General features: G+C 71.9%; 55 protein-coding genes. 30 read left to right on the forward strand and 25 right to left on the reverse strand.

Annotated elements, in window-relative coordinates; translation table 11 throughout:
- Positions 1 to 402: 402 nt before the first annotated feature.
- Positions 403 to 924, reverse strand: a complete 522-nt coding sequence (locus MFF56_RS28105) for a DUF2244 domain-containing protein (protein WP_066925860.1) — start codon at positions 922 to 924, stop codon at positions 403 to 405.
- 134 nt (positions 925 to 1058) lie between these two features.
- Here MFF56_RS28105 and nth point away from each other — a divergent pair, with 134 nt between their 5' ends.
- Positions 1059 to 1763 (forward strand): endonuclease III, encoded by a 705-nt coding sequence (nth, locus tag MFF56_RS28110; RefSeq protein WP_066925863.1) that lies wholly within the window; start codon positions 1059 to 1061, stop codon positions 1761 to 1763.
- 370 nt (positions 1764 to 2133) lie between these two features.
- A complete protein-coding gene (gene purC, locus MFF56_RS28115) occupies positions 2134 to 2928 on the forward strand; it encodes a phosphoribosylaminoimidazolesuccinocarboxamide synthase (protein WP_082773195.1) in 795 nt (264 codons plus the stop codon).
- On the opposite strand, the gene MFF56_RS28120 is transcribed toward purC, so the two are convergent.
- The 4 genes from MFF56_RS28120 to MFF56_RS28135 all read right to left on the reverse strand — a co-directional run bounded on the left by MFF56_RS28120 (position 2876) and on the right by MFF56_RS28135 (position 8016).
- Positions 2876 to 4516: a glycosyltransferase family 2 protein gene (locus MFF56_RS28120; RefSeq protein ID WP_082773194.1), complete on the reverse strand. Its 1641-nt coding sequence runs from the start codon at positions 4514 to 4516 to the stop codon at positions 2876 to 2878. The genes purC and MFF56_RS28120 overlap by 53 nt on opposite strands.
- 258 nt (positions 4517 to 4774) lie before the next feature.
- Entirely contained in the window at positions 4775 to 6814 is a 2040-nt protein-coding gene (locus tag MFF56_RS28125) for a glycosyltransferase family 2 protein (RefSeq protein ID WP_308445287.1), read from the reverse strand.
- The gene (locus MFF56_RS28130) at positions 6801 to 7472 is read right to left on the reverse strand and encodes a hypothetical protein (protein ID WP_082773193.1); all 672 of its coding nucleotides are present in this window, start codon (positions 7470 to 7472) and stop codon (positions 6801 to 6803) included. Before MFF56_RS28130 ends, MFF56_RS28125 begins: the two co-directional genes overlap by 14 nt.
- Before the next feature lie 16 nt (positions 7473 to 7488).
- Positions 7489 to 8016 (reverse strand): invasion associated locus B family protein, encoded by a 528-nt coding sequence (locus MFF56_RS28135; RefSeq protein ID WP_197430663.1) that lies wholly within the window; start codon positions 8014 to 8016, stop codon positions 7489 to 7491.
- 184 nt (positions 8017 to 8200) lie between these two features.
- On the opposite strand from MFF56_RS28135, the gene MFF56_RS28140 reads away from it, so the two are divergent.
- Complete coding sequence (locus MFF56_RS28140; protein WP_066924638.1) at positions 8201 to 8584, forward strand: hypothetical protein; 384 nt, start codon at positions 8201 to 8203, stop codon at positions 8582 to 8584.
- 93 nt (positions 8585 to 8677) lie between these two features.
- Here MFF56_RS28140 and MFF56_RS28145 read toward each other — a convergent pair whose 3' ends face one another.
- The gene (locus MFF56_RS28145; protein WP_066924636.1) at positions 8678 to 9424 is read right to left on the reverse strand and encodes a M48 family metallopeptidase; all 747 of its coding nucleotides are present in this window, start codon (positions 9422 to 9424) and stop codon (positions 8678 to 8680) included.
- 316 nt (positions 9425 to 9740) lie between these two features.
- On the opposite strand from MFF56_RS28145, the gene MFF56_RS28150 reads away from it, so the two are divergent.
- The 3 genes from MFF56_RS28150 to MFF56_RS28160 are packed head-to-tail and all read left to right on the forward strand — an operon-like array spanning position 9741 to position 12417.
- Positions 9741 to 10271: a TadE family protein gene (locus MFF56_RS28150; RefSeq protein ID WP_066924634.1), complete on the forward strand. Its 531-nt coding sequence runs from the start codon at positions 9741 to 9743 to the stop codon at positions 10269 to 10271.
- A gap of 6 nt (positions 10272 to 10277) precedes the next feature.
- A complete protein-coding gene (locus MFF56_RS28155) occupies positions 10278 to 11003 on the forward strand; it encodes a TadE/TadG family type IV pilus assembly protein (RefSeq protein WP_066924633.1) in 726 nt (241 codons plus the stop codon).
- A 7-nt stretch (positions 11004 to 11010) separates the two neighbouring features.
- On the forward strand, positions 11011 to 12417 hold the full coding sequence (locus MFF56_RS28160; protein ID WP_066924632.1) for a TadE/TadG family type IV pilus assembly protein: 1407 nt from the start codon (positions 11011 to 11013) through the stop codon (positions 12415 to 12417).
- Here MFF56_RS28160 and MFF56_RS28165 read toward each other — a convergent pair.
- Complete coding sequence (locus MFF56_RS28165; RefSeq protein ID WP_156453864.1) at positions 12380 to 12637, reverse strand: hypothetical protein; 258 nt, start codon at positions 12635 to 12637, stop codon at positions 12380 to 12382. The two genes, MFF56_RS28160 and MFF56_RS28165, sit on opposite strands and share 38 nt — an antisense overlap.
- A 183-nt stretch (positions 12638 to 12820) precedes the next feature.
- Between MFF56_RS28165 and MFF56_RS28170 the strand changes: the two genes are divergently transcribed.
- The 5 genes from MFF56_RS28170 (at position 12821) to purQ (ending at position 16346) form a co-directional block, all read left to right on the forward strand.
- Positions 12821 to 14212, forward strand: coding sequence for an ActS/PrrB/RegB family redox-sensitive histidine kinase (locus MFF56_RS28170; protein WP_066924631.1), 1392 nt, complete (start codon positions 12821 to 12823; stop codon positions 14210 to 14212).
- A gap of 39 nt (positions 14213 to 14251) precedes the next feature.
- Entirely contained in the window at positions 14252 to 14836 is a 585-nt protein-coding gene (locus tag MFF56_RS28175; RefSeq protein WP_066924630.1) for an ActR/PrrA/RegA family redox response regulator transcription factor, read from the forward strand.
- A gap of 192 nt (positions 14837 to 15028) precedes the next feature.
- Complete coding sequence (locus MFF56_RS28180; protein ID WP_066924629.1) at positions 15029 to 15259, forward strand: hypothetical protein; 231 nt, start codon at positions 15029 to 15031, stop codon at positions 15257 to 15259.
- A 167-nt stretch (positions 15260 to 15426) separates the two neighbouring features.
- Positions 15427 to 15666, forward strand: a complete 240-nt coding sequence (gene purS / locus MFF56_RS28185; RefSeq protein ID WP_066924628.1) for a phosphoribosylformylglycinamidine synthase subunit PurS — start codon at positions 15427 to 15429, stop codon at positions 15664 to 15666.
- On the forward strand, positions 15666 to 16346 hold the full coding sequence (gene purQ, locus MFF56_RS28190; RefSeq protein ID WP_066924627.1) for a phosphoribosylformylglycinamidine synthase subunit PurQ: 681 nt from the start codon (positions 15666 to 15668) through the stop codon (positions 16344 to 16346). Before purS ends, purQ begins: the two co-directional genes overlap by 1 nt.
- 276 nt (positions 16347 to 16622) lie before the next feature.
- Here purQ and MFF56_RS28195 read toward each other — a convergent pair whose 3' ends face one another.
- From MFF56_RS28195 to MFF56_RS28215, 5 genes are all read right to left on the reverse strand, one after another.
- Positions 16623 to 19034: a penicillin-binding protein 1A gene (locus tag MFF56_RS28195; RefSeq protein WP_066922776.1), complete on the reverse strand. Its 2412-nt coding sequence runs from the start codon at positions 19032 to 19034 to the stop codon at positions 16623 to 16625.
- A 173-nt stretch (positions 19035 to 19207) separates the two neighbouring features.
- On the reverse strand, positions 19208 to 20461 hold the full coding sequence (locus tag MFF56_RS28200) for an N-acetylmuramoyl-L-alanine amidase (RefSeq protein ID WP_066922778.1): 1254 nt from the start codon (positions 20459 to 20461) through the stop codon (positions 19208 to 19210).
- Positions 20462 to 20656: 195 nt separating this feature from the next.
- Positions 20657 to 21412 (reverse strand): hypothetical protein, encoded by a 756-nt coding sequence (locus MFF56_RS28205; RefSeq protein ID WP_156453747.1) that lies wholly within the window; start codon positions 21410 to 21412, stop codon positions 20657 to 20659.
- A 155-nt stretch (positions 21413 to 21567) separates the two neighbouring features.
- Entirely contained in the window at positions 21568 to 21924 is a 357-nt protein-coding gene (locus MFF56_RS28210; RefSeq protein ID WP_066922782.1) for a phasin, read from the reverse strand.
- Positions 21925 to 22278: 354 nt separating this feature from the next.
- Entirely contained in the window at positions 22279 to 23553 is a 1275-nt protein-coding gene (locus MFF56_RS28215; protein WP_066922784.1) for a glycosyltransferase, read from the reverse strand.
- A gap of 153 nt (positions 23554 to 23706) precedes the next feature.
- On the opposite strand from MFF56_RS28215, the gene MFF56_RS28220 reads away from it, so the two are divergent.
- A complete protein-coding gene (locus tag MFF56_RS28220; protein ID WP_066922786.1) occupies positions 23707 to 23886 on the forward strand; it encodes a hypothetical protein in 180 nt (59 codons plus the stop codon).
- A 52-nt stretch (positions 23887 to 23938) separates the two neighbouring features.
- On the opposite strand, the gene MFF56_RS28225 is transcribed toward MFF56_RS28220, so the two are convergent.
- The 3 genes from MFF56_RS28225 to MFF56_RS28235 all read right to left on the reverse strand — a co-directional run bounded on the left by MFF56_RS28225 (position 23939) and on the right by MFF56_RS28235 (position 29020).
- Positions 23939 to 25891: a C1 family peptidase gene (locus MFF56_RS28225; protein ID WP_066922788.1), complete on the reverse strand. Its 1953-nt coding sequence runs from the start codon at positions 25889 to 25891 to the stop codon at positions 23939 to 23941.
- Between the two features lie 408 nt (positions 25892 to 26299).
- Entirely contained in the window at positions 26300 to 27982 is a 1683-nt protein-coding gene (locus MFF56_RS28230) for an acyl-CoA dehydrogenase family protein (RefSeq protein WP_066927439.1), read from the reverse strand.
- A 147-nt stretch (positions 27983 to 28129) separates the two neighbouring features.
- Entirely contained in the window at positions 28130 to 29020 is an 891-nt protein-coding gene (locus tag MFF56_RS28235; RefSeq protein WP_066927437.1) for a DMT family transporter, read from the reverse strand.
- 229 nt (positions 29021 to 29249) lie between these two features.
- Here MFF56_RS28235 and MFF56_RS28240 point away from each other — a divergent pair, with 229 nt between their 5' ends.
- Positions 29250 to 30137, forward strand: a complete 888-nt coding sequence (locus tag MFF56_RS28240; protein ID WP_066927435.1) for a YihY/virulence factor BrkB family protein — start codon at positions 29250 to 29252, stop codon at positions 30135 to 30137.
- Positions 30138 to 30285: 148 nt separating this feature from the next.
- Here MFF56_RS28240 and otnC read toward each other — a convergent pair whose 3' ends face one another.
- Both otnC and MFF56_RS28250 read right to left on the reverse strand, forming a co-directional pair.
- Complete coding sequence (gene otnC, locus MFF56_RS28245) at positions 30286 to 30960, reverse strand: 3-oxo-tetronate 4-phosphate decarboxylase (RefSeq protein WP_066918118.1); 675 nt, start codon at positions 30958 to 30960, stop codon at positions 30286 to 30288.
- A complete protein-coding gene (locus tag MFF56_RS28250) occupies positions 30957 to 31973 on the reverse strand; it encodes a LacI family DNA-binding transcriptional regulator (RefSeq protein WP_066918117.1) in 1017 nt (338 codons plus the stop codon). The genes otnC and MFF56_RS28250 overlap by 4 nt, the downstream gene beginning before the upstream one ends.
- 181 nt (positions 31974 to 32154) lie before the next feature.
- Here MFF56_RS28250 and MFF56_RS28255 point away from each other — a divergent pair, with 181 nt between their 5' ends.
- From MFF56_RS28255 to MFF56_RS28285, 7 genes are all read left to right on the forward strand, one after another.
- Positions 32155 to 33471 (forward strand): MFS transporter, encoded by a 1317-nt coding sequence (locus MFF56_RS28255; RefSeq protein ID WP_066918116.1) that lies wholly within the window; start codon positions 32155 to 32157, stop codon positions 33469 to 33471.
- A gap of 88 nt (positions 33472 to 33559) precedes the next feature.
- Positions 33560 to 34471 carry an L-threonate dehydrogenase gene (gene ltnD / locus MFF56_RS28260; protein ID WP_066918115.1) on the forward strand — a complete coding sequence of 304 codons (912 nt, stop codon included), beginning with the start codon at positions 33560 to 33562 and terminating at the stop codon, positions 34469 to 34471.
- Between the two features lie 8 nt (positions 34472 to 34479).
- Entirely contained in the window at positions 34480 to 35271 is a 792-nt protein-coding gene (gene otnI / locus MFF56_RS28265) for a 2-oxo-tetronate isomerase (protein ID WP_238231863.1), read from the forward strand.
- Positions 35272 to 35279: 8 nt separating this feature from the next.
- The gene (gene otnK / locus MFF56_RS28270) at positions 35280 to 36545 is read left to right on the forward strand and encodes a 3-oxo-tetronate kinase (protein WP_238231873.1); all 1266 of its coding nucleotides are present in this window, start codon (positions 35280 to 35282) and stop codon (positions 36543 to 36545) included.
- A 13-nt stretch (positions 36546 to 36558) separates the two neighbouring features.
- Complete coding sequence (gene denD / locus MFF56_RS28275; RefSeq protein ID WP_066921533.1) at positions 36559 to 37530, forward strand: D-erythronate dehydrogenase; 972 nt, start codon at positions 36559 to 36561, stop codon at positions 37528 to 37530.
- A 514-nt stretch (positions 37531 to 38044) separates the two neighbouring features.
- The gene (locus MFF56_RS28280) at positions 38045 to 38323 is read left to right on the forward strand and encodes an adenylosuccinate synthase (RefSeq protein WP_066920069.1); all 279 of its coding nucleotides are present in this window, start codon (positions 38045 to 38047) and stop codon (positions 38321 to 38323) included.
- Between the two features lie 232 nt (positions 38324 to 38555).
- Positions 38556 to 38762, forward strand: coding sequence for a hypothetical protein (locus MFF56_RS28285; RefSeq protein ID WP_066920077.1), 207 nt, complete (start codon positions 38556 to 38558; stop codon positions 38760 to 38762).
- Positions 38763 to 38889: 127 nt separating this feature from the next.
- Here the strand turns inward: MFF56_RS28285 and MFF56_RS28290 are convergent, their stop codons facing one another.
- From MFF56_RS28290 to MFF56_RS28300, 3 genes are all read right to left on the reverse strand, one after another.
- Complete coding sequence (locus MFF56_RS28290) at positions 38890 to 39165, reverse strand: hypothetical protein (RefSeq protein WP_082772929.1); 276 nt, start codon at positions 39163 to 39165, stop codon at positions 38890 to 38892.
- 205 nt (positions 39166 to 39370) lie between these two features.
- Positions 39371 to 39643: a DUF6894 family protein gene (locus tag MFF56_RS28295; RefSeq protein ID WP_066920079.1), complete on the reverse strand. Its 273-nt coding sequence runs from the start codon at positions 39641 to 39643 to the stop codon at positions 39371 to 39373.
- Positions 39644 to 39664: 21 nt separating this feature from the next.
- Complete coding sequence (locus MFF56_RS28300; RefSeq protein ID WP_066920081.1) at positions 39665 to 39883, reverse strand: hypothetical protein; 219 nt, start codon at positions 39881 to 39883, stop codon at positions 39665 to 39667.
- A 202-nt stretch (positions 39884 to 40085) separates the two neighbouring features.
- Here MFF56_RS28300 and MFF56_RS28305 point away from each other — a divergent pair, with 202 nt between their 5' ends.
- From MFF56_RS28305 to MFF56_RS28350, 10 genes are all read left to right on the forward strand, one after another.
- Positions 40086 to 40595, forward strand: coding sequence for a hypothetical protein (locus MFF56_RS28305; RefSeq protein ID WP_156453567.1), 510 nt, complete (start codon positions 40086 to 40088; stop codon positions 40593 to 40595).
- Positions 40592 to 40858: a monovalent cation/H+ antiporter complex subunit F gene (locus tag MFF56_RS28310; protein ID WP_066920084.1), complete on the forward strand. Its 267-nt coding sequence runs from the start codon at positions 40592 to 40594 to the stop codon at positions 40856 to 40858. The genes MFF56_RS28305 and MFF56_RS28310 overlap by 4 nt, the downstream gene beginning before the upstream one ends.
- Positions 40855 to 41145, forward strand: a complete 291-nt coding sequence (locus MFF56_RS28315; protein WP_238231866.1) for a monovalent cation/H(+) antiporter subunit G — start codon at positions 40855 to 40857, stop codon at positions 41143 to 41145. The genes MFF56_RS28310 and MFF56_RS28315 overlap by 4 nt, the downstream gene beginning before the upstream one ends.
- Positions 41142 to 41411, forward strand: a complete 270-nt coding sequence (locus MFF56_RS28320) for a Na(+)/H(+) antiporter subunit B (protein ID WP_066920086.1) — start codon at positions 41142 to 41144, stop codon at positions 41409 to 41411. The genes MFF56_RS28315 and MFF56_RS28320 overlap by 4 nt, the downstream gene beginning before the upstream one ends.
- Positions 41408 to 42184, forward strand: a complete 777-nt coding sequence (locus tag MFF56_RS28325; RefSeq protein ID WP_066920087.1) for an MnhB domain-containing protein — start codon at positions 41408 to 41410, stop codon at positions 42182 to 42184. Before MFF56_RS28320 ends, MFF56_RS28325 begins: the two co-directional genes overlap by 4 nt.
- Positions 42181 to 42603: a sodium:proton antiporter gene (locus MFF56_RS28330; protein WP_066920099.1), complete on the forward strand. Its 423-nt coding sequence runs from the start codon at positions 42181 to 42183 to the stop codon at positions 42601 to 42603. The genes MFF56_RS28325 and MFF56_RS28330 overlap by 4 nt, the downstream gene beginning before the upstream one ends.
- The gene (locus MFF56_RS28335; RefSeq protein ID WP_066920103.1) at positions 42603 to 44414 is read left to right on the forward strand and encodes a complex I subunit 5 family protein; all 1812 of its coding nucleotides are present in this window, start codon (positions 42603 to 42605) and stop codon (positions 44412 to 44414) included. The genes MFF56_RS28330 and MFF56_RS28335 overlap by 1 nt, the downstream gene beginning before the upstream one ends.
- Before the next feature lie 9 nt (positions 44415 to 44423).
- Positions 44424 to 46049 carry a Na+/H+ antiporter gene (locus tag MFF56_RS28340; RefSeq protein ID WP_066920105.1) on the forward strand — a complete coding sequence of 542 codons (1626 nt, stop codon included), beginning with the start codon at positions 44424 to 44426 and terminating at the stop codon, positions 46047 to 46049.
- 826 nt (positions 46050 to 46875) lie between these two features.
- The gene (locus MFF56_RS28345) at positions 46876 to 47076 is read left to right on the forward strand and encodes a hypothetical protein (protein ID WP_066924533.1); all 201 of its coding nucleotides are present in this window, start codon (positions 46876 to 46878) and stop codon (positions 47074 to 47076) included.
- A gap of 65 nt (positions 47077 to 47141) precedes the next feature.
- A complete protein-coding gene (locus tag MFF56_RS28350; protein ID WP_238231869.1) occupies positions 47142 to 47411 on the forward strand; it encodes a hypothetical protein in 270 nt (89 codons plus the stop codon).
- Positions 47412 to 47478: 67 nt separating this feature from the next.
- Here the strand turns inward: MFF56_RS28350 and MFF56_RS28355 are convergent, their stop codons facing one another.
- The 5 genes from MFF56_RS28355 to MFF56_RS28375 form a co-directional block, all read right to left on the reverse strand.
- Positions 47479 to 48552 (reverse strand): BMP family ABC transporter substrate-binding protein, encoded by a 1074-nt coding sequence (locus MFF56_RS28355; protein WP_066920840.1) that lies wholly within the window; start codon positions 48550 to 48552, stop codon positions 47479 to 47481.
- A 209-nt stretch (positions 48553 to 48761) separates the two neighbouring features.
- On the reverse strand, positions 48762 to 49688 hold the full coding sequence (locus MFF56_RS28360; protein ID WP_066920838.1) for an ABC transporter permease: 927 nt from the start codon (positions 49686 to 49688) through the stop codon (positions 48762 to 48764).
- Positions 49685 to 50776, reverse strand: coding sequence for an ABC transporter permease (locus tag MFF56_RS28365; protein ID WP_066920836.1), 1092 nt, complete (start codon positions 50774 to 50776; stop codon positions 49685 to 49687). Before MFF56_RS28365 ends, MFF56_RS28360 begins: the two co-directional genes overlap by 4 nt.
- Before the next feature lie 60 nt (positions 50777 to 50836).
- A complete protein-coding gene (locus MFF56_RS28370; protein WP_066920834.1) occupies positions 50837 to 52441 on the reverse strand; it encodes an ABC transporter ATP-binding protein in 1605 nt (534 codons plus the stop codon).
- A 224-nt stretch (positions 52442 to 52665) separates the two neighbouring features.
- The gene (locus MFF56_RS28375) at positions 52666 to 53667 is read right to left on the reverse strand and encodes a hypothetical protein (protein WP_066920831.1); all 1002 of its coding nucleotides are present in this window, start codon (positions 53665 to 53667) and stop codon (positions 52666 to 52668) included.
- Positions 53668 to 53859 lie beyond the last annotated feature (192 nt).

Raw genomic sequence — 53859 nt, forward strand, 5'->3', positions numbered from 1 at the left:
GCGTCTCATCTCACATCCCAGATCCGCACCAGCACAAGGCCAACACAAACCCGAGACCGCAAGGACGACGCCGCCCACGCTTCTCTTTCTCAGATCAACTTGTCAAAGAGCGCCGGGGGCGAAACCCCGAAACCTCATCTCATCGAGAACAGCAAATACACCTGCCGGATCGATACACCGGGCGAGATGCGCTCGTGTTGCCGAAGAGAGCGAGCCGTCCAAGAGACGGCTCAGCGACCGGGCCGCTGCTGCGGCCGGCGCCGATGGGCTGGGGTATACGGACGCCTCCTCGGCCCGTCAACACGGAAAGTGAAGCGCCCGCGAAAAATCTGCGACACATCGATGACGGTCGCCCACGACCGACCTCGCGCAAGCGCGGGCCATTCCGAAGGGTGGGAGCGCTCAGTAACCTTTCTTCACCTGCGCCAACGCCGTGCGGAGTCCTTGCGCGACACGGGCGCGCTCCTCGGGCGAGGCGTCGCGGGCGACGGCGACGTGCTCGCGGCGCGAGACCAGGGTGAGGCGCTGGAGGCCGTACTCCTCGTCCTCAACCTGGGTGAGCTTGGTCCAGAGCGGATTGAAGCGCCATTCGCGGCGCTCGCCCCGGTGACTGACTCGAGCGAGGAAGACCTCGATCTGCGAGATCATCACCTCCTCGAAGGAGCGGCCGCGGCGAAAGCTGACCTTCAGCGCCGCGTAGATTGCCAGCATGTCGAGCCCGAAGAAGCCGGCCACCGGCCAGAAGCCCATGCGCCAGCACCAGATCGAGACGGTCAGAGAGACGAGGCAGCAGCCCGTCATCACGATCCGGAAGCCCAGGCGGCTCAGCGACTGGTGCGGCCGGATCGTTGCGCTGAAGACCGGACGGTCGACGCTGTCCGGGTCGAGCCCGTCGGGATGGACTGAGAGGTTGCCGCGCGCCATGCGCCCAATATAACGCTCCGATGCCGCCCAGAAAGACGCTCGACGCCAACACAACGCCGCGCGTGTCGCGGGCGCGAAAGGTCACGGCCAAGGTCGCGCCGCTGGCGAAGGCTCCGGCGCGGCCGAAGGAGCCGATGGGGCCGAAGACAGTCGCGGGCACGCTCGCCGCGCCGCTTACCGCCCATGTCGAAACCGCCCCCGAACCGGTCGACGCGGCGACCCTCGCCGAGATCTTCCGGCGCCTCAGCGCGCGCGACCCGGAGCCGCGGGCTGAGCTCGAGTATCTGAACCCCTACACGCTGCTCGTCGCCGTGGTGCTGTCGGCCCAGGCGACCGACCGCAGCGTCAACCTCGCCACCCGGCCGCTCTTCGCGGTCGCCGACAACCCGAAGGCGATGCTGGCGCTCGGCGAGGAACGGGTGCGCGACTTCATCCGCACCATCGGCCTGTTCAACACCAAGGCCAGGAACGTGATCGCGCTCTCGCGCATCCTGGTCGAGGTGCATGGCGGCGCGGTGCCGCAGTCGCAGGAAGAGTTGCAAGTGCTACCCGGCGTCGGCGCCAAGACGGCGAGCGTGGTACTCAACGTCGCCTTCGGGGTTCCGCGGATCGCGGTCGATACCCATATCTTTAGGGTCTCCAACCGGATCCCGCTCGTGGTCGCGTCGACGACCGACAAGGTGCAGGCCGGCCTGGAGGCGATCGTGCCCGAGCCCTACCGCCTCAACGCCCATCACTGGCTGATCCTGTTCGGCCGCTACATCTGCAAGGCGCGCAAGCCCGATTGCCCGGTCTGCCCGATCAGCGACCTCTGCCGCTACCCGGCCAAGACGCTCTGAAAGGTCCCGGATTCCAAAGGTCGAGACCTTTGGCGGGTGCAGGGCAGAGCCCTGCTGTCGGCTCCCTCGCCCTGGCAAAGCCAGGACGAGGGAGCCGATCCCGAGGCTCCGCCCCGGGACCCCGCCCAAGGGCCTCGGCCCTTGGGGATCCCAGGATCCTGGCCGCGGCGATCGGCCTGTGACGGGCCCTCCGGCGGCATCCGCGCAATCCCCACCCGCGGGCTAACGCGTTGTGCCGGAAGCCCGCTTCGGGTAGTTTGGAACCCGGCTTCGGGGGGAAATCGGCATCGCTCTTCTCCCGCAGCCCGACCTTTCGTCCGGTCGCCGCGCCGCGGATTCCGCCGTCATCGCCCCAAGGAGTCACGGCCCCATGGACTTCCTCAAACCACGGTACACGCCTATGAACCGCCGCCGTCGCATCTACGAGGGCAAGGCGAAGGTCCTCTACGAGGGGCCTGAGCCCGGCACGCTCATCCAGCACTTCAAGGACGACGCGACCGCCTTCAACGCGAAGAAGCACGAGATCATCGACGGCAAGGGCGTGCTGAACAACCGGATCTCGGAATTCGTCTTCCAGCACCTCAACGACATCGGCGTGCCGACGCACTTCATCCGCCGGCTCAACATGCGCGAGCAGCTGATCCGCGAGGTCGAGATCATCCCGCTCGAGGTGGTGGTGCGCAACGTCGCGGCGGGCTCGCTGGCGACGCGCCTCGGCCTGGAGGAAGGCACCCAGCTGCCGCGCTCGATCATCGAGTTCTACTACAAGAACGACCAGCTCAACGACCCGATGGTGTCGGAGGAGCACATCACCGCCTTCGGCTGGGCGACGCCGCAGGAGATCGACGACATCATGGCGCTGGCGATCCGCGTCAACGACTTCCTGTCGGGGCTCTTCCTCGGCGTCGGCATCCGCCTCGTCGACTTCAAGATGGAGACCGGCCGCCTCTGGGAAGGCGACATGATGCGCATCGTGGTGGCGGACGAGATCTCGCCGGACTCGTGCCGGCTCTGGGACATCAAGTCCTCGGACAAGCTCGACAAGGACCGCTTCCGCAAGGATCTCGGCGGCTTGATCGAGGCCTACACCGAGGTCGCCAAGCGCCTCGGCATCATGGCCGAGAACGAGAAGGTGCAGATGGGCGGCCCCCGCCTCGTTCAGTAGGGCGGCGCGCCGGGCCGGGCTCGCCCAGAAGGGCGCCCGGTCGCAGGCGGGCATGGGTCGAAAGGTCCGGGTCGAAGCCCGGGTGGTAATGGGGGTCCTGCGCCAGCAGCGGCCCCCATCGCTTCTCAAACGCCCCAATCTCGCGGGCGTGGCGGGCGGCAGCCTCCGGCGTGCGGCGGCGGCTCAGGCCCTCGTAGTGGTGGAGCACTGCCTCCGGCACCATCAGGGTGTGGTAGCCGGCCGCGTTGAGGCGCAGGCAGAGATCGACGTCGTTGAAATCGACCGCGAAGTGCGCGGCGTCGAAGCCGCCGACAGCCGCGAACTTGTCCGCCTCCACCATCAGGCAGGCGGCGGTCACGGCCGAGACCCGGTGCGTCAGGGTGAGGCGCCCGAGATATCCCGGCGCGTTGCCCGGGAAGTGCCGGTGGGCGTGCGTGACGAGGCCGCCCCCGGTCCCGAGCACGATGCCGCCGTGCTGGATCCGGCCGGCGCCGTCGACGAGCTTCGCGCCGACCGCGCCGATCTCCGGGCGCAGCGCGTGGCGAGCCATCCGCGCCAGCCAGGACGTGTCCCCCGCAACCACGTCGTTGTTGACGAAGACGAGGAGCCGGCCGCGGGCGATCCGCGCCGCGGCGTTGTTCATAGCCGCGAAGTCGAAGGCCCCGGGCCAGCGCAGCACGCGGGCACGACCGGCGGCCGACAGGGCGTCCAGATAGGCGCGGGTCCCGGGCTCGCGGCTGTCGTTGTCGAGGACGACGAGGTCGAGGTCGGGCCAGTCGGTCGCCAGCAGGCTCTCGACACAGGGGCGCAGCAGGTCGAGCCTGTCGCGGGTCGGCACGATCAGGCTGGCAGCGGGGTGCGGCTCGGGCAGCGGGTGGACGATCCGGAGAATCCCCTCCCCTGCCGGCTCGATCGCGCTCGCGGCGCGGCCGGTACGGTCGAGATGAGCCCGGACCGCGGCCGCGTGCCCCCTCCCCTCCCCCGCTTCTGCCCGACCCGGCTGGCGAAGCGCGAGGACGCGCGGCAGGTGGGCGATCGCGGCCGGGCCGTAGCGCTCCGCGATCCGGAACAGCGCGTCGGTCGCGCCGGCCCGCGGATCGACCCCGGCCGGACCGAGCGCCGCGCGGCGGAGCGCGAGGACGGGACCGACATAGTCGAGGGCCGCGAGGAAATCAGGATCGAAGACGGGGCGCAGCAGCGGCAGGACCGGGCCGTCGGCGCGGTCTTTCACCAGGGCATCGCCGTAGAGTGCCTGCAGGTCGGGATCCGCGAAGGCCGCGCGGATCGTCCCGGCGGCCCCGGCCACGAGGACGTGGCCGGGCGCGCTCAGCAGCACGATGTCGGGATCCGCGAAGGGCTCCGAAGCTTCCGGGACGGCCGTCAGGATCGCCGGCGGCAGGGCAAGTCGGTGATCGATGCCGACGAGCGCGGCGAACCCCTGCCGCGCCCGCAACCGCCGCCCGGTGATCCGGGCCCAGAGAAGCGCGAGAGTACGGCCCGGATGATGCGCGAGGGCGGCGAGCGTCCCGAGAGGGTGCCGGGGACGAGGCTCGGAGAAGCGGAGGGCTGGATCGGGCGAGGCGGTCATGCCGTCCCCGGACGATGATTTCGGGCGCCGTGAATCCCGTCTCCCCACCTGCGGCAGGACACTCGCCTAGAGGCCTGCCCCTGGTTTCGGCTCGGTGGAGAACCGCACCGTGCCCCCTCTCCCCGCAAGCGGGAAGAGGGGGAGCCGCAGGACCTGAAGCCATCGAAGGGGGCCGGCATCACAGGCCTGTCGGTCTAGGAGACGGGACGGGACGAGCGGCGTCCCGGCCGCCCTGAAGTGGCCCGTGGTGCCTCGCTCTCACTCCAACTCCTCCCCGAAGGTCGTGAGCGTGAGCCGGGGATGGTAATAGGGATCGTGCCGGATCACCGCGCGCCAACGCTCGGCGAAGCGGGCGGCCTCGGCCTCGAAGCGGGCGCGGGCGGGGCCGATCGAGGGGCCGCGGCTCACCGATTCCAGGTGCGCGAGCCGCGCGGCCGGCGTCCAGATGTTGCGCAGGCCCTGCTCGCGCAGGCGCAGGCAGAAATCCACGTCGTTGAAATCGACCGGGAAGGTCTCCGCGTCGAAGCCGCCGACCCGCGCGTAGAGATCGCGCCGGACCGCGAGGCAGGCCGCGGTCACGGCCGCGACCTCGCGGGCCACCCGCATCTGGCCGAGATGTCCCGGAACGTCGCCGGGGCGGCGGCGCAAGATGTGGCCCGCGCGACCGCCGAGCCCGACCACCACGCCTCCATGCTGGAGCCGGCCGTCGCCGTAGAGGAGCTTGGCGCCGACCGCGCCGACCTCGGGACGGCAGGCCTGCCGCACCAGGGCGTCGAGCCAGCCGGGCTCCAGCACGGCGATGTCGTTGTTGAGGAGCACCACGACTGAGCCGGTGGCTGCAGCGACGCCCCGATTGACGAGCCGCGAGAAGTTGAACGGCTCCGGGTCGCTGAGGATCGTCACGCGCCGGTCGGCCCGCAGCGCGCCGTAATGGGCGAGCACGGCCGGATCGGTCGAGCCGTTGTCGACGACGATCAGCTCGATCGCCGGATAGGCGGTCGCGTGCAACACGCCGCGGCAGACCTCCCCGATCAGGTCGGGCCGGTCGCGGGAAGGGATCACGATGCTGGCGAGCGGGGCCGGCTCGGGCAGTGGCCAGACAAGGTCGGCCACGCCGTCGCGCAGCGCGACCGTGGCGGGCGAGCCGGCCGCACGGAGGTAGCGGAGCAGGACCGCACGGCGCGGCGTCCCGTCGGCGAGGCGCGCCTCCGTGCGGGCGAGAACGCGCGGCAGGTGCCGGACATCGCCCGCGCCCGCCGCGACGGCGACGTCGAGGCGGAGCGCGAGGTCGGCCGGATCGCCGAGCGGTGCCCCGAGCGCGTCGCCGAGCCGCGCCGGGGCCGCGAGCCAGGGCCGGCCGAGATAGCCGGCGGCCAGCGCGAAATCGGGGCTCCAGTCGGGCTTCAGCCGGGGTCGCCCGTCCGCGCCGACCTCGTCCGCGTAGACGAGGTTCGCGGGCCCGAGCGCCGCAGCGAGGCTCGCGAGGGCGTCCGACGGCAGGACGTCGCCTGGTTCGAGCAGGCAGAGGGCCGTCGCCGCGCCGACGCTCTCGGCAAGCGGCTGGTCGGCACGCCAGGGCGCGAAGGCCACACGCGGATCGGTGCCGAGCGGAGTCCCGGCGGCGCCGACGACGAGGACCTGCGCCGTCCAGGCGGCGTGGGTCTGCGCCGCGAGGCTGGCGAGCGTGCGGGCGAGCGCCGCCGCCTGCCCCGCCCGGAGCGCGATCAGAACGCGGACCGAGACGGTGGCCGCAGGGACCGGCGCGGCCTCCGCACGGAGCGGGGCCCAGGCCGCGTAGTCGGCGAGCGGGGTGACCGCGCAGGCGCCCCGCAGGGTATCGCGGTAGCGCCGGGCATCGCCGCGGGCGCGCTCATAGAGAGCGGCGACCGCCCGGAACGGACGCCGCCGCAGCGCCTGGAGCAGCAGCCCGGCATCGCTGCGCCGGCCGACGCGGTCGAGGCGGAAGCCAGGCGGGACGGCGAGCCGGATCCCGGCGGTACCCGGCGGGATCAGCCCGAGCCAGTGCGCGCGCGCACCGCCCGGCAGCACGAAGTCCTGTGCCGTGCCGTCGCCTGCCAGCGCGCGCAGGATCGGGCGCTCGGGGCGCGCGGCGGGGTCGCTGCGGTAGCTGAGCACGATCCAGCCGGCGAGGCCGCCGGGCAGGACGAGGCGAAGCTCGAAGGGGCAACCGGGCGGGGCGTCCGCCGCGGGCTCCAGCCGGAAGGGGACGGCACGGCCGGCCCCGCTCAGGCCCGCGACGCCGTCGGCCTGCGCGGGCACGCCCTCACTGGGCGGCACCGCTCTCGCCGCCCTCCTGGGCGGCCGCCGCGGGAGCCTTGCGGCGGGGCTTCGGCTTCAGCGGTCCCTTCGGCGCCCCGGCCTTGCCGATGCCGGCCATGATCTCGTAGTCCTGCACCATCCCGGCCGGGACGACGAGGCCGTCCTCCACCGTCGAGCCGAACCCTTGAGCCTCGCCGGGCGCGACCGTGACGGTCATGCGCTGCTGGCGGGTCGTCACGGTCTTGTCGTCGTGGCGAATCTGGAAGGTGATCGGCACGTCGAAGCGCCCCGGGGCGCCGCCTGGCCCGAGCAGCACCCGCACCTCCGCGCCCACCTTGACCCGCACCGTGCCGTCGGCCTGCGGCGTGCACTCGCGGGCGAGGCGGCCGAGCGTTGCCTGCGAGCGGATGCTGCCGGCTGCGCCCTCCCCGCGGCCGCCGAGCGTCTGCATCGCCGCCCCCCCTTCCGGCACGTCCACGGTCGGGCAGTAGGCCGCCTCGGGCTCGGGCGCGCGGGAGGGCGGCACGGTGGTGCCGCCGTATTTCAGGAGGTTGGAGAAGATGTTGCCCTCCTCCGCCGGAGGGGCGGCCCGGGGTGCACCCTGCGCAAAGGCACCAGGTGCGCCGAGCGCGAGAAGTGCGAGCAGGGAGCCGAGCCGCGCCAACCGTCCGTTCATAGCTCGTCCCGCGATCCTACTTGAGGCTGTCGAAGCCCGCGCCGAACCCCTTCATCGACAGCGGGATGCCGACGCCCTCCTCGGGCGTCTGGAACACGATGAAGGTCGCTTGGCTGCCACCCTTGAACCGGGCGAGCAGGCCGTCGTCCATCACCACCTCGGCGACGCAGCCCGTGGTCAGGCAGCGCACGAAGCCGGCGCGGCCGATATCGGCCTGGTCGATCTTCAGGCCGAGGCCGGAGGGCAGCAGCACGCCGAGCGGGGCCACCACGCGCAGCAGGTAGCCGCGGTTGTCGGCGGTCTTCAGCACGATGACAACGAGGGTGAGGTTCGGGCGGTCCTCGGCGGCGAGGTACTGCACCAGGGCGCACTGCTCGGCCTTGGCACCGGCCGGCGTCTCGCAGCGCAACTGCCAGTCGTCGAAGGTCTTGCGCACCATGCCCTGCGCGCCGGCCGGCGCGGTGGCTGAGAGGCCGGCCAGGGCGGCCAGACCGAGCGCGCCGAGAAGGCGCCTGACAGGACCGAGCCGCACGCGTCGTGGCACCAGCCAACCTCTACCCGGAAGCGTCCCGGGGGACGCGGACAACGGCGAAAGCCGCGCGTTGGGACCATGCGGGACCGCCCCTGTCAAGCGACGGGCGCCGTCCTATTGTTGCCGCAAAGCGCTATCGCGGGCCTCCGGCCACGCTTACAGATGGCTCTTCGCGAAACCGTCCGGGATCGGCCTCATGCGTCCGCTGCGCGCGCGTCTCCTCCTCACCCTTCTGGCGCTCGGCGCATCGCCGGCCGTCGGGGCGTGGGCCCAGGGGCTCCCGATCGGGGAGACCACCTATATCGAGCGCTCGCTCAACCGCGACGGCCCGCTCGTCGTCGAGCACCCGCCGGTCGAGCGGAACCCGTACGGGCGCCGCGGGGGCGATGCGGCCATCGCGGGCTTCTGCCGGGACGGGGGCTTCGTCCGCCGCCGCGACCAGTTCGGCAACCCGACCATCGTGCGCCAGCGCGAGATCTGCGACAGCGTCGCGCCCCGCACCCTGATGCCCGGCGAGGTCGAGCAGCGCCCGACCTGGCCGGCCGAGCGCCCGGCGGCCGTGCTGCGCGCCAAAGGCTGAGGCACTCCGACAAAGGCACTTCGCCTCTTGCACTCGGGCCGAGACACTCGGGCCGAGACACTTGGGTCGTGGCCCGGAACCGATGGACCGGCCTCAGCCGTAGCGGTGCAGGCCGGCTCCGTGGCGCTTCAGCCAGGCCTCGGCCGCATCCACGTTCGGGCAGAGTTCTCCGACGAGCCGCCAGAACCGGTCGGAATGGTTCATCTCGCGCAGATGCGCCATCTCGTGCGCCACGAGGTAGTCGAGCACCAGCGGCGGGGCCAGGATCAGGCGCCACGAGAAGTTCAGCTCGCCCCGCGCCGTGCAGGAGCCCCAGCGGCTGCGTGTGTCGCGGAGCGTGATCCGGGCCGGTCCCTGGCCGAGCCGCTCCGTGTGGTGGGTGATCGAGAGCTTCAGGTCGCGCAAGGCCTCCGCCTGCAAGAACTCGCGCGCGCGCCGCGCGACGTGCGCCTCGCCGCAGGAGACCGAGAGGACGGGCCCGTCCGGGCCGGCCTCGATGCGTGTCGCGCCGCTGCGCCCCTCCCTCCGGACGATCGCGTGCATCACGCCCCGCAGCGGAAACAGGGCGCCCTCCGCGAAAGCCACCCGCTCCGGCAGCTTGGCGAGCCGCGCGGCGATCCAGCCGCCGTGGCCGGCAGCAAAGCGCTGGGCTGTGGCCAGGGCCGTGCGGGGCGGTACCGTCATCACCACCTCGCCGGTCGCCGCCGAGACGCGAAGCGTCAGCCGCCGCGCGCTGTCGCGGCGGCGCAGGAGAATCCGGAAGGTCGCGCCTTCGTGATCGATCGCGATGTGGTCCGGGTCGGGGGCCGACGCGGACCGCCGCAGTAGGGCGAGAAGCATGGCCGCACTGTAATCCGCCTGCGCGCGCTTGGCACGGGCCGCGCGGGCCCGGCCTTGCCAAGCGCTCTGGATAACCGTTCGGCCCGGACACGCGGCGAAGTTCGGCGATCGGATACAGGAGATCTTAACGGGTCGGTGGGATGACGACTGTGTCGGATCCTGGGTTGTCTCCGACGTCTGTTTACCACCCACGGCTTGCAATACCGGCGAAGATTATCCCGTGTGCTCGATGCTCCCTCCGATGGTTTCGGCCCGCGCATGCAGGCGCCCGGCCCTCGGCCGGGCGCTGCCGACGTTCGGGGCTTGCCGATCCGGGGTGACGGCGATCGAGTTCGCCATCGCCGGCCCGATCCTGATCATCGCGATGCTGGAGATCCTGCAGGGCGGGCTGTTCCTGTACAGTTCGGCCGCCGTGGAGCGGGCCACGGTCGCAGCCGCCCGGGCCATTCAGGTCGGCAGCCTCGACGCGAACAAGGCGGGGACGGCCGCCAGCTTCCGCGAGAAGGTCCTCTGCCCCGCGCTGATGCCGGGCATGCCCTGCGGCAACGTCGTCACCAATCTCCAGAGGGCCGACATGGACGGCTCCGGCTACGGCGCCTTCGTGAAGCCGGACCTGAGCGGCCTCGTCGCCGTCTCGATGAACAACAGCCAGACAAGCTACTGTCCTGCTGCGGCCGGGGCCTATCAATACCTGCAGGTCTTCTACGCGATACCGCTGTTCAGCCCGATCTGGCGGAGCACGGTCGGCCAAAGCTGGAACGGCCAGACCGTGGCCTTCGTGCGCGCCGCGGCGGCATTCCGCAACGAGCCCTACACGGGCGGCAGCTTCGTCGGCACGGGTTGCTGAGCCGTGATGACCGCGCGCCTCCTCGCCCCACGCCGCACCGGCCCCGGACACCTCCGACCCGTCCTTCGCGCCTGGCGGGCCGACCGGCACGGCGTCGCGGGACTCGAGATCGCCTTCATCCTGCCGATCCTGCTCGTCCTGGCGCTCGTGGCCTTCGATCTCGCCCGCTACACGATCTACGTGCGCAAGGCCCATCTCGCCGCCGCCACGATGGCCGACCTCCTCGCGCGCGCAGATCCGGACCCGGCGCTCGGCAACAGCACCGGCCGGCTCACCTGGGCCAACCTCGACTCGGTGTTCCGGACGCAGCTCGTCGTCTTCCCCGAACTCATGAAGGAAGCGCAGATCCGCAACGAGTGGGTCTGGAGCACGGTGCGGGCATCCCTGTCCGGGATCCAGTTCAAAACTCAGTCGGGCTGCCAGAGCAACTGCACCTACACGGCCTACGTGGCCTGGACCGCGGGCCAGGGCCGCCCCTGCGCGACGCCCCTGACCGGGGCCGCGACGGCGGCGCAGCCGAGTCCCTCGACGCTCCCTTCGGACATCTTCGGGCCCGGCTTCCTGGTGGTGGCCGACCTGGTGTTCGAGTACCGGCCGCTATTCCTGCGTTCGGTCGTCGGTACCGTGACGGTCCGACGCTCCTTCTACGCCCCTCCCCGCTACGTCTCCTCCATCGTCTACGACCCGACCGCGAGCGCCGGCAACGCCTGGGTCTGCGTCGTTCCTGCCTGAGGTCACGATGTCGTCTGCGCCCAATCACCAGGGCCGCCTCGCGCGGGCCCTCACCCGCCTCGGTCGAGGGATCGCGCATCCCCTCGGCCGCCGCTACGCCGGGGACCGGCGCGGGAACGTCCTCATCATCTTCGGACTGAGCGCGCTGCCCCTGATCGGCAGCCTCGGGGCCGGCGTCGAGTACCTGCGCAAGGTGAACTACCGCGCCCGCCTGGACGACGCCGCCGACGCGGCGGCCATGGCGGCGATCACCACGGCGCGCGACTACATCTCGACCAACCCGAACAACCAGGCGGACCCGACCGCGGACGCGATCACCCGCGGCAAGGCGCGCGCGGAGGCGGTGTTCCGCGCCAACGCGGCCTCGACGCTCGGCGCCCTCTCGGTGACACCGACGATCAATCTCGCGCGCAGCGGGCAGGACCTGACCGCATCGGCAGGGTATTCGACCACCTTCCCCTCGCCCTTCGGGCGCCTGCTCGGCAACGTTGCCGCCTCCAGCCTCAACGTGGTCGGAACATCCACCGCCAACCTGTCGCTGCCGATCTACGCCGACTTCTACCTGCTGCTCGACACCTCCGGCTCGATGGGTCTGCCGACGAGCGCGGCGCAGCAGGTCTCCTTCGCCAAGCTGAACCCCGACATGGCGGATTCCAAGGGCAACAACTGCGCCTTCGCCTGCCACTTCCCGAGCTTCAAGGGCTACGACCTCTCGAAGGCCAACAACATTGAACTGCGCATCGCGACGGTCGGCAAGGCGGTCTCGCAGCTCATCGACACGGCCAAGTCGAAGGCGACCCTCGACAAGCAGTACAGGATCGGCCTCTTCCCGTTCGTCAGCTACATGGAGACCGCGGCCGACCTGACCCAATCGCTGGACAGCTTGAAACCCTACGCCAACAGTCTCGAATCCTACATGGACGTCGGCGATTCGACCCAGTTGCGGGGGAGTGGCGGCACGCATTTCGACAACGTGATGCCCGACATGAATAAGAAGATCACCCGCATCGGCGACGGGTCCACCTCGGCCAAGGCGAAGCCGTTCGTCTTCCTCGTCACCGACGGCATGGCAAACACGCAGTACTATTACGGTACCGCAGCGAAATACGATGTAAAGAAATGGACAGGCTCGTACTCGAACCTGATCGATCCCAGCCTGTGCACGCCGCTGAAAAATCGCGGCATCACGATCTCGATCCTCTACATCCCCTATTTGCCGATGGCGCAGCCGTTCAACGACAACGTCGGATATGAGAACATCCGGGTGAACAGCCTCATCCCGAATGTCCCGAGCGCGCTTCAATCCTGCGCCTCACCGGGCTTCTTCCGGACCGCCAGCGACGCCACGCAGATCACGACGGCGCTGAACGCCATGTTCAGCGACGCGGTCGCCGCTGCGCGCCTGACCCAGTAGGCAGTTCACGCGACCCGGCGTCGAGGCCGATGCGCGGTTTGCCGTCGCGGCGGGTCACGCGCTCGAACATCTCGCAACCTGCTGCAATCGAGCGGGCATGGGGCGCGTAGGCTGCCGGGTTCGTCGGGTTCCGCACAGCGTGGCGGGTGAGATCGGCGGCGATGCGCGCCGACGCGATCAGCGCGCGGCCGCCCTCGTACCGAGAACAGGCCAGATCCATCGGCTCCCCCCGGGCGTGACGATGGTCCCAGGCCAACACATCGAAGCCTCCCCCGGACTGGCGAAACCCGGGGCGGCCCAACCCCGTTCCCCTGCCGAGAGGTGGTAGACGCTCGGTCCGACGTTACTTCGACCTTTTCCGGACCTCGTCCGGACCTGTTCCCGTGCGCCGCGACGACCCGAGATGCCCGACAGCGATCCGTCCCGTCTCCTGCGCGACGCGCGCCACCTGCGCCTCGACACCTTCGTGCGCCTGCGCTGGCTCGCCATCGCCGGCCAGAGCGCGGCGGTGGTGGGGGCTCAGTTCGGGCTCGGCCTGTCGCTGCCCTTCGGCTGGTGCTTCCTGGCGATCGCCGCCTCATCCTGGCTCAATCTCGGCCTGCGCATCCGCTTCCCGGCGAGCTACCGGCTCAACGACGACGCGGCGGCTCTGCTGCTCGCCTTCGACATCGTCCAGCTCGCCGTTCTGCTTTTCCTTACCGGGGGCCTACAGAACCCGTTCTCGCTGCTGTTCCTCGCACCCGTCCTGATCTCGGCGACCGCGCTCCCGCCGGAGCGGACCCTGGCGCTGGGCCTCCTCGCGGTCGGGCTCGCGACGCTGCTCGCCCTCGTGCACCGGCCGCTGCCCTGGTTCGCGGACGGGCGGATCGAGCTGCCCTTCCTGTACGTCTCGGGGGTCTGGACCGCGATCCTGCTCGGCACCGCCTTCACGGGGGTCTACGCGTGGCGGGTCTCGGAGGAGACGCGCCAGCTCGCGCAGGCGCTCGCCGCGACCGAATTGGTGCTCGCCCGCGAGCAGCACCTCTCGCAGCTCGACGGGCTGGCGGCGGCCGCCGCGCACGAGCTCGGCACGCCGCTCGGCACCATCATGGTGGTGACGAAGGAGTTGGTGCGCCAGCTCGGGCCCGCGGCGACGCCCGCCGTGCGCGAGGACCTCGACCTGCTGCGCGAGCAGGTCGATCGCTGCCGCGGCATCCTCGGCAAGCTCACCTCGCTCGGAGCCGACGGGGACGGCGGCAGCTTCCTCGAGACGGTGACGCTCGCCCAGGTCGTCGAGGAACTCGCCGCCCCGCAGCGGGCGCTCGGCGTCGTGCTCGACGTGACGAGCCGGGGCGAGGGACCGGAGCCCACCTGCCGGCGCAATCCCGGCGTGATGTACGGGCTCGCCAACATCCTCGACAACGCGATCGACTTCTCGGAGACGCGGGTGACGCTGGAGGCGCGCTGGACGCTCGAGAGGGTCTCGCTGGAGATCCGGGACGACGGGCCGGGCTTCTCCTCCGAGGTGCTGCTGCGGGCGGGCGAGCCCTACGTCACCACCCGCAGCCCGGAGCGACGGGACGACGGCGCCTGGAACCGCGGCGGGCTCGGGCTCGGGTTGTTCATCGCCAAGACCCTGATCGAGCGCTCGGGCGCGCAGATCACCCTCTCGAACGCGGCCGGGCCGGGCAACCACGGCGCGGTGGTGCGGATCTCCTGGGCGCGTCACATCTTCGAGCGCGGCGCCGCGCCGCGACTTTCCCCCGAACTTACCCGCTCCTCCCCCCTCCCGACAGGTGATGCCGCACCTATATAAAGCGCTATCAGAACAGCGAATTCGAAAGGAAGCGTCCCCATGCTGACGCAGAGCGGAACCGCGACCCCCGGGCCCGAGGCCGACCCGTTGGCTGCCTTCACCGACCGCAGCCTCCTGATCGTGGACGATGACAAGCCCTTCTCGACCCGCCTCGCCCGCGCGATGGAGAGCCGGGGCTACGAGGTGCAGGTGGCCGAGAGCGTGGCCGAGGGCGTCTCCGCCGTGGAGAGCCGCGCGCCGGCCTTCGCGGTGATCGACATGCGCCTCGGCGACGGCAACGGGCTCGACGTGATCGCACGGCTGAAGGAGCAGCGCCCCGAGGCACGGGGCGTGATCCTCACCGGCTACGGCAACATCGCGACCGCGGTGAACGCGGTGAAGCTCGGTGCCTTCGACTACCTTGCCAAGCCCGCCGACGCCGACGAGATCCACGGCACGCTGATGGCCCAGCCCGGCGAGCGCGCGGACCCGCCGGAGAACCCGATGTCCGCCGACCGGGTCCGCTGGGAGCACATCCAGCGCGTCTACGAGCTCTGCGGGCGCAATGTCAGCGAGACGGCGCGACGCCTCAACATGCATCGCCGCACGCTCCAGCGCATCTTGGCGAAACGCGCCCCGCGCTGAACCGGCCAAGCGCACCTCGCGCAGAATTGGCCCGACGCAGCGGAGGCCCGGCCTCGGACGCATTGGAGCCGGGCCTCCGTCGCAAACGAGGACCACGCGCGGAGGCGGTTGCGCAGCCCGCGCGAAACACGCTACCTGCCGCGGCACGAAGCCGGTTGACTCGAACCGGAGACCGCCGGAAGGGCCTGCCCCGTGAACACCCGCAACCTGATCACGATCGTCAGCATGATGGTGCTGGTCGGGACGGAGGTCTTCGCCGTGGCCATCGCGGCGGGCTGGGCGCTGGCGGGCCTGCTCGACCTCGGCGACCGGGTCGGGCACGTGCTCATGGTCCTGTTCAGTCTGGTGGCGGTGTGGGTGATGGTGCAGCTCTGGCGCCGCGCCACCAGCATCGAGCCCCTGCGCGGACCGGCCGCCCGCTGAGCCCGGAGACCTCACCCCTTCGCCGACGAGCAGGAATGCCCGGTATTCCGGGGATACTCGATCGAGCAATCGACAGCCCCTCACCGGTTCGGCTAAATCGTCGCGGACCTCAGCCACAGACGACGCCGAGCGGCCGGTAGGCAAAGCCCGCGGATGAGCACCCCATCATGAAAGCCCGCATCATCGTCACCCTGAAGACAGGCGTGCTGGATCCTCAGGGTAAGGCGATCGAATCCGCTCTGAAGTCCTTCGGCATCGACTCGGTCGATGGCGTCCGGCAGGGCAAGGTCTTCGACCTCGAGGTGAACGCGACGGACCGCGCGGGCGCCGAGGCGACCCTGAAGGCGGCCTGCGAGAAGCTCCTCGCGAACACGGTCGTCGAGAACTACGCCATCGAGCTCGGCTGATGCGCGCGGCGATCGTCACCTTTCCGGGGTCCAACCGCGACGGCGACGTCGCGCGGGCGCTGCGGCTCGCCGGTGCCGAGGTGGAGCACGTCTGGCACGCCGATACGGCGCTGCCCGGCGGCACCGACCTCGCGGTGCTGCCCGGCGGCTTCTCCTACGGCGACTACCTGCGCTGCGGGGCCATCGCGGGCCGCGCGCCGGCCATGGACGCGGTGCGGGCCCACGCGGCCCGCGGCGGTCTCGTGCTCGGCATCTGCAACGGCTTCCAGATCCTGTGCGAGTCGGGCCTCCTGCCCGGCGTGCTGATGCGCAACGTCAACCGCCGCTTCATCTGCCACCGTCAGACCTTGCGGGTCGAGCGGGCGGACACGCGCTTCACCAGCGCCTACGAGGCCGGCCAGGTGATCGACGTCTGCGTGGCGCACGGTGAGGGCAACTACTTCGCCGACCCCGAGACGCTGGCCCGGATCGAGGGCGAGGGCCGCGTGGCCTTCCGCTACTGCGACGCGACCGGCGCGCTGACGGTCGATGCCAACCGCAACGGCTCGATCAACGCGATCGCCGGCATCTACTCGGAGCAGCGCAACGTGCTCGGCCTGATGCCCCACCCGGAGAACTTCGTGGAGGGTCTCGTGGGCGGCACCGACGGGCGCGGGTTGTTCCAGAGCCTCGCGGCCTGACTTTTCGCGCGCATCCTTAACCACGCGTTAGGGTTTCGGAGTCATCAATCGCGTAGTCCAGATGGTCTGGATGTCGAGTGGATCTTTCATCCGCTCTGTTTGATGCCTCCCTGACGACTCATCCAAGCCGCTCCTTACGGGGCGGCTTTTTTCTTTGGATTCCGCCGCGCGATCCCCCTCCCGTACGGCGGGAAAAAGCGACGCGCACATGGAAAAACCCTCCCGCCGGCGGCGGGAGGGTTGATGGAAGCGGACCGCCGCGTTCGATCCGTTCGCTCAGTACAGCCCGCCGGCCTGGGCCGCACGATCGGCATCCGGCGGCACGGCGGCCGGGGCGTCGGGCCGGGCCACGTAGGCGTCGGGCGGCGCGGTGCCCGGCTTGAACGCCTCCAGGATCGTGCCGGCGCCCTCGCCTGAACCGGCGCGCATGCCGGAGGAGGCCGCGACGCGGATCAGCTTGATCCCCGGAGGCACCCGGAACGGGGTCGGCGGCTTGTCCTTGAGCGCCTGCTTCAGGAAATCGAGGGCGATCGGGGCGGCAAGGCCGCCGCCGGTCGCGCGGTCGCCGAGCGAGCGCGGCTTGTCGAAGCCCACGTAGATGCCCACCGCCAGATCGGGCGAGAAGCCTACGAACCACGCGTCCTTGGCGTCGTTCGTTGTGCCGGTCTTGCCCGCGAGCGGCTTGCCGACCTGCTTCAGGATGGTGGCGGTGCCGCGCTGGACCACGCCCTCCATGATCGAGGTGATCTGGTAGGCGGTGAGCGGGTCGAGGACCTGCTCGGAATCGTCCACGAGCTTCGGCTCGTCCTGGCCCAACCACTTCTCGGCGTCGCAGCCGACGCATTTGCGGGTGTCGTGGCGGTAGATGGTCTCGCCGATCCGGTCCTGGATGCGGTCGATCAGGGTCGGCCGGATCCGGCGCCCGCCGTTGGCGAGCATCGAGTAGGCGGTGACCATGCGCATCACCGTGGTCTCGCCCGCACCCAGCGACATCGGCAGGACGGGGAGCATGTCGTCGTAGACGCCGAAGCGGCGCGCGTACTCGGCGATGAGCGGCATGCCGACGTCCTTGGCGAGCCGCACCGTCATCAGGTTCTTCGAGTGCTCGATGCCGTAGCGCAGCGTGTGCGGGCCGCCGGACTTGCCGTCGTAGTTCGAGGGCGACCACGCCTCCTGGCCCGGCCCGGCCTCGATGGTGATCGGCGAATCCTGCACGATCGAGGACGGGGTGTAGCCGTTGTCGAGGGCGGCCGCATAGACGATCGGCTTGAACGAGGAGCCGGGCTGGCGCATCGCCTGGGTCGCCCGGTTGAACTCGGACTCGTCGTACGAGAAGCCGCCAGCCATCGCGTGGACGCGGCCCGTGTAGGGATCCATCGCCACGATGGCGCCCGAGACCTCGGGCTTCTGGCGCAGCCGGTAAGTGCCGCGCCCGTTATCCATCGCCTCGACATAGACCATGTCGCCGGCCTGGAGACTGGCCCGGCCGGCCCAGCGCATGCCCTCGGGTGCGAGCACGCCGGTCTCGCGGTCCTTCGAGACCTGGCCCGAGGCCTCGCGCCGGGGCTGGAGGCCGATCTGGAGGCCGCCCGCGCCGTTGCCAAGCACCACCGCGAGCCGCCAGGGCGCCACGTCGCCGAGCGCCGGCACCTCGGCCGCCGCCATGCCCCAGTCGCGGCCGGCGAGATCGACCTTGGCGACCGGCCCGCGCCAACCGTGGGACTGGTCGTAGCGCACGAGGCCGTCGGTGAGTGCCTTGCGGGCCCAGGCTTGCATCTTCGGGTCGAGGGTCGCGCGCACCGAGAGGCCGCCCTCGTAGAGCTTCTTCTCGCCGTAGCGCTCGGAGATCTCGCGGCGGACCTCCTCGGTGAAGTAGTTCGCGTTTGCGGCGTTCGGGAAGGCGACGCGCGGGTTCACGCCGAGCGGCTGCTTCCTGGCCGTCTCCTCCTCCTCGCGCGTGATGTAGCCGTTCTCACGCATCAGGCGGATGATCTCGTTGCGCCGGTCGAGCGCCGCCTGTGTCCTGCGGTAGGGATGGTAGTTGTTCGGGCCCTTCGGGAGGGCTGCGAGGTAGGCCGCCTCGTTGATAGTCAGCTCGTGGACGGACTTGCCGAAATAATCGAGCGCGGCCGCCGCGACGCCGTGCAGGTTGCGGCCCGGCACGATGGTGCCGAGGAAGATCTCGTTCAGGTAGAGCTCGAGGATCTTGTCCTTCGAGTAGGCCGCCTCGATCCGGAGCGCGATCAGCGCCTCCTTGATCTTGCGGTCGTAGGTCTGCTCGGCGGAGAGCAGGAAGTTCTTGGCCACCTGCTGGGTGATGGTCGAGGCGCCCTGCTTCTTGCCGCTCTTGGCGTTGGTGAGCACCGCGCGCACGATGCCCTCGGGGTCGATGCCGCCGTGCTTGTAGAAGTTCTTGTCCTCGGCCGAGAGGAAGGCCGCGACCACGACCTTCGGCATGGCCTGGATCGGCAGGTAGAGCCGGCGCTCGCGGGCGTACTCCGCGAGCAGCGAGCCGTCGGCGGCGTGGACGCGGGTCATCACCGGCGGCTCGTAATTGGCGAGCGCGGCGTGGTCGGGCAGGTCCTGGCTATAGGTCCAGTAGAAGTAGGCGCCGGCAGCCGCGGCGACCACGAACAGCACCGCGCAGGCGCTGAACAGGAAGCCGAAGAAGCGTAGGATCAAGCGCATCCGGTGTTCCGCCCGTCGGTGGCTCGGCCGCGCACGGACCGATCTCGGCATGGGACTCGAGGCCGCCCACGCCGCGGAGTCGGGCGCCGGGAACGGCTGCTCGCGCCCGCGCCGGAACCCTTAACGGGATGTGGTGCGGCGGGGCAATTCAGAGCCCTGTATCGACACCGGATCTATGGTGAAACTGGGGCGATCGACGCCGCGCGCCGCGCCGTCGCGACCGGCCGCCCCAGGGTGGCACGGTTGGTGAAGAACAGGTCCACGGCCTTGGCCATCGAGCCCGTCACGCCCTCGCGCCACTCGGGCGATTGGAGCATCTTCAGGTCGCGCTCGCTCGAGAGATAGCCGAGTTCCACCAGCACGCTGGGCACGTCCGGCGAGCGCAGGACGCGGAAGCCCGCCTCGCGGTGCGGCTTCGTGCTCATCTCCATCACGGGGCTGAGCTGGCCCATCAGCGTGCGGGCGAACCCCGACGAGAATCCGCGCGTCTCGCGCAGCGTCAATTCCTGCAGGATGTCGGCGATCTCGGGGGGCCCCTCCCCCGTCTCGGCGCCCGCGGCGGCATCCGCACGGTTCTCGCGCTCGGCAAGCTTGGCGGATTCGGCGTCGGTCGCCTTCTCGGAGCCGGTGTAGATGGTGGCGCCGCGCACCTGGGGCGCGGCCGAGATCGAGTCGGCGTGGATCGACACGAAGAGGTCGGCCCGTGCCTCGCGGGCGAGGCGCACGCGCTCGGCCAGCGGCACGAAGACGTCGCGGTCGCGCGTCATGCGCACCCGGTAGCGGCCGCCGCTCTCAAGCCGGGCGACCAGGGCCTGGGCGAAGCCGAACACGATGTCCTTCTCGTACACGCCGCCCGCCGCGATCGCGCCGGGATCGGTGCCGCCGTGGCCGGCATCGACCATCACCAGCGGGCGCTGGTCGGCGGCTTCCTGGGCGATGGCCTTGGCCGCGACCGGCGTCGTGTCTCCTGCGCCCGCGGCCTTGCGGAAGGCCTCGCGGTCGGCGCGCTGGAAGGGGATCGTCATCAGCACGGCGCCGTCGCGCGCCCGCGTCGCGGTCTCGATCCGGCCGACGACGGCGGGGCTCGCCAGGTCGACCACGATGCGCGAGCGCCCCGGGGCGAACAAACCGTAGCGGAAGGATTGGACCACCCCCTCGCGCCGGCGCCCGGCCTCGGGGCCGAGCTGGAAATTCACCTCGGGCAGGTCGATCACGGCCCGGTCCGGCCGCTCCATCACGAAGGCGCGCGCCTCGACCGGCCGCGACAGGGTGAGGGTCAGCTTGGTGGCACCCGGGCCGCCGGCGAGTTCCGCCGCTATGGCCACGGCCCGCTCGCCCTCCTGCGCGGCCGCGGGCATCGGGCCGGCGAGCGCCAGGGCGATAAGAACGGAGATGGCGGAACGAATCAGTCGCGCGCGAATCGGCATCGGTCTGAAAGTCTGTCTTCCGGCCTCCGTTAGGGCATAGGGCCGACAGGGTTAACCGATCGTTGAGCCGTCACGCGCGAAGCGCCGGCGCCTGTGGCGCGGCGGCGACAGCCTGAGAATAGAAACGCCGAAGGCCCGCGCGCGGTTCCGCGCGGGCGTTGGCGGACCGGCGAGCGGCCAGGGGCCGCCGCGCGGCTAGGCCGCTGCCTTCTGCCGCTGCCACGAGGCGCCCCGGGACGTGCGCCGGGCGATGTCGCTCCAGCAGGTCAGCGAGGCGTCCGCGGCGCGCTGCATCTCGCTGACGTTCAGGCGGATCATGTCGGCGGGCGATCGCGCCGCGCCGAGTGCCCGCAGGTAGCTGAAGACCGCCACGCTCTCGTTGTGCATGTAGTTCGCCAGCACGACGCCGATCCCTTCCACGTCGATCCGCGCGGGCGCGAAGGCGAAGCGGAAGGCGGTGCCCGCGGCGGGGCGGCCGGCACGAGCACCGGAGGAGCCGGTCGTACCCAGCCCCGCGAGGGCGGCAACCGGCAGAAGCGGGTCGGACGATACGATGGCCGGAACCGGAGCCTCACCGGACTCGTCCGCCGTTGCAACCTCGGCGGGCTCCTCCGAGACGAGCGCCGCCGCGGCCTCCGAAGCCGCCTCCGCCGGCTCGGCTGCAACCGAAGCCGACGCGGGCGCCGCCTCGGATACCGTCTCCGCAACGGTCTCGACCGGTTCCGCGGGTGCGGGCTCGGCCGCGGCCTCGGCGAGCCCGGCGGACGACTCGGACGCCGCGACGGGCTCCGTGATCTCGGCCTCGGGGGCGACGTCCTGGACGGGCGCGTCCGGTAGCGCCTCCGACACCGTCTCGGACGAGGCCTGGGCCGCGGCCAGGGCGGCGGGACCACGCCGCAGCGGCATCCTGCGGCCGGGGCGCGGCCCCTGGGGCGTACGCTGCTTACCCATCGGTCGACTCCTTCGATCGTCTGTCGGGCCGACATGCCGGCGGCCGGCCCGAGGCGATCCCGGACGCCGGTGCGGCCCGCGTCGGCCTAATCTGGGAACCCGCACCCATGGCGGCGCGGGCTCCCGACTGGTCGGCCCATCGACGGGCCGGAAACTCAGCGCGCGACAGCGTTCTGTGCGAGGCTGCCGAACTCCTTGGCCTGCGCCTGCAGGGCGGAGAACTGGCTGCGCACGTACTCGGCCTGGATCTCGTAGGCCTCGCGCAGGTCCTTGCTGCGGACGAGCTTCTGCACGTGGTCGAAGGCGGCGTTGGCGTTGGCCTGGGCGTGGTCGAAGCCCTTGGCGACCGCGGCCTGGACGGTGTCCTGGAAGGTCTGGCCGCCCTTCTGGAACTGATCGGCGGCCTTGTGGGCGTTCGTCATCAGCGTGCCGACGGCGTTGCGGGCCTGATCGACGCTCTTGTCGGCGAAGTCGCGCAGCTCGGCCGGGATCTCGAAATTCTGGGTCTGCATGGTTGTCTCCGCTCGTGAAACCGGGGCAGCCCGGCCGGGTCGGCCATGGCTGGCGAGGGAGATATGTTGCATTGCAACAAAAAGGTCAAGCGCCAGCGCAGACCTGCACTGTTCAAATCCGAACTCTTGTGAAGACCGACCCCGCACAATGTTCGCGGACGATGCGGGCGCACGCCGACCTGGACCGAAGATACCGACGCCGACCAATCCGCAGTGTGGCGGAATAAAGGGTGTCCATGCGCTCGTACCGGTGTCTTATCCTTTGATAAAGAACCGGCCCGGACACTGCCGATCTTGGACCGCTGACTCGCTATCAGTCAAGACTTTCAGGCCGGAACCGCCGCACGATAGCGATCAGAACGGTGCCGACACCCCGCGAGGCGTCTGCTCCGCGCAAACATGCTGCACCGCACAGCCGATCGGGGCGGCGCAGTCCGCCAGGATCCGCCTGTACAGATCCGCCGCGGCGTGGGCGTGGGCGGCGATGGTCGCAGGTGCGGACCAAAACCGGGCGTGCGCGGCGCGCCCGAGACGGGCCACCCGCGCATCGTCCCGGAACTGCGCGAAGGCGCGCGCCAGGCTTTCAGCCTCCGGCGCGACGACGAAGCCGGTCTCCCCATCCCGGACCTTCTCGGAGGCGCCGGAGCGCTCGGAGGTGACGACCGGGATGCCGGCGGCGAGCGCCTCGTAGACGGTGAGCGGCCCGGTCTCGTACCAGCGAGAGGGAGCGGCGAGTGCCCGCGCCCGCGCCCGCAGGATCGCCCGCGCGTCCTCCGGTGCCTGCCAGCCCAGGAGTTCGGCCCCGCCCGCGCGCAGCTCCGCCTCGAGCGGGCCGGTCCCGATGAACAGGGCCGGCAGGCCGGCCGCGCGCGCGGCCTCCGCCACGAGGTCGGCGCCCTTCTCGCGGGTAAGGCGGCCCAGATAGACCACCGCGTCGCCGCTCTCGGGGGTGGCCGGCGCCTCGAACCGGACGCGCACCGGGTTGTCGAGGCGGTGGTGGAAGGCCGCACCGCCGAACAGGGCGCCCATGCGGGCGCGGCTCGCCTCGCAGACATGGACAAGGTGAAGCGGCCGCCCCCCGATCGCACGGCCCAGGGCGGCGGTGCGGGCCACCCGAACGAGCTTGTGCAGGCGGCTGCGCGAATCGCAGGGGACGGCGATGCAGGCCGCGGACATCGGGCGCAGGGCGCAGGGCTCGGCCCGGTCGAACCGGTAGTAGACGCCGTTCGGGCAGGCGAGGAAGTAATCGTGCAGCGTCGCGAGGACCGGCGCGCCCGCCGCGAACAGGACCGGGAAGACGCTCGGCGAGAGGCTGCGGGTCCACTGATGCAGGTGGACGATGTCGGCTCGCGGCAGGGCGGCCAGCGCCGCGCCCACCCGCGCGGCCGCCTCGCGGTCCCAGACGCCCGAGACGGCACCCACCACGGCGCCGCGGTTCCAGATGTCGGGCAGGCCGAGTTCGACGCGCCGGATGCGCGGATGATCGAGCAGTGGATCGACCGGCCCGGGAACACCCTGCAGGTAGCTGACGGCGAGCCCGAGCTCGGCGAGGCCGCGGGCGGATTCGAGGGCGACCTTCTCGGCCCCGCCGCTCGGGGCGGCGAACTCGGCCAGGACGACGACGTGCATCGGGCGCCTCCGGGTCGCCGCCCGCGCGCCGGGTCTGTCAGGGCGGCGCCATCCTAGCCCGCGCTCGGTAAACGGCTTGCAACACCTGCCGCTCCCTCGCGTTGACGCCCGAATGCACCCACGGGTGCATCCCCCGACCCAGCGAGGACCGCCATGGCTGACCAGGACAGCAAGACGAACGTCGAGAAGCCCGGCTTCCAACAGGGTAGCGCCAAGCCCGGCGACAAGGCGAACCCAGACAACCGGCAGGAGCCGCTGAACGAGCGGCTGGACGAGGCGCTGGAGGAGACCTTCCCGTCGAGCGACCCGGTCTCGGTGAAGATCACCAAGTAGGCCGCGGGTCGCGGAGCGCCTGCTCGCGACCGGCTCGCCCGGGCACGGGGGCTCAGCGCGTCGGCGGGACCGGAAGCGGCACCAAAGCCGCGCAGAGCCTGCGGCGGGCGCGCCTGATCCTGACCGGCGACGCGTTCCGCGTCGTCTCGGCCACCTGGATGGCGGCCGCGGACGTTCCCCGGCCGGTGATCCGGGCAAGCGTGGTGAGCAGGGTCGTGCCGTCGTCGTCGAAATCGCCGTGATGTGTCGCCCGGCTCGCCGCCCCGGGCGCGACGAGCCACCGGGTCTTTGGGGCCTGCCAGAACCCCCTCGGGATCGCCCCTTCGGCATCGCGCTGCAGGCCGAGCAGCGCCGTCCCGCCCGATATCCGCGGCACCTCCTCCAGCGCGGCGCTGACGAGGTAGAGCAGGGACTTGTGGTAGATGCCCGCGCAATCGTCGGCTTGCTCGGTGGCGTCGTCGAGCGTGTAGAGGTCGAAGGCCTCGATCGCGCCCCGGGCGATCAGCGGCTTGTAGACCCGGTTGAAGACCTTCACCGTGCAGGCCGGGGCCCAGAGCGAGAGGCTCCGGATCGGCACCTGCTTGCCGGCGAGGTAGGCCGCCAGCCGGGCGTGGAAGACGGCGCCGGCGCTGTGCCCGACGAGATGGATCTCCTCGATCGCCCCGCGGGCGTGGAGGTCGGCCAGGTGGTCGGCCGTGAGGCGGGCGGCCCCGGCCCTGTTCGTCGTCGCCCCCTCCGCGTTCTCCTTCATCTCGTCCCAGAGGGCCTTGCCCCCGAGGAGGCGGGCCAGGGGCTCGAGCGTGTCGTCGACGCGGTCGAACATGAAGTCGGTGGCGGCCTCGAGGACGCCCTCGCTGCGGCGACCGAGCAGGCCCTCCCGCAGGATGTTGGAGAGCGTGGTGAGCGCGTCGGAGTGCCAGATGAAGGAGATCGGGTAGACCTCCTCGCGCATCAGCGTCTCGAGGTTGTTCGCCACCGTCTGGATCGCGCTCTCCGCCTTCACGAGGCCGCCATGGGCGTAGAGGACGACCCGCTTCGTCCTCCAGGCCGCGACGCGGCGCGGCAGGCGCTCGACGATGATGTTGCGCAGGCCGTCCGGCGTCAGGCCGTAGGCGCCGTTCGGGTCGAGCACGCCGTCGTTGCCCGCCATGACGATGTGGGGCCGGAGGTCGGCGTAGGTCCGGCTCTCGTAGCTGCGCGGGGCACCCGACATCATCGGGGCGTTGGCGACGGGCTGCTCGAACCGCACGGGCGCGCCGAGGGCGGCCACCCAGACGTCGGAGCCGTTGATGAGCCAGTCCGTGTAGGAGAGACGGGCGAGGCCGCCGCTGCCCCAGTCCGGCCCCCAGCTGTTCTGGATCCAGAACCCGTCCCGGTCGTAGCCGACGATGGCGAAGGCGTGGCCGCCGATGTCCCCCTGGCGATAGGCGATGCTGTCGTCGCCCTCGCGCACGGCCTGCCAGCCCGGGTGGACCCGCGCCGTGGCGAAGAGCACGCCGACCTCGGTGATCGCCGCGTGCATCGCGACGAGATCCTTGTGGTTCACGCGGAAATAGGCCCCGAGCGGCCGCTGGATCGCGTCGGCGGCGCGCTCCTCCGTGAAGGTCGAATCCTGCCCGTCCCGCCAGAGCCGCAGCGCGCACAAGCCGTGCTTGTGCCAGCCCTTCATGGCGCCGCGGGCGCTCGATCCGCTGTAGCTCTCCCCCGGCCACTCGTCGTAGCGCTTGGCCATGGTGTAGAGCATCCAGGCGCTGACCTCGCTCGCCGAGGGGTCGTTGCCGCGCGCCCGCAGGAGGTAGTTGGCGACGGTGGCGAGCGCGAAGCCGGTGCAGGCCCCCTCGCGGCCCTGGTCCAGAACCGGGATCCCGTAGGCCCGGTAGGCGGCGAGGTCGGAGGCGCCGGCGATCCGAACGAGCGTGGGTACGTAGAGGGTATCGCGGAAGTCGATCGTGTCCCGCAGCACGTCGAACGTGCGGTCGGGCGCGGCGGACGCTGCCTTGGCCATGCTGGGCCTCCCTCCGGGGCCGGGCACGCGAATCGGCGGGCGCCCGACCTCGGCCTCGGAGGTTATGCCAACCTGAGGTGTAGAGCACACCCTCTCTAGGGTATGCGCCGTTCGGGATCTCCGGTGCCCCGCGCGCGGCAGCCACGGCGGGTGGCCCCGCGCGGCCGGGCGGAGGACCGCATCGTCTCAGAACGAAGCGCGGATCCCCTCTCCCGTAGGGAGAGGTCTGCTGTCGCAGAAAGCCGGGTGAGGGGTATGAGGCGTCCGGACGGGACGCTGCCCTGAACGCGCGTCGGCCGCGTGCTCAATCCTGTCAGGTCATACCCCTCACCCCAACCCTCTCCCTCTGGGAGAGGGGGCAGGGCGCGGTTCGCCGCACGCGGCCGAACCCATCGACCCGAGGCCGTATCAGGCGGCTTCGAGCAGGCGGCGGGCGATGACCTGGGCCTGGATCTCGGCCGCGCCCTCGAAGATCGAGAGGATGCGGGCGTCGCAGAGCACGCGGCTGATCTGGTACTCCAGCGCGAAGCCGTTGCCGCCGTGGATCTGCAGGGCGTTGTCGGCGGCCGCCCAGGCGACGCGGGCGCCCAGCAGCTTCGCCATGCCCGCCTCCAGGTCGCAGCGCTTGCCCTCGTCCTTCTCGCGGGCCGAGAAGTAGGTGAGCTGGCGCGCGATGTTGATCTCCACCGCCATCATGGCGAGCTTGTCGGCCACGCGCGGGAAATTGATCAGCGCCTTGCCGAACTGCACCCGCTCCTCAGCGTAGCGCAGGCCGATGTCGAGGGCCGACTGGGCCACGCCGATGGCGCGGGCCGCCGTCTGGATGCGGGCCGACTCGAAGGTCTGCATCAGCTGGGCGAAGCCCTTGCCCTCGACGCCGCCCAGGAGATTGTCGCCCGGAACGGAGAAGTTCTCGAAGGCGAGCTCGTACTCCTTCATGCCGCGGTAGCCGAGCACCTCGATCTCGCCGCCCGACAGGCCCTCCACCGGGAAGGGATTCGCGTCGTCGCCCCGCGGCTTCTCGGCGATCAGCATGGACAGGCCGCGATGGCCCTTCTCCTCCGGCTTGGTGCGCACCAGCACCGTCATGATGTCGGCGCGCACGGGATGCGTGATCCAGGTCTTGTTGCCCGAGATCTTCCAGGTGTCGCCGTCCTTGACCGCCTTGGTGCGCAGCGAAGCGAGGTCGGAGCCGGTATTCGGCTCGGTGAAGACGGCGGTGGGCAGGATCTCGCCGCTGGCGATCTTGGGCAGGAAGCGCTGCTTCTGCTCCTCGGTGCCGCCGCCGAGGATGAGTTCGGCGGCGATCTCCGAGCGGGTGCCGAGCGAGCCGACGCCGATATAGGCGCGCGACAGCTCCTCCGAGACCACGCACATCGCGGTCTTGGGCATGCCCATGCCGCCGTACTCCTCGGGGATCGTCAGCCCGAAGACGCCGAGTTCGGCCATCTTCTGGACGATCTCCATCGGGATGTAGGCGTTCTTCAGGTGCCACTCGTGGGCCTGATCGACCACCTCGGCCTTGCCGAAGCGGCGCATCTCGGAGCGGATCGCCTCCATGTCCTCGTCGAGGCCGGACGCGCCGATCGTGGCCGAGCCGCCGCCCTCGCGGATCTTGGCCACCAGCGCGGCGCGGTTCTCCGGCGTGTTGCCGTCCGCGATCATGGCCTCGACGGCCTCGGTGCGGAACTGCGCCAGCTCCTTCGCCGAGAGCCCGAGCGAGCCCGTCGGGCGCACCATCTCGCCCTGGCTCATCGGGATGCCGCCGAACATCTGGTCGAGATACTCGCCCGCGCCGATCTTCACGAGGAGCGTCTCGGTCTCGCCGAGCTGGCCGGCCTCGCGGAGGCTGGCCGCGTATGTGCCGAGCTCGCGCACCGCCTCGCCGTAGACGGCGAGCCAGGCCAGCCCGTGGGCGGCGTGCTGCTCGGTCTCGAGGCGGGCGGCGTCGATCTTGCCGTCGGGGCCCAGCACGCGGGTGCGCACCCGGCGCGTCGCCTCGGCGACGAGCTTCTTGGCCGCCGCGCCCGCCTCGGCGGACAGGGCGACGACGTCCTGCGGTTCGGTCTGGAAGGCGGGGGAGGCGGACATGCTGAGACCCTGAATTGAATCGAGATCGCGGTTGAGCCCGTTATAGGGCGTCCCGCGAATCCGGAGATATTTTTTTATTTGCACCGCCCGCAAAGGGAAGTGAATGCCGGGGGCATTGCACCATGGTGCAATGCGGGTGCGTCCCCTTCAACCCCGGCTCGCCAGGGCCACGCCGACCACGGCGACCGCCATGCCGGCGACCTGCACGGGGGCCAGGGTCTCGCCGAACAGGGCGTAGGCCATTACGGCCGAGACCGCGGGCACGAGGTAGAACAGGGCGGAGACGCCCGCGACCGCCTGTCGCTGGATCAGCCCGAGCAGCAGCAGGACGCCGCCGACCGAGAGGCCGAGCACCGCCCAGGCGAGGCCGGCCAGCGCCGGCAGGCTGGCGTCGAAGCGCCCCTCCTCCAGCAGGAGAGCCAGCGGCAGCGTCATCAGCCCGGCGCCGAGGAACTGCACGGCCGCGTTGGTGCGCAGATCGACGGTGGCCGCGAAGCGCTTCTGCCAGAGGGTGCCGCCGGTGAGCGCGAGGGTCGCCCCGAAGCAGATCGCCAGCGCGTCGAGCGGGACCGCGCCTGCGCCCACGCCGATCTTCGGCAGCAGGACCAGCCCGGCGCCGAGGGCGCCGATCCCGACCCCGAGCCAGCGGCGGGGCGAGACCCGCTCGCCGAGCAGCGGCCCGGCGACGAGGGCCGTCAACAGCGGCGGCAGGCTCGTCACGAGCGCGGCGAGGCCCGCCGGCAGGCCGCGGCTCACCGCCCAGAACACCCCGTCGAGGTAGATCCCCTGGAGCAGGATCCCGGCGAGGAGCGCGTCCCGCCAGCCGCGCCAGCCCACCGGCCAGCGCGCGCCCGCGACCCAGGCGAGCGTGCCGAGCACGCAGACGCTCAGCGCGTAGCGCAGCATCAGGAAGGTCAGCGGCTCGGCGTGGGGGGCGACGAGCCGGGCCACGATGAAGCCGGTCGACCAGATCAGGACGAAGAGCCCCGGCACGAGGCGGAGGGCCGGATTCGCCGGGGCTGGGATGGAGCTGGTCATCGGGGACAGGACGCGGCAGGGGCCGGACCGTGTGTCACGAACGCGTGGCCGGCGCCACGCTTTCGCGCCGGGACGGGCGGGCGCGCTCGAGAGCGCTCTCCGCCGAAGGGGACGCCGGTTCGGCGCAAGAGAGCGCGTCAGGACGAGAGGCTAGAGCCGTTCCCGCTCGCAACGTGATCGGGAACGGCTCTAGCCTCCGCGCGGATCCGGTGTAGAGACCGGTCCCGACATGCGTCCCGCCTCGCGCCTGCGCCGCCTCCTCGAAATCGCCGCCCTCGCCGCGCAGCGCTTCGTCGCGCATGACGGCTGGGCGATCGCGAGCCACATCGCGCTCTCGACGCTCACCTCGATGTTCCCGTTCCTGATCCTGCTCGCGGCGCTCGCCGGCCTGTTCGGGTCGAAGTCGCTCGCCGACGAGGCCGGGGTGCTGATCCTCGATGCGTGGCCGCGGGAGGTGGCCAAACCCATCGTCGGCGAGGTGCACCGGGTGCTCACCGAGCAGCGCGGCGGCGTGCTCACCATCGGCGCGCTCCTGGCGCTCTACTTCTCGTCCTCGGGCGTCGAGTCCCTGCGGGTCGGGCTCAACCGCGCCTACGGCATCCGCGAGATGCGGCCCTGGTGGCTGACCCGGCTCGAATCGATCGGCTACGTGGTCTGCGGCGCCTTCGCGATGCTGGCCTTCGCGCTGCTCGTGGTGCTGGGCCCGCTGATCTGGCGCAACGTCGTCAACGTGGCGCCGGGGCTCGAGCCGCTCGGCCTCACCGTGGCGATCGCGCGGATCGGGATCACGGCCTTCCTGCTGGGGCTGGTGCTCGTCATCGCCCACCGCTTCGTCGCGGCCGGGCGTCGGCCGATCCTGCTGGTGCTGCCGGGCGTGGTGGTGACGCTGCTGCTCTGGTTCCTCGCGGGCCTCGGCTTCGGCTTCTACCTCGACCGCTTCTCGACGGCCTACGCCTCGACCTACGGGGGCCTGGCCACCGCGATGGTGTTCCTCGTGTTCCTGTACTGGTGCGCCGCGATGTTCCTGTTCGGCGGCGAGATCAACGGCACCGTCATCGCCGCCCGGCGCGCTCGCCTCCAGGCGCGGATGCAGGCCCGCCGGGCCGGGGTGCGCTAGAGCACACGCGGTCAAGCTTTCGCGGGTTTCGGGCCGGTGGGACGGAACCGGTCGGAAGCCGGCGCATTCATCCCATACTCCATGCGATCCCCAAGAGCACCTCACAGGCCCGCCTCACCGGCGGGCTCTTTTTTTGCCCGCAGCCCCCTCAGCCGCCGCACCCGCCGCGGTGCTCCGGCAGGGTCAGCCCGAAATGGGCGACGAGGTCGTCCACCTGGGCGGGCGAGAGGGCGCGCGGGTTGAGGTTGCGCAGGAGCAGGTAGAGCCGGGCCGTCTCCTCCAGTTCCTCCGTGGCGAAGACCGCGCCCTCCAGGCTCTCGCCGGCCACCACGGGCCCGTGGTTGGCGAGCAGCACCGCGCTGTAGCGGCCGGCCAGGCCCCGGATCGCGTCGGCGACCGCCGGGTCGCCGGGGCGGAAATACGGCACCAGCGCCGTGCCCCCGGTGCGCATCAGGTAGTAGGGCGTCAGCGGCGGCAGCACCGCCCGCGGGTCGATCTCGGGCAGCATCGAGACCGCGACCGCGTGCGTCGAGTGGAGATGCACGATCGCGCGCGCTTCCCGGCGGCTCTGGTAGAGCGCGGTGTGGAGCGGGATCTCCTTGGTGGGCTTGTCGCCGGAGACGAGGTTCCCCCCGGCGTCGAGCCGGGAGATCCGGGCCGGGTCGAGGAAGCCGAGCGAGGCGTTGGTCGGCGAGACCAGCCAGCCGCCGTCGTCGAGCCGCACGGAGATGTTGCCGGACGAACCCGGCGTGAGGCCGCGCTCGAACAGCGAGCGGCCGTAGCGGCAGATCTCCTCGCGCAGTCTGCTCTCGGTGGCGCTCATGCGGTGGCTCCCTCGCTCAGTTCGAAGCCGAGATCGATCGTCCCGGGCGGGCCGCCCGCGCGCAAGTGCTCGGCCGCCGCCCGGCCGATGGCGAGGCGGGGCGTGCGCATGGTGGAGAGCGGCTGCGGCATGGCCGCCGTGATGTCGAGGGCGTGGCAGCCGAACAGCGCGATCCGCCCGGGCACCGCCCAGCCGCTTCCGAGGCAGGCGAAGTAGCCGCCGAGCGCCATGTCGTCGTTCGAGAAGTAGACCGCGTCGGTGTCGGGCGCGCGCGCCACCAGCGCCTCCAGGGCGGCGCGGCCGGCGGCGGCCGAGGAGCGCTCGGCCACCAGCTCGCGGGCATGCAGGGCAAGGCCCGCCTCCGCGAGCGCCGCCTCGAACCCGGCGAGCCGCTTGGCCGCCCGCACGTCCCGGCCGAGGTCGTGCCCAACATAGGCGATGCGCCGGTAGCCGCGCCCGACGAGGTGGCGGGCGCTGGCGTGCCCGACCGCGCGGTTCGAGAAGCCCACCACGATGTCGAGGCCCGGCCCGTCGGTATCGATCATCTCGACGATCCGGATGCCGGCCGCCCGCAGCCGCGTCACCGTGAGCGCCGTGTGCTCCAACCCCGTCAGCACGAGGGCGGCGGGGCGCCAGGACAGGAGCCCGGCCACCAGCGCCTCCTCGCGCACCGGATCGTAGTCGCTCACCCCGACGACGCCCTGGAAGCCGGCCTCGTCCAGCGCCCCGGTGAGGCCGCGCAGCAGGTCGGGGAACACGATGTTGGCGAGCGAGGGAATCACCACGCCGACGAGCTGGGAGCCGGCCGAATCGGCGTTGCCCGCGAGCGCGCCCGCGAGCCGGTTCGGCACGTAGCCGAGCCGGGCGGCGGCCTCCAGCACGCGCTCGCCCGCCCGCTTCGAGAAGGAGCCCTGGCCGCGCAGGACGCGCGAGACCGTGCTCTCGCCGACCCCCGCCTCCCGGGCGACGTCGGCGATCGTCACGAGACGGCCCGGTGTCTGGTGGATGGTCATGCCCCGCCCCTCCCGGCGCCCCATCGACATAACAAGCGGCCCGGTCCGTCACAACAGAATTGGCAGCGCTCCCAAAAAATGTTGGCAGCGCTGCCATTCCGGGATACGTCTGTCCCGAGCGCCGCCGTCAGAGCGGCCGCCACGATCGCCCCGGGCTCAGGGGCCGACAGGGAGAACGCCCATGACCGTGCAGGCCGCAACGGTGCCGGGGGCCGCCGCGCCGCCGCAGGATTTCGTCGAGCAGACCTACACGAAGGTGTTCTGGCGCCTCGTGCCGTTCCTGATGCTCTGCTACGTGATCGCCTACCTGGACCGGGTGAACGTCGGCTTCGCCAAGCTGCAGATGTCGCAGGAGCTGAAGTTCAGCGAGACGGTCTACGGGCTGGGCGCGGGCCTGTTCTTCATCGGATACTTCCTGTTCGAGGTGCCCTCGAACGTGATCCTGCACCGGGTCGGCGCCCGGGTCTGGATCGCCCGGATCATGATCACCTGGGGCCTGATCTCGGGCGCCTTCATGTTCGTGAACTCGGCGACCTCGTTCTACATCATGCGCTTCCTGCTGGGGCTGGCCGAGGCCGGCTTCTACCCGGGCGTGATCCTCTACGTGACCTCGTGGTTCCCCGCGCATCGCCGCGCCCGGGTGATCGCGGTGTTCATGTCGGCGATTCCCGTGTCGGGCATCTTCGGCAACCCGCTCTCCGGCTGGATCATGGACGCCTTCAACGGCGCCTACGGCCTCTCGGGCTGGCAGTGGATGTTCCTGATCGAGGCGATCCCGGCCGTTCTGGTCGGCGCGGCGGTGTTCCTCTACCTCGACAACCGGCCGGCCGACGCGGCCTGGCTCACCGAGGCCGAGAAGGCCGTGATCGAGCGCGACATCGCGGCCGAGCGCGAGGGCAAGACGGAGAGCCCGCACTCGATCGCCACCGTGTTCCGCAACGGCCGGATCTGGTTCATGAGCCTGATCTACTTCGCCTTCGTGACGGGTCAGTACGGCCTGACCTTCTGGATGCCGACGATCGTCAAGGCGTCCGGGATCCAGGGCAACCTCAACATCGGCCTCGTCAGCGCGATCCCGTTCCTGTTCGCGGTCTTCGTGATGATCCTGCTCGGCCGCAGCGCCGACCGGATGCGCGAGCGCCGCTGGCACCTGATCGTGCCGGCGCTGGCGGGCTCCGTCGGCTTCGTCGTGGCGGCGAGCACCGGCAGCACCGTGATCGCGATCGCGGCGCTCTCGGTGGCGGCGGGCGGCGTGCTCACCTGCGCGCCCCTGTTCTGGTCGCTGCCGACGGCGTTCCTGGCCGGAACGGGGGCCGCCGCCGGCATCGCCCTGATCAACTCGGTCGGCAACCTCGCGGGCTTCGTGGCACCCTTCGTGATCGGGGCGGTGCGCGACTCCACCGGCAGCACGGCCGGCGGCATGTACGCGCTCGCCGCGATGCTGGTGATCGGCGCGGCCTGCGTGTTCCTGACGCCGAAGCGGCTGGTGAACCGATAGCGCGCGTTCTCCCTCCCCCCTCTGCGGGGGAGGGAAATGCTGCGGCGGCCTTGCCGCCCCGATCCCGAACAACCCAGGATCCCACACCATGAGCACCACTCAGACAGGCCGCGCCGCGGTGATCGGCCTCGGCTCGATGGGCGCCGGCATGGCGGCCTCGCTCCTGCGGGCGGGCTTCTCGGTCGCCGCCTGCGACGTGAACCCCGAGGCGGTCGCCCGCTTCCAGGCGGCGGGCGGGCGCGGGGCCGCTACCCCGGCCCAGGCGGCCGAGGGCGCCGACGTCGTGGTCTGCGTCGTGGTCAACGCCGCCCAGACCGAGGCCGTGCTGTTCGGGCCGGACGGCGCCGCCGGGACCATGCGGCCGGGCGCCGTCTTCGTCTCCTCCGCCACCATGGATCCGGCCATCGCCCGGGGTCTCGCCCAGCGCCTGGAGGCGACCGGCCGGCTCTACCTCGACGCGCCGATGAGCGGCGGCGCGGCCCGCGCGGCGGAGGGCGCCCTCACCTTCCTGGCCTCGGGCTCGGCGCAGGCCTTCGCGGCGGCCCGCCCCGCCCTGGATGCCATGGCGGGCAGGCTCTACGAACTCGGCGACGCCGCCGGCCAGGGCGCGGCCTTCAAGATGATCAACCAGCTGCTGGCCGGCGTGCACATCGCCGCCGCCAGCGAGGCGATGAGCTTCGCGGCCAAGCAAGGCCTCGACCTCGCCAAGGTCTACGAGGTGATCACGGCGTCCGCCGGCAATTCGTGGATGTTCGAGAACCGGATGCCCCACGTCGTCGAGGGCGATTACAGCCCGAAGAGCGCGGTCGACATCTTCGTCAAGGACCTCGGCATCGTGCAGGACATGGCCCGGGCCGAGCGCCACCCCGTGCCGGTGGCGGCCGCCGCCCTGCAGATGTTCCTGGCGGCGTCGGGCGCCGGGATGGGCCGCGACGACGACGCCTCGGTGGCCCGGATCTACGCCCAGCTCTCGGGCGTGACGCTGCCCGCGAAGGAGTGAGACGAGCCATGCCGCGCTTCGCCGCCAACCTCACGCTGATGTTCACGGAGCACGCCTTCCTCGACCGCTTCGCGGCGGCCGCGGATGCGGGCTTCGACGCGGTCGAGTTCCTGTTCCCCTACGAGCACCCGCCCGAGGCGATCGCCGAGCGGCTCGCCCGCCACGGGCTCACCCAGGCGCTGTTCAACCTGCCGCCGGGCGACTTCGCGGCGGGCGAGCGCGGGATCGCGGCTTTCCCGGAGCGCTTCGACGAGCTGACGGCGGGCGTCGAGACGGGCTTGCGCTACGCCGAGGCCACGGGCGTCGCCCGCCTGCACCTGATGGCGGGCCTCGCCGACCCGCGCGACCCGCGGGCGCGGGACGCCTACCGCCGCGCCGTGACCTGGACGGCCGAGCGGCTCGCCGAGCGGGGCCTCGACCTCGTGCTGGAGCCGATCAACGCCCGCAACATGCCGGGCTACTTCCTGGGTGATTTCGGCGCCGCCGCCGCGCTGATCCGGGAGCTCGAGCTGCCGAACCTGAAGCTCCAGTTCGACCTCTACCACTGCCAGATCCTGCACGGGGACGTCACGATGCGGCTGCGCGCGCTGATGCCGCTGATCGGCCACGTCCAGACCGCGAGCGTGCCCGACCGGCACGAGCCCGGCACCGGCGAGATGAACGACGCCTTCCTCTTCGCCGAACTCGACCGGCTCGGCTACGCGGGCTTCGTCGGCTGCGAGTACATCCCGGCCGCCGGAACGGTCGAGGGCCTCGGCTGGTTCGCGCCCTACCGCGCCGCCCGGGGAGACGCCCGATGACGCGCCCCGTGCCCCTCGCCCTCGGCTGCGTGGCGGACGACTACACGGGCGCCTCGGATCTCGCCAACACCCTGACCAAGGCGGGCTTGCGCACCGTCCAGACCATCGGCATCCCGGCCGACGACCTCGCGCTGGGCGAGGCCGACGCGGTCGTCGTCGCCCTGAAGAGCCGCTCGATCGAGCCGGGGCGCGCTGTCGCCCTGTCGCGGGCGGCCGACGCGTGGCTGCGCGGGCGCGGCGCCCGCCACGTGATGTTCAAGGTCTGCTCGACCTTCGATTCGACGGACAGGGGCAATATCGGCCCCGTCCTCGACGCGCTGCGAGCGGATGCGGGCGAGGCCGTCGCCCTCGTCACCCCGGCCTTTCCGGAGACCGGGCGCAGCGTCTACCAGGGCCACCTCTTCGTGGGCGCCGTGCCGCTGGACGAGAGCCCGCTGAAGGACCATCCCCTCAACCCGATGCGGGATTCGAACCTCGTGCGGGTGCTCGCCCGCCAGAGCGCGGCCCCGGTCGGGCTCGTGGACGTCGCGACCGTGGCGCGGGGGGCGGACGCCGTGCGCGCCCGCCTCGAGGCGCTGGCCGCGGAGGGTGTCGGCGCGGCGATCGCCGACGCGATCTTCGACGCCGACCTGGAAATCCTCGGACACGCCGCGCTCGCCCACCGGGTCTCGTGCGGCGCCTCCGGCCTCGGCCTCGGCCTTGCCCGGGCTCTTGCAAGCCCCGGAGCGCCCGACCCGGCCGCCGACGTTCTGGCCGAGCCGGTCGGCGGGCTCTCCGCCTGCCTCGCGGGCAGCTGCTCGCGGGCGACGCTGGAGCAGATCGCGGCGGCGGAAAGCCTGATGCCGGTGCTGCGCCTCGATCCCGAGCGCCTGATCGGGCGCGCGGACGGCGTGGACGCGGCCATCGCCTGGGCGGGCGAGCACCTCGGGCAGGGCCCGGTCCTGATCGCCAGCAGCGCCGACCCGGAGGCGGTGCGCGCGCTGCAGGCCCGTCACGGCGTCGAGGCCGCCGGCCACGCCATCGAGGGCGCGCTGGCGCGGCTCGCCGCCGCCCTGGTGGAGCGCGGCGTGCGCCGGCTCGTCGTGGCGGGTGGCGAGACCTCGGGCGCCGTGGTCGATCATCTGGGCCTCAGGGCCTTCCGGGTCGGGCCGGAGATCGCGGCCGGCGTGCCGGTGCTGCGCACCGCGTCCGCCGAGCCGATGCTGCTCGCCCTCAAATCCGGCAATTTCGGCGGGCGCGACTTCTTCGCCCGCGCCCTCGACCTGATGCGCTGAGCGGAGTTTTCCCATGCACGTCCTGATCCTCGGCGCCGCGGGCATGATCGGCCGGCGCCTCACCGCCGCCCTCGTCGCGGCGGGCCGCGTCGGCAACGATCCGCTCACCGGCCTCACTCTGGTGGACGTGGTGCGGCCGGAGGCCCCGGCAGGCTTTGCCGGCCCGGTCCGCGTCGAGGCCGCCGACCTCTCCGCGCCCGGGGCGGCCGCGGCGGCGCTCAAGGAGCGGCCCGGCATCGTCTTCCATCTCGCCGCGGTGGTCTCCGGCGAGGCCGAGGCCGACATGGACCTCGGCTACCGGGTCAACCTCGACGGCACCCGCCTGCTCTTCGAGGCGATCCGCGCGCTGAGCGAGGCCGAGGGCTACCGGCCCCGGGTGGTGTTCACCTCCTCGCTCGCGGTGTTCGGCCAGCCGCTGCCGCCGGTGATCGGCGACGACTTCATCCCGGCGCCCGCCTCCTCCTACGGGGTGCAGAAGGCGATGGGCGAGCTGCTGCTGGCCGATTACAGCCGCCGCGGCTTCCTCGACGGGATCGGCCTGCGCCTGCCGACCATCTGCGTGCGGCCGGGCAAGCCCAACAAGGCGGCCTCCGGCTTCTTCTCCGGCATCCTGCGCGAGCCGCTCGCCGGGCTGCCGGCCGTGCTGCCGGTGCCCGACACGGTGCGCCACTGGTTCGCCAGCCCGGGCGCCGCGACCGGCTTCCTCCTGCACGCGGCCGGCCTCGACCTCTCGGGTCTCGGCACCCGTCGCACCTTCACTATGCCGGGCATCTCGGCGACGGTGGCGGAGGAGATCGAGGCCCTGCGCCGCGCGGCCGGCGCGGATGCCGTCGCCCTGATCCGGCGGGAGCCCGATCCGGCGATCATGCGGATCATCGAGACCTGGCCGGAGGCCTTCGACACCCGCACGGCCGACGCCCTCGGATTCGAGGCCGACGCCTCCTTCGACGCGATCCTCGCGCAGCACATCGCGGAATCGCGCTAGCGTTCCTCCGGATCGGGTTGCGGCGAGTGCGGCTCCGGGTTCTGGCGCCGAGGCTCTCGCCGCGAGATCCTTGCCGCGAGATCCTTGCCGCGAGACCTTGCCGCGAGACCTTGCCGCGAGATCCTTGCCGTGGCGCGCTCTTGCGCGGAGCCACAACCCAGCCCCGCGCGGGAGCGCTCCGGGCGGCCTCGCGCGGAGCCACGGGCTCTTCGGGCAGACGGCTCAGGGGCTTTGTGATACGATTTACGATTGATTGGTTCGGTCCAACACATCGTCTTGGAACGAAGCGCGGGTCCCCTCTCCCATCGGGAGAGGCCTGCTTTCGCAGAAAGCCGGGTGAGGGGTAGGAGGTTTCCAGGTAGGGCGCGGCGCCGAACGCGCGTCGATGCCGAGCGCTGTCCTGTAAGGTCATACCCCTCACCCCAACCCTCTCCCTCTGGGAGAGGGGGCGCGGCGCGGTTCACCGCACACGGCCGAACCCATCGACCGGAAACCGTATGAGGGGCTGCTGGGTATGGCACCGAGGAAGATGTCCGCCGCGGAGACGAAGGCCCGCGACCTGGGGCTGGCCCTGGCCCGCATCGCCGAGAGCGAGGGGACGCCGGCCGCCATCGGCGTCGATCGCCTGCGCCAGGCAAGTCCGCGCCTCACACCTCTCGCGGTGGGGCAGATGGTGCGCAAGCAGCGCGCACTCGTCGAGGCGACGCTCGCCGAGCGCGGCCTCGCGCTGATCGACTACGCCGACCAGGGGCCGGGCCGCGGCATGGAGTTCACGATCGAGCAGGCCGCGTGAGGCGAGCCCAGGCCGGAGCGGTCGCACCTTAAGCGGCGGCGGGAGGCGGGATGCATCGAGCGCCGGGATGCACGGCCCGTAAACCCTTTCCCGCAAGGCCGAGTACGCAGCGGCGCGGATTCGTATTGCACCCCGCGCGTCAGATCAGCACATGATGATGTCTGTATAGGGCCGGGCCTGAATTCATCTGCGGTTGCCGAAAATGCCTCGTTCGCTTCTGAAAGTTGCATTTATGACGCCGGCCGCCATCTTGGGCATCGGGATGATCCTGCTGCTCTGCGCCGGGGCGGCAGCCGCCGCTGTCGCGACGTTGCTGGCGCGGGCCGCTCGGCGGGCTCTGCTGCACGCCCGGCACACGGTGGCGCGGGATTATCCCGCCCGGATGGCGCGCAGGGACGAACCCGAAGAAAAGCCCGCCGCGGCGAGCCGGGCGGGCTGAGTGGGTCTCTCGAAAGGAATGCCGTGATTGGCCCGGATGCCTTAAGCATTCCGTATGCCAGTTCCATGACAGGCCCGACCGCGCCGTTCCTGGCTTCGGCCGCACGCCGGGCCCGCAATCGACCGGTCTAGCGCGTCGGGGCGGAGGTTCCCTTGCCGGCCGCTCCGGGCGTGGACCCTGCGCCCGCATCGTTGGCGCCCGTGCTGTTGGACGTACCGGACCGGCTGGCGTTGCCCGAGGTCGGTCCGCTGCCGGCGGCGCCCGGAGACGAACCGGAGCCGGCATCGCTGGCCCCCGTGCTGTTCATCGTGCCCGAGCGGGTCTGCCCGGAGCCCCCCTCTGCGGCATGGGCTGCGGCCCCGAGGGCCAGCGTGGCCGCAATGGCCAGGATCGTGGTTCGCATGTCGGGCTCCCTGGGTCTGTTGGTCTCAGCCAACCGGCCGCCGGTCCCGCCGTTCCGCGAAGGCGGACCCATGCCTGCCGAAAGGCCGCGCACGCGCGCAGGCTCGAGCGCTCTTGCGCCGAAGTGGACGCCGGTTCGGCGCAAGAGCGCGCGTCAGGACGAGAGGTTGGAGCCGTTCCCGATCGCGTTGCCACCGGGAACGGCTCTAGTGCAGCGTCTCGCTCCCGCCCTCGGGGCCCGGCACCGACGCGGCGACCAGCGCGTCCACCAGCGGAAACTCCAGCACCACGTCCTCGGCCTCGTCGGCCACGAACAGCACGGCCTTGAGCAAGTCGGGATCGCCGTCGGCGCCTTGGAGGAGTTGCAGGGCCAGCACCCGCGCGGCCTCGCGGGCGGCCTCCAAGTCCGCCAGCTCGCTGCCCTCGGGGTCCACCACCACGTCGTCGCCGATATGCGTGTGGAAGAAGTAGCGCGGCATCCGGACTCGGTCCTCGGTGCGTCAGGACGACGGGAGCAGGCGAAGCGCGAGGACGGCCAGCGCTGCCGTGCTCAACGTCGCCAGCCTGAGGGCCGACAGGGCGAGGCCGACCGGACCCGGGGCCGCCTGCCGGTTCTCGTTGGCCGCCCGGCGGCGCGGGCCGCGCGACCGGAAGTGAACCTCGGGCAGCCTGCGGCCGTAGCCCGCTTGCCTCGCCCCGCTTCCGCGGCCCGCACACATGGTCTGGCCCTCCGGCCCGCGGCGCCGAGCGAGCGCCACGACATAAAAGCGCGGCCGCCAGGAAGGCTCCCGCGGGCCGGCTCGTCCAGGCAAAGTATTCGGCAGAGCCGGACAGTTCCGCGGAACGGATCGGAAATCGCGTTGTAACGACTTGGCGCGCCGCCTTAGGCCGGCAGGGAGGGCGTGGCCGGGAGAGCGCGTGGTGATCCGTTTCGTCGCGGCCTGGGCCGCACTGACCGCCGTCTACTTCCTGCTCGCCGGCTCGTTCGAGGCGGCGGAACTGTGCGTGGGTCCCCTCTGCGCGGGGCTCGTCGCCGTCTGGAACCGCGGCCGGCCGCATTCCGGGCACAGGGCGCTGGCGCTGCGACCCGGATTACTGCGCCCCGCCCTGCGGGCGGTGGCCAGACTGCCCGGCGAGACGGCACGGATCGGTCGGCTGCTGTGGCGGAGCCTCGCGGCGCGCTATCCGCACGGGTCGATCGTGCAGGGCCCGGCGGCGGAGCTGACGCGCTTCCCGCTCTCCGATCCGGGGCCCGAGGCGGCGGGCGAGCGCGCCGTGGCGGTGCTCGCGGCCTCGCTCTCGCCGGGGCGCTACATCCTGCGCGTCGATCCGGTGCACGGGCGGGTGCAGAGCCACGCCTTCGCGGACCGGAGCCCCGCGCGAGGCGACCGGGGCGGCGCCCGGACCGGAGCACGGCGGCGCGCCCGATGACCGCCGCGCCGCTCCTGCCCTGGACCCTCGCCACGCTCGCCCTGCTGCCGGCGCTCGGCCTGGCGCTCGTCGCCGGCTGCCGCGGGCGGATCGGGCAGCGCTTCGCCGCGGTCCAGCTCGCCGGATCGCTCTGCGTGATCCTGCTCCTCTGCCTCAGCTTCGCCACCGACCAGCCCTCGACGATCGACCTCGCCCTCACGCTCACGGTCCTCACCCTGCCCGGCACCCTGCTCTTCGTGGTCTTCCTCGAGCGATGGCTGTGAGCGCCGACATCCTCGTGCCGCTGGCGCTGGCCCTGACCGTCGCGGCGGCGTGGCTCGCCTGCCTGTCGCTGCTGCGCCTGCGCCGCGCGCTCGACCGGCTCCACGCCGTCGCCTTCCTCAACGCCGCCGCAGCGCTCCCGATCAGCGCCGCCGCCTTCGCGACGGACGGCCTCTCGGTCCGCTCCGTGAAGGTGGTTCTCGTGATGCTGCTGACGCTCGGCTGGGGCGCCGCGCTCGCGCACGCCACCGGACGCGCCCTCCTGCTGCGCGACGGACCCGCCGCGTGAGCGTCGTCCTACCCCTGCTCTTCCTGCTCAGCGCCGCCTCCGGCACCCTGGTGGTGCTGGTCCGCGAGCCGCGCCGGCAGGTCTTCGCCCTCTCGGCCAACGGCCTCGTCCTCGCGCTGCTGTTCACGGGGCTCCAGGCCCCGGACGTGGCGCTCTCGGAGATCGCCGTGGGCACCGTCGCGGTGCCGCTGATCGTTCTGGTCGCCCTCGGCGCGGTGCGGACGGACCGGCCGGGCCAGGATGCCGGCTCCGGAGAGAACGTGTGAGCCCGCGCCTGCGCGTCCTCCTGCTCGGGCTCGCCGCCCTCGTGCTGGCGCCCTGCGCCCTCGCGGTCATCGCCGCGATGCCGGAATTCGGCACCGCCATCGCCCCCTACGGCGCCCGCATCAACGCGGTGGCGCCGGCCGAGCGCAACATCGCCAACATGGTCACGGCGATCAATTTCGACCTGCGCGGGCTCGACACCCTGGGCGAGGAATTCATGCTCCTGGCCGCGGTCACCGGCACCGTCGTGCTGCTGCGCGGCCGGCGGGGCGAGCGCGACGGCGACCGCGCGGCCCGGCTGCCGGGTCGCGCGGTCGTGCCGCGCAGCGAGGCCGTGATCCTCGCCTGCCGGATCGCCGGGCCTCTCACCGCGCTGTTCGGCCTCTACGTCACCGTCCATGCCAGCCTCACCCCGGGCGGCGGCTTCCAGGGCGGCGCGGTGCTGGCCTCGGCCTGCGTGCTGATCTACCTCGGCGAGGGGTATGCGGGCTGGCGCCGGGGCGTGCGCAGCGCCGTGCTGGACGCGATCGAGGGCGGGGGCGCGCTCCTCGTCGTGCTCTGCGGCCTCGGGCCGATGCTCGTCGGCGCGGCCTTCATGCAGAACGTGCTGCCGTTCGGCACCTTCGGGGCCCTGCTCTCGGGCGGCCTCGTCCTCGTGGCCAATCTCGGCGTCGCCGCCGCCGTGACCGCGGGCTTCAGCCAGCTCGTGCTCGAATTCCTGGAGGAGACGCGGGCCCCGCGCCCGGACGGCGCGGACGGGGGGGACGACGCGTGAGCCTGCTCCCCTACGCGACCGCCGCCTGGCTCCTCGGCATCGGCCTCTACGGCATCGTGACCAGCCGGAACTACATCCACCTCATCGGCTGCCTCGCGGTCTGCCAGTCCGCGACCTACGTGCTGCTCCTCGGCATCGGCTACCGCCGGGACGCCATCGCGCCGATCTTCTACGACCATCCGCCCGGCACCCCCGCGGTCGATCCGGTGATGCAGGCCCTGGTGCTCACCGACATCGTGGTCGGCGCGACCCTCACGGCGCTGCTGCTCGTGCTCGCCCTCCAGGTGTTCAAGCGCCGGGGCACCCTCGATCCCCAGAAGCTCAAGCCGATGCACCCGCCCAGCAACGCCGGAACCCGCGATGCCGGACCGCGCGAGGCCGGATTCGCGGGGGAAGCCCGGCCGGAGCCGCAGCCCTGATGCCGAACTGGCTCGTCCTCGCCACCGAGGCGCTGCCGGCGGCGGCGCTTCCGGCGGCGGCGCTTCCGCCGCTCCCGGTCGCCCTGCCGCTCCTCGTCTGCGCGCTCCTGCTCATCGGTTCGCGCGCGCTGCCGATCTGGCTGCCCGACCTCGTCGCCGTCCTCACGGCGCTCGCGGTCGCGGCGCTCTGCGCGACGATCGCGGGCCGGGCCTCGGCGGAGGGGCCCCTGGTGACGTGGTTCGGCGGCTGGACGCCGCGCGACGGCGCCGCCCTCGGCATCGGCTTCTCGGCCGATGCGGCGAGCGCCGGGATCGCGACCTTCGCGGCGCTCCTGTTCACCGCGACCCTCGTCTTCGCCTGGAACTTCTTCGACAGGACGCACGGACACTTCCAGATCCTGATGCTGCTGTTCCTCGCCGCGATGGTGGGGTTCTGCTTCACCCGCGACCTGTTCAACCTGTTCGTGTGGTTCGAGGTGATGAGCGTCACGGCCTTCGCGCTCACCGCCTACCGCCTCGACGACGCGGCGATCGCGGGCGCGATGACCTTCACGGTGACGAACAGCCTCGCGGGCATCCTGATGCTGGCCGGGATCGGGCTGCTCTACGCCCGGGCCGGCGCCCTCGACTTCGCCGACCTCGCCGCCGCGGTCGCACGGGCCGGGCACGACCCGGTCACGGCGGCCGCGTTCTGCCTCGTGGCGGCGGGCCTGATGATCAAGGCGGCGGTGGTGCCGTTCCAGTTCTGGCTCGCGGACGCGCACGCGGTCGCGTCGAGCCCGGTCTCGGTGATCTTCTCCGGCGCCATGGTGGCGATGGGGTTGTTCGGCCTGGCCAAGCTGGTCTGGGTCGTGTTCGGCGGCTCGGCGCAGATCCGTGACGCGGTCGGCGTGTTCATGATCGCGGGGGGCGCCGTCACGGCGCTGTTCGGCGGCTGGATGGCGCTGATCCAGCGTCACCTCAAGCGCCTGCTCGCCTTCTCGACGATCAGCCATGCGGGGATCATGCTGGTCGGGATCGGCGCGCTCTCGCAGGGTGCCACCGCCGGCCTCCTCCTCTACGTCGTCGGGCACGGCTTGGTGAAGGGCGCCCTGTTCATGGTCGCCGGCATCCTGCTCGCGCTGCGCAGCAGCGTCGACGAGATCGCCCTGCGGGGGCGGGGCCGCGGCCTCGCGGGGGCCGGCGCCGCCCTCGGCCTCGCGGGCCTGCTGCTCGGCGGCCTTCCGGTCGGCCTGCTCGATCTCGGGGCAAGGGCGCTCCACGGCGCCCTGGAGGCCGGGGGCCACCGCCTCGCGCTCGCGGCGAGCCTGCTCGGCACCGCGATGACCGGCGCGGCGGTGCTGCGCGCGGGCGCACGGATCTTCCTGGGCTGGGGCGGGCGTCCCGGAAACGAGGGGCGGGCACCGACCCTGGAGGAGCAGGAGCGCGGCAACCGGGCCTACTGGGTCATGTTCGTGCCCTGCGGCGCGCTGCTCGTCCTGGATCTCGCCGCGCCCACCGGAGCGCTCGTGGCGGCAGCGCCCGGCTGGACCCGGTCCTTCACGGGTCGGGCGGCGCTGCCGGGAGACGCCGGCGCCCTGGCCCTCGGCGCAGCCTGGATGCCGGCCGCGAGCGTCGGCCTCGCCCTCTTCCTCGCGGCGTTCGCCCTGTTCGGAGACCGCGTCGCACCCGCGGCGGCCGCCCACATCCGGCGGCTGCACGCCGGGCCGGCAGCCCTGCTGAACGCGTCGCACAGCGGGCTCGTCGGCGACGACGTCGTCTGGATCGTGCTCGGCCTCGCCGTCCTGGCCCTCGCCCTCGCCGTGGTGTGAAGCGGCGCGATGGAGACCGTCACCGTCGTCCTCGTGCTGCTCGTCGCCGTCGTCGTCAGCAGCTCGGCCGCGCGGATCACGCCCATCCCGCTCCCCGTCGTGCAGATCGGGCTCGGCGCCGCCCTGGCCCTGCTGCCGCTGCCAACGGTGAGCCTCGATCCGGAGACCTTCTTCCTGGTCTTCCTGCCGCCCCTGCTCTTCCTCGACGCCTGGCGAATCCCGAAGCGCGCCCTCGTGCGGGACGGCGGCGTGGTGCTCGCCCTCTCGATCGGGCTCGTCCTGTTCACCGTCGCCGGCATGGGCCTGTTCATCCACGCCCTGATCCCGGCGATGCCGCTGGCGGTCGCCGTGGCTCTCGCCGCCGTGCTCTCGCCGACCGATCCGGTCGCCGTCTCGGCGGTCGCCGCCCGCGTGGCGATCCCCCGGCGGCTGATGCACATCCTGGAGGGCGAGGCGCTCCTCAACGACGCGTCGGGTCTCGTCTGCCTGCGGTTCGCCGTGGCGGCGGCGCTCACCGGCAGCTTCTCGCCGCTCTCCGCCTCCGGAACCTTCCTGTGGCTCGTGGCCTGCGGGATCGGGATCGGGATCGCGGGCACGCTCCTCGTGACCGAGCTCCAGAGCCGGCTGATCCGCCGGCTCGGCGAGGATCCGGGCACGCAGACCCTGTTCAGCCTGCTGATCCCGTTCTGCGCCTACGCGCTCGCCGAGCGGGTCGGCGCCTCGGGCATCCTGGCGGCGGTCGCCGCGGGCGGGACGATGAACCTCGTCGAGAACCGCGGCCGCGCCCTGGCGCTGACCCGGCTGCGCCGCACGGCCGTCTGGGACACGGTGCAGCTGGCCGCCAACGGCGCCATCTTCGTGCTCCTGGGCGAGCAGTTGCCCGGGATCCTCGCCGACGCGATGCGGGCGACCGGCGGGTCGGGATGGGGCGCGGGCGCGCTGCTGTCCGGCTACGTGGCGGCGATCACGCTCGGCCTGATGGTGCTGCGCTTCGCGTGGTCGTTCGTCACCCTGCGGTTCGGCCTCACGGGCGGCGGCGCGGCCGGCGGCGTCACCTGGCACCTCGTCCTCGTGACCACGCTCTCGGGCGTGCGGGGCGCCGTGACGCTGGCAGGCATCCTCGGGCTGCCGCTCGCGCTGCCGGACGGCGCCCCCTTTCCGGCCCGGACCCTGGCGATCTGCATCGCGGTGGGCGTGATCCTGCTCTCCCTCGCGATCGCCAGCGCGCTGCTGCCGCTCCTGCTGCCCCATCTCCAGCTGCCGCCCGAGCCGGAGGGACATGCCGAGGAGGACGCCGTCCGCGAGGCGGCCGCGAAGGCGGCCCGCCGGGTGATCGAGCGCCTGCAGGCGGAACTGGAGAAGGACCGGGGCGATGCCGACATCATCGCCGAGGCCGCCGCCGCGGTGCTGCAGCGCTACGACCGGCGCCCGTACCGCTCGGTCGGCAGCGACCAGGCGGACAAGCGCGGGCGCGAGCGCGCGGCGATCGAGCAGCGCCTGCGGGTCGCGGGCCTGCGGGCCGAGCGCCACGCCCTGTTCGGCCTGAGCCGCAGGCGCCGCATCGGCGACGGGCTCCTGCGACGGCTCGTCCGGGAGATCGACCTCGCGGAAGCGCGCAACCACACCGACACGTGAGCGGCGGCGCAGGGCGGCCCGGATCCTCGACCGCGGCGATCAGGTCCCCCCATACGCCGCGAAACCGATCGCTCCGGAACGAACATGAGGCTCGATGGCGGCTATCGGTCGGTCCTATCGCCTATCACCCCGATACCAATCGACGGGCGCGGTACGGTGATACGGTGTCGGGTCGACGGGTTCGGTTCGACGCATCGTCTCAGGACGAAGCGCGGGTCCCCTCTCCCATAGGGAGAGGTCTGCTTTCGCAGAAAGCCGGGTGAGGGGTATGAGGCTTCCAGGTAGGGCTCGACCTGAACGCGCGTCGATGGCGTGCTCAGATCTGAAAGGTCATACCCCTCACCCCAACCCTCTCCCTATGGGAGAGGGGGCGCGGCACGGTTCCCCAACGCGATCTAGGAGACGACCCCCGCCATATGCGATCGCCCTGCCCTCTGGGAGAGGGGGCGCGGCGCGGTTCACCGCACACGGCCGAACCCATCGACCGGAGCCCGTATGAGAGCACGGATCAGGCTGCTTCAGCGCACGGATATGACGACGTGCGGAGACGCCGTGTTTCCCTGACGTCGGGAGGGTGCGCACGTCCCTACCGAGCACAGACCCCGGCGCCCCCCTCCGGTACGCCGCCCGCGGCTGCGTCGTCCTGGCGGATGCGCGCGGCCGCAGTGGCGGTGCCGGGCCCGCGATCGTGCCGCCCGGTGGGGGCGCGCTCCGGCGACAGGGGCCGGTTCGTTGGAATCTGCAGGCCGTCGATGGTCGGAGCGGCACGGCCTTTGCTGCCGACGACGGCGCGGGCGGCCATCACGGCCCCGCGGGAGCCTTCCGGATGCGCGTGAAACCGGCCGGCCTCGGCCTCCCCCTCCTCGCCTGGTTCGTCGCGGTCGCCTGTCTCGGCAGCGGCATCGTGGTGGCGCCCGGCGCCCGGGCACAGGGCACGGTGACGCCGCCCGCCGGCCAGCCGCGCGTCACCGCCCCGGGCGGGCGGCGCGGAAAGGCCATCCGCTCCCACGGAGGGCGGCATCGGTGAGCCGCGTCTCCGGATCCCCGCGCGACGACACCCCCTCCCACATCCGCAACCGGAAAGACCGTCCCATGCGCACCCTCACGACAGCCACGCTCGCCCTGTGCGCCCTCGCGGGCTTGGCCGGCGCCGCGTTCGCCCAAGGATCGGTCGGCGCCCCGGCCGGCACCCCCGGGGCGACCGCACCGGGCGGCACCGAGGGGATGGCCGCCGTCCCGAACGAGCGGAATGCGATCCGCTCGGGCGACGCCATCCCGGCCGCACCCGGCGTCGGCGTCCCGGTGGAGGGGGCCCCGCCGCCCGCCGAGGAGCCCGGTCTGCCGCCCCCGCCGCGTCCCTGAGCGGCATCGAGAGGCGAGGCGGCGCCGCCGGAGCGATCCGGCGCCGCCGCCCGGGGACCCCGCGCGCCTACTGGGTCAGCCGATCGTCGATCCCCTTCACGTACCAGTTCATGCCGAGGATCATCGGGTCGGGGGCGCGCTCGCCCGCCTTGACGGCGACCGAGCCGTCCTGCTTGAGCACCGGCCCCTCGAACGGGTGGATCCTGCCCGCGACGATCCCCTGCTTGGTCTCCTCGGCCAGCGCCTTCACGTCGTCGGGCATGTTGGTGAAGGGCGCCAGCACGACCATGCCGTCCTTGATGCCGCCCCAGCTGTCATGGCTCTTCCACGTGCCGTCGAGGACGGCCCTGGCCTCCTGGATCACGTAGCCGTTCCAGTCATCGACGATCGAGGTGAGCTGCGCCTTCGGGGCGAAGCGGTACTGGTCCGAGGACTGGCCGAAGGCGAGTTTGCCGGCCTTCTCGGCCTCCTGCAGCGGCGCCGCGGAATCGGTGTGCTGGGTCAGGATGTCGGCGCCCTGGGCGAGGAGCGCCTTGGCGGCCTCCGCCTCCTTGCCGGGATCGAACCACGTGTTGACCCAGACGATCTTGAGCTTGATGTCCGGGTTGACCGACTGCGCGCCGAGCATGAAGGCGTTGATGCCGCTGACGACCTCGGGGATCGGGAAGGAGGCGATGTAGCCGACGGTCCCCGATTTCGATAGCTTGCCCGCGATCTTCCCGCAGACGTAGCGGCCCTCGTAGAAACGGGCCGAGTAGGTGGAGACGTTGCCGGCGCGCTTGTATCCGGTGGCGTGCTCGAACTTCACCGTCGGGAATTTCTTGGCGACCTTCAGCGTCGGCTCCATGAAGCCGAAGGAGGTCGTGAAGATCAGGCCGGCGCCCGAGCGGGCGAGCTTCTCGATGGCGCGCTCGCTGTCGGCCTCCGGCACGTTCTCGAGGAAGGTCGTCTCGACCGCGCCGGGCAGCGCCTCGGCCAGCGCCTTCCGGCTGAGGTCGTGCTGGTAGGAGTACCCGTAGTCGGCGACCGGGCCGACATAGACGAAGCCGACCTTGAGCTTGTCCGCCGCCCGCGCCGGACCCGCCGCGACGGCCGCGCACAGGAGCGCGCCGGCCAGGCGCGTGACGATGCTGCCCATCATGAATCCCCACCCCTTTTCGACGGCGTCGTCCGCCGCGGCTCGCGGGCGCCGCATCGGGGCGCCCCGGGGCGTTTCTGAGCAAGACCAGGGCCAGGATGGAGCGCGCGGGCGCCGCGAGCGCCTGCCCGGTCCCGGCGGTGTCCGGCCCTGCGGCGGCCGGTCCCCCGCGCCGCCGGGCGGCGGGAGACCGTCCCGCGCGGCGGCGCCCCTCAACGGCTCGGGGCGAAGACCCGGCCGAGCGCCGCGGGCGCCAGCGAACCGCCCCGGCGCCGGCCGAGCGACAGCAGGACGAGCGCCAGGATGGTGGCGAGGTAGGGGACGGCCGAGAGCAGCTGCCCCGGCAGGCCGAGACCCGCGGCCTGGGCGTGGAGCTGGAGCACGGTCGCCCCGCCGAAGAGCAGCGCCCCGGCGGCCACCCGCAGCGGCCGCCAGGAGGCGAAGACCACGAGCGCCAGGGCGATCCAGCCGCGTCCCGCGGTCATCGCGGGCGCCCAGAACGGGGTGTAGGCCAGCGACAGGTAGGCGCCCGCGAGTCCCGCGCAGGCGCCCCCGAACAGCACCGCGAGGAAGCGGACCTTGCGCACCTTGAGCCCGAGGGCGTGGGTCGCGGCGTGATCGTCGCCGATGGCGCGCAGGGTCAACCCGGCGCGGGTGCGCCACAGGAACCACCACACCCCCGCGACGAGGAGGAGGGCCGCGTACACGAAGGCGTCGTGCCCGAACAGCAGCCGGCCGATGCCGGGCAGGTCGGTGAGGCCGGGAAGGTCGAGATGGGGAGCCGGATCGCGCTTCATCCCGACATAGCCGGCGCCGACGAGGCCGGAGAGTCCGAGCCCCAGGATGGTCAGCGCCAACCCGGAGGCGACTTGGTTGGCCGCCAGAACCACGGTGAGCAGGCCGAAGAGGGCGGCGAGCAGCAGGCCCGCGCCGGCCCCGCCGAGGGCACCGAGCCCGGTCGATCCGGTCCAGGCGGCGACGGCGAAGCCGGCGGCCGCGCCCAGCACCATCATGCCCTCGACGCCGAGATTGAGCACGCCGGAGCGCTCCACGACGAGTTCGCCGATGCCGGCCAGGATCAGCGGCGTCGCCGCCGCCAGCACCGTGACGAGGACCATCTGGACGATGTCGAGGCTCATGGGATCCCCTTGGCGCCCGCACCGCCCGGCACGATCCGGACGTGGTAGCGCGTCAGCACGTCGGCCCCGAGCACGAGGCCGAGCAGCAGCCCCTGGAAGGCACGGGTCAGGTCGAGGGGCAGCTTCAGGTCGATCTGCGCCCCCTCCCCGCCGATCGTCGTCAGGGCGATGACGAGCGCCGCGAGCAGGATGCCCGGCGGGCTGAGGCGCCCGAGGAAGGCGACGATGATCGCGGTGAAGCCGTAGCCCGGGGAGATCTCCGGCTGAAGCTGGCCGATCCGTCCGGCCACCTCGCAGATGCCGGCCAGCCCCGCGGCCCCGCCGGAGATCGCGAAGACCGCGAGCGTCAGGCGCGCGTCCGAGAAGCCGGCGAAGCGCGCCGCCCGCGGGCTCGCGCCGACGGTGCGGACCTCGAAGCCGAACAGGGTCCGCGTCAGGACGAGGGCCGCCAGCCCGATGCCGACGAGGCCGATCAGCACGCCCGCGTGGAGCGACTCGCCCGCCATCAGCAGGGGCAGCCGGGCGGCATCGTCGAAGCTGACGCTCTGCGGGAAGTTGTAGCCCTGCGGATCGCGCAAGGGCCCGCGCACCATGTAGTCGAGCAGCAGCTGCGCGACGTAGACGAGCATCAGGCTGGTCAGGATCTCCGACACGCCGAGCCTGACCCGCAGCAGCGCCGGGATCATCGCGTAGGCGATGCCCGCACACGTGCCGGCGAGCAGCATCGCGGGCAGGATCCAGGCGGTCGGCCCCTGCGAACCGTGCGCGGCGACGGCGACCCAGCCGCCCGCGAGGCCACCGGCCACGTACTGGCCCTCCGCCCCGATGTTCCACAGGTTGGCGCGGTAGCAGAAGGCGAGCCCGGTCGCGATCAGCGCGAGCGGCGCCGCCTTCAGCGCGACCTCCTGCAGCGACCAGACCTCGCTCAAGGGGGCGACGAAGTAGGTGAGGAAGGCCTGCCCCGGCGGGACGCCGAGGGCCGCCACCGCGATCCCGCCGATCAGGACCGCGGCGAGGAAGGCGAGCGCGGGCGCGAGCAGATCGAGCCGGCGCGACCGGCGCGCGCGGGGGAGGAGATCAAGGCGCATCGCGCATCCCGTTCAGTCCTGGCGTCTGGCGCGCATGGGGGGATCGGGTCCGGCAGGGGTTCATCGCACCGGCGCGACCGTTCCGATCGCGGGGGCCACCGCGGGCTCGCCGCCCCGCGGGTCCGGCTCGCCGGCCCCGCCCATCAGCAGCCCCAGGGCGGCGCGGCCGGTCGCGCCGGTCGGGACGGGCCGCGAGAGCGCGCCCGCATGCAGGACGGCGATGGAATCGGCGATCTCGAACAGCTCGTCGAGATCCTGGCTGATCACCACCACCGCGCTTCCCCGTCCGGCGAGATCGAGCACGGCCTGCCGGATATGGGCGGCGGCGGCGGCATCGACGCCCCAGGTCGGCTGGTTGATGACGAGGATGCCGGGCTCCGCGAGGATCTCGCGCCCGACCACGAATTTCTGGAGGTTGCCGCCGGAGAGCGTGCCGGCGGCCGGGTCCGGGCCGGCGCCGCGCACGTCGAAGGCGTCGATCACCCGCCGGGCGAGGGCCCGGGCCGCGCCGAGCCGCAGCAGGCCGAGCCGCGTGAGCGGCGCGGTGGCGTGGCGGGACAGGAGCGCGTTCTCCGACAGGCTCATGGGCGGGACGGCGGCGTGGCCGTTGCGCTCCTCGGGCACGAAGGCCGCCCCGAGCCGGCGCCGCGCATTGATGCCGAGGTGGCCCGCCGCCCGGCCGTCGAGGCGCACGGCCCCGGGTGCGGGCGCCCGGCTCTCGCCCGACAGGGCGTCGAACAGCTCCGCCTGCCCGTTGCCGGCGATCCCGGCGATGCCGAGGATCTCGCCGCCCGCGACGCGGAGCGCGATGTCCCGCAGCGGCGTCCCGTGCAGGCCGGGCGCGGGCAGCGACAGGCGGTCGAGCACGAGGCGCTCCGCGCGGGTCCCGCGGGCCGTCTTCGGCCGGACCTCGCCCACCTGCGTGCCGACCATCATCGCGGCGAGGGAGCGGGCGGATTCCGCTTGCGGATCGCAGGCGCCGACGACCCGGCCGCCGCGCAGGATCGTGGCCCGGGTGCAGAGGCGGCGCACCTCGTCGAGCCGGTGGGAGATGTAGAGCAGGGCGCGGCCCTCGTCGCGCAGGCGTTCCAGCACCGCGAACAGCACCTCCGCCTCGCCCGGCGTCAGCACCGAGGTCGGCTCGTCGAGGATCACGAGCTTCGGGTCCTGGAGCAGGCAGCGCACGATCTCGATCCGCTGGCGCTCGCCGGCCGAGAGGGACCAGACCGGCCGCGCGGGGTCGAGATGGAGGCCGTAATCCTCGCCCAGCCGGGCGATCCGCTCCGCGAGCGCCCGGCCCGTCAGCGCGGCGGGCATGACGAGGGCGATGTTCTCGGCGACCGTCAGGTTGTCGCAGAGCGAGAAGTGCTGGAAGACCATGCCGATGCCGAGCGCCCGCGCGGCTTCCGGGTTCGCCAGCCGCACGACGTCGCCCCGATGCGTGACGACGCCCTCGGTCGGCTCCAGGAGGCCGTAGAGGATCTTCATCAGGGTCGATTTCCCGGCGCCGTTCTCGCCGAGCAGGGCGTGGATCTCCCCGGCGCGGATCTCGAGATCGACGCCGTCGTTCGCCGTGAAGGCGCCGAAGCGCTTGACGATGCCGTAGGCCCCGAAGAGCGGGGTCGGGCCTCCGGGCGGACCCGGTGCGAGGGATGCGGGCGCCATCACGCCGGTCCGAACAGGCTGCGTGCCGGCCGGGCGCGGTCCCCGGTCGGGCGGGCGGTCGCGATCGGGACGGGCGCCCCGCCGATCGCGCGCCGCGCGCGACCGGGGACCGCCGCGAGCCCGCCGCCGGCCTCGTCCGCGGGGAGCGCCGGCCGTTCGCGAAGCCGGGGAGCGCGGGTGCGGGGGCTCGATTCCATCATGCGGCGTCGCGTTCCCATCGGGATTCAGAAGACGTGGACGGCGACGCCGGCGAGGAAGCTCTTCTCCTCGGTGCCCTTGAAGGTCGCGGTCTCCTGGTTGCCGAACTTGTTCCGCCAGTACTGGAAGCCGACGAAGACATCGATCTTGTTGGGCTGATCGTAGACGAGCTTGCCGAGATCGAGCACGAGGTTGGTGCGCGACAGGAATTCCAGCCCGCGCGCCGGGTTGAACGCGAAGGCGGCCGGGTTGTCGCTGATGCCGCGCCCCTTGGGCAGGACGATGTTGTTGAAGCCGACGAGCGACAGCGGCAGGCCGGTGAAGGTGAGCGGCAGGCTGTAGACGATCTCGAACTCGGGGACCGTGTTGAAGCTCTGGTCACGGTCGGGCTGCGTGTTGAAGCCGTTGCGGTTCCATTCCTTGTAGGCGTGGACCGACAGGTTCAGGAAGCCGGTCGGCACGTCGAAGGCGAAGTTCAGGCCGCCGACGACATCGCGCTTCTTCGAGCCGAAGGCGTCGTTCTGCGAGTTGGCGTCGAAGCCGAAGGCGAGCGAGATCTCCTTGACGATGCCTGGGACCGTGAAGGCCTTGGTGCCGGTCAGGGCGTTCAGGCTGAGCGTGCCGCGGTAGAGGCCGTAGGCTTCGGTGTTGCCGTAATCGGAGACGGCCGGAATGCCGCCGGGCGTGTTGGTGGTGCCGGCCGGGAACTGCGAACCGGACTTCAGGATATCGAGGGAGAAGAAGTTCGTGCCGTAGGCCCACGCATCCGCGTGCGAGATGTTGAGGATGTGCTTGGGCGCCTCGCGCGAGCGGAAGCTGCCGTCCGGCCTCTCGATCTGGATGCCGGGGGTGACGGTCGGAAACTGGTAGCGGTAGCTGATCTGCGTATCCGCGAAGAGGAAGAACGGCGCTTCCTTGGCGGCCGCCGCCTTCTCCGTGGGGGCCTTCTTCTCGTCGAGATCCGCCGCGATGGCCGTCCCGACCGTGAACAGCGACAGCGCGACCGCCGCAAACCCCCGAACCGACATCTTGCATCCCCCGGTCTTCCGTGTAGCCGGGCGGCAGCAACGGAGGTGCCAAAACAGTTAATCCGGCCGGGAACGCCGCTCTATCGCCCGATAAGGTCACATATGTGCAACACTTTGCGGCTGTACCGGGCACGATCGCCAGTTTTCCAGCCGCTCCTGCCCTCTCGAAGATCATGCGGGATCCAAGTACAA

It is taken from the genome of Methylobacterium hispanicum (genome assembly GCF_022179285.1).
GTDB classification, from domain to species: Bacteria; Pseudomonadota; Alphaproteobacteria; order Rhizobiales; family Beijerinckiaceae; genus Methylobacterium; species Methylobacterium hispanicum.

What these genes read in the sequence shown, in the direction of transcription:
- MFF56_RS28105 (WP_066925860.1), bottom strand. Translation starts at nt 924, where the DNA reads ATGGCGCGCGGCAACCTCTCAGTCCATCCCGACGGGCTCGACCCGGAC.
- nth (WP_066925863.1), top strand. Translation starts at nt 1,059, where the DNA reads ATGGGGCCGAAGACAGTCGCGGGCACGCTCGCCGCGCCGCTTACCGCC.
- purC (WP_082773195.1), top strand. Translation starts at nt 2,134, where the DNA reads ATGGACTTCCTCAAACCACGGTACACGCCTATGAACCGCCGCCGTCGC.
- MFF56_RS28120 (WP_082773194.1), bottom strand. Translation starts at nt 4,516, where the DNA reads ATGACCGCCTCGCCCGATCCAGCCCTCCGCTTCTCCGAGCCTCGTCCC.
- MFF56_RS28130 (WP_082773193.1), bottom strand. Translation starts at nt 7,472, where the DNA reads ATGAACGGACGGTTGGCGCGGCTCGGCTCCCTGCTCGCACTTCTCGCG.
- MFF56_RS28140 (WP_066924638.1), top strand. Translation starts at nt 8,201, where the DNA reads ATGCGTCCGCTGCGCGCGCGTCTCCTCCTCACCCTTCTGGCGCTCGGC.
- MFF56_RS28145 (WP_066924636.1), bottom strand. Translation starts at nt 9,424, where the DNA reads ATGCTTCTCGCCCTACTGCGGCGGTCCGCGTCGGCCCCCGACCCGGAC.
- MFF56_RS28155 (WP_066924633.1), top strand. Translation starts at nt 10,278, where the DNA reads ATGACCGCGCGCCTCCTCGCCCCACGCCGCACCGGCCCCGGACACCTC.
- MFF56_RS28160 (WP_066924632.1), top strand. Translation starts at nt 11,011, where the DNA reads ATGTCGTCTGCGCCCAATCACCAGGGCCGCCTCGCGCGGGCCCTCACC.
- MFF56_RS28165 (WP_156453864.1), bottom strand. Translation starts at nt 12,637, where the DNA reads ATGGATCTGGCCTGTTCTCGGTACGAGGGCGGCCGCGCGCTGATCGCG.
- MFF56_RS28170 (WP_066924631.1), top strand. Translation starts at nt 12,821, where the DNA reads ATGCCCGACAGCGATCCGTCCCGTCTCCTGCGCGACGCGCGCCACCTG.
- MFF56_RS28175 (WP_066924630.1), top strand. Translation starts at nt 14,252, where the DNA reads ATGCTGACGCAGAGCGGAACCGCGACCCCCGGGCCCGAGGCCGACCCG.
- purS (WP_066924628.1), top strand. Translation starts at nt 15,427, where the DNA reads ATGAAAGCCCGCATCATCGTCACCCTGAAGACAGGCGTGCTGGATCCT.
- purQ (WP_066924627.1), top strand. Translation starts at nt 15,666, where the DNA reads ATGCGCGCGGCGATCGTCACCTTTCCGGGGTCCAACCGCGACGGCGAC.
- MFF56_RS28195 (WP_066922776.1), bottom strand. Translation starts at nt 19,034, where the DNA reads ATGCGCTTGATCCTACGCTTCTTCGGCTTCCTGTTCAGCGCCTGCGCG.
- MFF56_RS28200 (WP_066922778.1), bottom strand. Translation starts at nt 20,461, where the DNA reads ATGCCGATTCGCGCGCGACTGATTCGTTCCGCCATCTCCGTTCTTATC.
- MFF56_RS28205 (WP_156453747.1), bottom strand. Translation starts at nt 21,412, where the DNA reads ATGGGTAAGCAGCGTACGCCCCAGGGGCCGCGCCCCGGCCGCAGGATG.
- MFF56_RS28210 (WP_066922782.1), bottom strand. Translation starts at nt 21,924, where the DNA reads ATGCAGACCCAGAATTTCGAGATCCCGGCCGAGCTGCGCGACTTCGCC.
- MFF56_RS28215 (WP_066922784.1), bottom strand. Translation starts at nt 23,553, where the DNA reads ATGCACGTCGTCGTCCTGGCCGAGTTCGCCGCCCCGAGCGGCGGGGCC.
- MFF56_RS28220 (WP_066922786.1), top strand. Translation starts at nt 23,707, where the DNA reads ATGGCTGACCAGGACAGCAAGACGAACGTCGAGAAGCCCGGCTTCCAA.
- MFF56_RS28225 (WP_066922788.1), bottom strand. Translation starts at nt 25,891, where the DNA reads ATGGCCAAGGCAGCGTCCGCCGCGCCCGACCGCACGTTCGACGTGCTG.
- MFF56_RS28230 (WP_066927439.1), bottom strand. Translation starts at nt 27,982, where the DNA reads ATGTCCGCCTCCCCCGCCTTCCAGACCGAACCGCAGGACGTCGTCGCC.
- MFF56_RS28235 (WP_066927437.1), bottom strand. Translation starts at nt 29,020, where the DNA reads ATGACCAGCTCCATCCCAGCCCCGGCGAATCCGGCCCTCCGCCTCGTG.
- MFF56_RS28240 (WP_066927435.1), top strand. Translation starts at nt 29,250, where the DNA reads ATGCGTCCCGCCTCGCGCCTGCGCCGCCTCCTCGAAATCGCCGCCCTC.
- otnC (WP_066918118.1), bottom strand. Translation starts at nt 30,960, where the DNA reads ATGAGCGCCACCGAGAGCAGACTGCGCGAGGAGATCTGCCGCTACGGC.
- MFF56_RS28250 (WP_066918117.1), bottom strand. Translation starts at nt 31,973, where the DNA reads ATGACCATCCACCAGACACCGGGCCGTCTCGTGACGATCGCCGACGTC.
- MFF56_RS28255 (WP_066918116.1), top strand. Translation starts at nt 32,155, where the DNA reads ATGACCGTGCAGGCCGCAACGGTGCCGGGGGCCGCCGCGCCGCCGCAG.
- ltnD (WP_066918115.1), top strand. Translation starts at nt 33,560, where the DNA reads ATGAGCACCACTCAGACAGGCCGCGCCGCGGTGATCGGCCTCGGCTCG.
- otnI (WP_238231863.1), top strand. Translation starts at nt 34,480, where the DNA reads ATGCCGCGCTTCGCCGCCAACCTCACGCTGATGTTCACGGAGCACGCC.
- denD (WP_066921533.1), top strand. Translation starts at nt 36,559, where the DNA reads ATGCACGTCCTGATCCTCGGCGCCGCGGGCATGATCGGCCGGCGCCTC.
- MFF56_RS28280 (WP_066920069.1), top strand. Translation starts at nt 38,045, where the DNA reads ATGGCACCGAGGAAGATGTCCGCCGCGGAGACGAAGGCCCGCGACCTG.
- MFF56_RS28285 (WP_066920077.1), top strand. Translation starts at nt 38,556, where the DNA reads ATGACGCCGGCCGCCATCTTGGGCATCGGGATGATCCTGCTGCTCTGC.
- MFF56_RS28290 (WP_082772929.1), bottom strand. Translation starts at nt 39,165, where the DNA reads ATGCGAACCACGATCCTGGCCATTGCGGCCACGCTGGCCCTCGGGGCC.
- MFF56_RS28295 (WP_066920079.1), bottom strand. Translation starts at nt 39,643, where the DNA reads ATGCCGCGCTACTTCTTCCACACGCATATCGGCGACGACGTGGTGGTG.
- MFF56_RS28300 (WP_066920081.1), bottom strand. Translation starts at nt 39,883, where the DNA reads ATGTGTGCGGGCCGCGGAAGCGGGGCGAGGCAAGCGGGCTACGGCCGC.
- MFF56_RS28310 (WP_066920084.1), top strand. Translation starts at nt 40,592, where the DNA reads ATGACCGCCGCGCCGCTCCTGCCCTGGACCCTCGCCACGCTCGCCCTG.
- MFF56_RS28335 (WP_066920103.1), top strand. Translation starts at nt 42,603, where the DNA reads ATGCCGAACTGGCTCGTCCTCGCCACCGAGGCGCTGCCGGCGGCGGCG.
- MFF56_RS28340 (WP_066920105.1), top strand. Translation starts at nt 44,424, where the DNA reads ATGGAGACCGTCACCGTCGTCCTCGTGCTGCTCGTCGCCGTCGTCGTC.
- MFF56_RS28345 (WP_066924533.1), top strand. Translation starts at nt 46,876, where the DNA reads ATGCGCGTGAAACCGGCCGGCCTCGGCCTCCCCCTCCTCGCCTGGTTC.
- MFF56_RS28350 (WP_238231869.1), top strand. Translation starts at nt 47,142, where the DNA reads ATGCGCACCCTCACGACAGCCACGCTCGCCCTGTGCGCCCTCGCGGGC.
- MFF56_RS28355 (WP_066920840.1), bottom strand. Translation starts at nt 48,552, where the DNA reads ATGATGGGCAGCATCGTCACGCGCCTGGCCGGCGCGCTCCTGTGCGCG.
- MFF56_RS28360 (WP_066920838.1), bottom strand. Translation starts at nt 49,688, where the DNA reads ATGAGCCTCGACATCGTCCAGATGGTCCTCGTCACGGTGCTGGCGGCG.
- MFF56_RS28365 (WP_066920836.1), bottom strand. Translation starts at nt 50,776, where the DNA reads ATGCGCCTTGATCTCCTCCCCCGCGCGCGCCGGTCGCGCCGGCTCGAT.
- MFF56_RS28370 (WP_066920834.1), bottom strand. Translation starts at nt 52,441, where the DNA reads ATGGCGCCCGCATCCCTCGCACCGGGTCCGCCCGGAGGCCCGACCCCG.
- MFF56_RS28375 (WP_066920831.1), bottom strand. Translation starts at nt 53,667, where the DNA reads ATGTCGGTTCGGGGGTTTGCGGCGGTCGCGCTGTCGCTGTTCACGGTC.